Annotated in this window: 54 protein-coding genes and 1 pseudogene; 27 read left to right on the top strand and 28 right to left on the bottom strand. The window is 67.7% G+C overall.

Annotated features, from left to right (window positions below; genetic code table 11):
* The first annotated feature begins 61 nt into the window (after window positions 1–61).
* The 4 genes from AB0J95_RS26640 to AB0J95_RS26625 all read left to right on the top strand — a co-directional run bounded on the left by AB0J95_RS26640 (window position 62) and on the right by AB0J95_RS26625 (window position 8,343).
* Complete coding sequence (locus tag AB0J95_RS26640; protein WP_364763178.1) at window positions 62–754, top strand: hypothetical protein; 693 nt, start codon at window positions 62–64, stop codon at window positions 752–754.
* Between the two features lie 110 nt (window positions 755–864).
* A complete protein-coding gene (locus AB0J95_RS26635; RefSeq protein ID WP_364763175.1) occupies window positions 865–1,080 on the top strand; it encodes a hypothetical protein in 216 nt (71 codons plus the stop codon).
* Between the two features lie 214 nt (window positions 1,081–1,294).
* Entirely contained in the window at window positions 1,295–4,762 is a 3,468-nt protein-coding gene (locus AB0J95_RS26630; protein WP_364763172.1) for a M12 family metallo-peptidase, read from the top strand.
* A gap of 89 nt (window positions 4,763–4,851) precedes the next feature.
* Window positions 4,852–8,343 carry a M12 family metallo-peptidase gene (locus AB0J95_RS26625; RefSeq protein ID WP_364763169.1) on the top strand — a complete coding sequence of 1,164 codons (3,492 nt, stop codon included), beginning with the start codon at window positions 4,852–4,854 and terminating at the stop codon, window positions 8,341–8,343.
* A 359-nt stretch (window positions 8,344–8,702) separates the two neighbouring features.
* Here AB0J95_RS26625 and AB0J95_RS26620 read toward each other — a convergent pair whose 3' ends face one another.
* Window positions 8,703–11,150, bottom strand: a complete 2,448-nt coding sequence (locus tag AB0J95_RS26620; RefSeq protein ID WP_364763166.1) for a sugar-binding domain-containing protein — start codon at window positions 11,148–11,150, stop codon at window positions 8,703–8,705.
* 41 nt (window positions 11,151–11,191) lie between these two features.
* Window positions 11,192–11,659 (bottom strand): helix-turn-helix domain-containing protein, encoded by a 468-nt coding sequence (locus AB0J95_RS26615; RefSeq protein ID WP_364763163.1) that lies wholly within the window; start codon window positions 11,657–11,659, stop codon window positions 11,192–11,194.
* Between the two features lie 108 nt (window positions 11,660–11,767).
* Between AB0J95_RS26615 and AB0J95_RS26610 the strand changes: the two genes are divergently transcribed.
* A complete protein-coding gene (locus AB0J95_RS26610) occupies window positions 11,768–12,475 on the top strand; it encodes an SDR family oxidoreductase (protein ID WP_364763161.1) in 708 nt (235 codons plus the stop codon).
* Window positions 12,476–12,726: 251 nt separating this feature from the next.
* On the opposite strand, the gene pqqB is transcribed toward AB0J95_RS26610, so the two are convergent.
* The 8 genes from pqqB to AB0J95_RS26570 all read right to left on the bottom strand — a co-directional run bounded on the left by pqqB (window position 12,727) and on the right by AB0J95_RS26570 (window position 17,968).
* Complete coding sequence (gene pqqB, locus AB0J95_RS26605) at window positions 12,727–13,602, bottom strand: pyrroloquinoline quinone biosynthesis protein PqqB (RefSeq protein WP_364763158.1); 876 nt, start codon at window positions 13,600–13,602, stop codon at window positions 12,727–12,729.
* The gene (pqqE, locus tag AB0J95_RS26600) at window positions 13,599–14,696 is read right to left on the bottom strand and encodes a pyrroloquinoline quinone biosynthesis protein PqqE (RefSeq protein WP_364763155.1); all 1,098 of its coding nucleotides are present in this window, start codon (window positions 14,694–14,696) and stop codon (window positions 13,599–13,601) included. Before pqqE ends, pqqB begins: the two co-directional genes overlap by 4 nt.
* Window positions 14,687–14,959, bottom strand: coding sequence for a pyrroloquinoline quinone biosynthesis peptide chaperone PqqD (gene pqqD, locus AB0J95_RS26595; protein ID WP_364763152.1), 273 nt, complete (start codon window positions 14,957–14,959; stop codon window positions 14,687–14,689). Before pqqD ends, pqqE begins: the two co-directional genes overlap by 10 nt.
* Window positions 14,960–14,963: 4 nt before the next feature.
* Window positions 14,964–15,644, bottom strand: coding sequence for a pyrroloquinoline-quinone synthase PqqC (pqqC, locus tag AB0J95_RS26590; protein ID WP_364763149.1), 681 nt, complete (start codon window positions 15,642–15,644; stop codon window positions 14,964–14,966).
* 133 nt (window positions 15,645–15,777) lie between these two features.
* Window positions 15,778–15,879 carry a pyrroloquinoline quinone precursor peptide PqqA gene (gene pqqA / locus AB0J95_RS26585; protein WP_364763146.1) on the bottom strand — a complete coding sequence of 34 codons (102 nt, stop codon included), beginning with the start codon at window positions 15,877–15,879 and terminating at the stop codon, window positions 15,778–15,780.
* 248 nt (window positions 15,880–16,127) lie between these two features.
* The gene (locus AB0J95_RS26580; RefSeq protein WP_364763143.1) at window positions 16,128–17,264 is read right to left on the bottom strand and encodes a hypothetical protein; all 1,137 of its coding nucleotides are present in this window, start codon (window positions 17,262–17,264) and stop codon (window positions 16,128–16,130) included.
* A gap of 24 nt (window positions 17,265–17,288) precedes the next feature.
* Window positions 17,289–17,471, bottom strand: coding sequence for a hypothetical protein (locus AB0J95_RS26575; RefSeq protein ID WP_364763140.1), 183 nt, complete (start codon window positions 17,469–17,471; stop codon window positions 17,289–17,291).
* On the bottom strand, window positions 17,471–17,968 hold the full coding sequence (locus AB0J95_RS26570) for a SigE family RNA polymerase sigma factor (RefSeq protein WP_364763137.1): 498 nt from the start codon (window positions 17,966–17,968) through the stop codon (window positions 17,471–17,473). Before AB0J95_RS26570 ends, AB0J95_RS26575 begins: the two co-directional genes overlap by 1 nt.
* Window positions 17,969–18,079: 111 nt before the next feature.
* Here AB0J95_RS26570 and AB0J95_RS26565 point away from each other — a divergent pair, with 111 nt between their 5' ends.
* Entirely contained in the window at window positions 18,080–18,448 is a 369-nt protein-coding gene (locus tag AB0J95_RS26565; protein ID WP_364763134.1) for a F0F1 ATP synthase subunit epsilon, read from the top strand.
* Between the two features lie 37 nt (window positions 18,449–18,485).
* A complete protein-coding gene (locus tag AB0J95_RS26560) occupies window positions 18,486–18,953 on the top strand; it encodes a DUF2550 domain-containing protein (RefSeq protein ID WP_364763131.1) in 468 nt (155 codons plus the stop codon).
* Between the two features lie 464 nt (window positions 18,954–19,417).
* Here the strand turns inward: AB0J95_RS26560 and AB0J95_RS26555 are convergent, their stop codons facing one another.
* The 9 genes from AB0J95_RS26555 to AB0J95_RS26515 all read right to left on the bottom strand — a co-directional run bounded on the left by AB0J95_RS26555 (window position 19,418) and on the right by AB0J95_RS26515 (window position 24,755).
* Complete coding sequence (locus tag AB0J95_RS26555; protein ID WP_364763128.1) at window positions 19,418–20,155, bottom strand: anti-sigma factor; 738 nt, start codon at window positions 20,153–20,155, stop codon at window positions 19,418–19,420.
* A complete protein-coding gene (gene sigK, locus AB0J95_RS26550; RefSeq protein WP_364763775.1) occupies window positions 20,152–20,739 on the bottom strand; it encodes an ECF RNA polymerase sigma factor SigK in 588 nt (195 codons plus the stop codon). Before sigK ends, AB0J95_RS26555 begins: the two co-directional genes overlap by 4 nt.
* Window positions 20,740–20,896: 157 nt before the next feature.
* Window positions 20,897–21,022, bottom strand: a complete 126-nt coding sequence (locus tag AB0J95_RS26545) for a hypothetical protein (RefSeq protein ID WP_364763125.1) — start codon at window positions 21,020–21,022, stop codon at window positions 20,897–20,899.
* An 8-nt stretch (window positions 21,023–21,030) separates the two neighbouring features.
* A complete protein-coding gene (locus AB0J95_RS26540) occupies window positions 21,031–21,387 on the bottom strand; it encodes a hypothetical protein (protein ID WP_364763122.1) in 357 nt (118 codons plus the stop codon).
* A gap of 13 nt (window positions 21,388–21,400) precedes the next feature.
* Window positions 21,401–21,637 (bottom strand): DUF397 domain-containing protein, encoded by a 237-nt coding sequence (locus tag AB0J95_RS26535; RefSeq protein WP_364763119.1) that lies wholly within the window; start codon window positions 21,635–21,637, stop codon window positions 21,401–21,403.
* 397 nt (window positions 21,638–22,034) lie between these two features.
* Complete coding sequence (locus AB0J95_RS26530; protein WP_364763117.1) at window positions 22,035–22,901, bottom strand: helix-turn-helix transcriptional regulator; 867 nt, start codon at window positions 22,899–22,901, stop codon at window positions 22,035–22,037.
* A 72-nt stretch (window positions 22,902–22,973) separates the two neighbouring features.
* Window positions 22,974–23,546 (bottom strand): cob(I)yrinic acid a,c-diamide adenosyltransferase, encoded by a 573-nt coding sequence (locus AB0J95_RS26525; RefSeq protein WP_364763114.1) that lies wholly within the window; start codon window positions 23,544–23,546, stop codon window positions 22,974–22,976.
* Window positions 23,547–23,581: 35 nt separating this feature from the next.
* The gene (locus AB0J95_RS26520; protein ID WP_364763111.1) at window positions 23,582–24,208 is read right to left on the bottom strand and encodes a hypothetical protein; all 627 of its coding nucleotides are present in this window, start codon (window positions 24,206–24,208) and stop codon (window positions 23,582–23,584) included.
* Window position 24,209: 1 nt separating this feature from the next.
* Window positions 24,210–24,755 carry a papain-like cysteine protease family protein gene (locus AB0J95_RS26515; protein WP_364763108.1) on the bottom strand — a complete coding sequence of 182 codons (546 nt, stop codon included), beginning with the start codon at window positions 24,753–24,755 and terminating at the stop codon, window positions 24,210–24,212.
* A 170-nt stretch (window positions 24,756–24,925) separates the two neighbouring features.
* On the opposite strand from AB0J95_RS26515, the gene AB0J95_RS26510 reads away from it, so the two are divergent.
* Together AB0J95_RS26510 and murA are read left to right on the top strand one after the other, a co-directional pair.
* A complete protein-coding gene (locus AB0J95_RS26510) occupies window positions 24,926–25,711 on the top strand; it encodes an FCD domain-containing protein (protein ID WP_364763105.1) in 786 nt (261 codons plus the stop codon).
* Between the two features lie 62 nt (window positions 25,712–25,773).
* Window positions 25,774–27,030, top strand: a complete 1,257-nt coding sequence (murA, locus tag AB0J95_RS26505; RefSeq protein ID WP_364763102.1) for a UDP-N-acetylglucosamine 1-carboxyvinyltransferase — start codon at window positions 25,774–25,776, stop codon at window positions 27,028–27,030.
* On the opposite strand, the gene AB0J95_RS26500 is transcribed toward murA, so the two are convergent.
* On the bottom strand, window positions 26,993–27,493 hold the full coding sequence (locus AB0J95_RS26500; protein WP_364763100.1) for a hypothetical protein: 501 nt from the start codon (window positions 27,491–27,493) through the stop codon (window positions 26,993–26,995). The two genes, murA and AB0J95_RS26500, sit on opposite strands and share 38 nt — an antisense overlap.
* Before the next feature lie 114 nt (window positions 27,494–27,607).
* Here AB0J95_RS26500 and AB0J95_RS26495 point away from each other — a divergent pair, with 114 nt between their 5' ends.
* Window positions 27,608–29,602, top strand: a complete 1,995-nt coding sequence (locus AB0J95_RS26495; protein WP_364763097.1) for a protein meaA — start codon at window positions 27,608–27,610, stop codon at window positions 29,600–29,602.
* 45 nt (window positions 29,603–29,647) lie between these two features.
* Here AB0J95_RS26495 and AB0J95_RS26490 read toward each other — a convergent pair whose 3' ends face one another.
* Complete coding sequence (locus tag AB0J95_RS26490) at window positions 29,648–33,088, bottom strand: S8 family serine peptidase (RefSeq protein ID WP_364763094.1); 3,441 nt, start codon at window positions 33,086–33,088, stop codon at window positions 29,648–29,650.
* A gap of 107 nt (window positions 33,089–33,195) precedes the next feature.
* On the opposite strand from AB0J95_RS26490, the gene AB0J95_RS26485 reads away from it, so the two are divergent.
* From AB0J95_RS26485 to AB0J95_RS26470, 4 genes are all read left to right on the top strand, one after another.
* Window positions 33,196–34,050, top strand: a complete 855-nt coding sequence (locus tag AB0J95_RS26485; RefSeq protein ID WP_364763091.1) for a 2-oxoglutarate and iron-dependent oxygenase domain-containing protein — start codon at window positions 33,196–33,198, stop codon at window positions 34,048–34,050.
* Between the two features lie 16 nt (window positions 34,051–34,066).
* Complete coding sequence (locus AB0J95_RS26480) at window positions 34,067–34,840, top strand: enoyl-CoA hydratase-related protein (RefSeq protein ID WP_364763088.1); 774 nt, start codon at window positions 34,067–34,069, stop codon at window positions 34,838–34,840.
* A 57-nt stretch (window positions 34,841–34,897) separates the two neighbouring features.
* Window positions 34,898–35,926: a 2OG-Fe(II) oxygenase family protein gene (locus tag AB0J95_RS26475; protein ID WP_364763085.1), complete on the top strand. Its 1,029-nt coding sequence runs from the start codon at window positions 34,898–34,900 to the stop codon at window positions 35,924–35,926.
* A gap of 112 nt (window positions 35,927–36,038) precedes the next feature.
* Window positions 36,039–37,652, top strand: coding sequence for an ABC-F family ATP-binding cassette domain-containing protein (locus AB0J95_RS26470; RefSeq protein ID WP_364763082.1), 1,614 nt, complete (start codon window positions 36,039–36,041; stop codon window positions 37,650–37,652).
* Here AB0J95_RS26470 and AB0J95_RS26465 read toward each other — a convergent pair.
* Window positions 37,630–38,202, bottom strand: a complete 573-nt coding sequence (locus tag AB0J95_RS26465; protein ID WP_364763079.1) for a class I SAM-dependent methyltransferase — start codon at window positions 38,200–38,202, stop codon at window positions 37,630–37,632. The genes AB0J95_RS26470 and AB0J95_RS26465 overlap by 23 nt on opposite strands.
* 55 nt (window positions 38,203–38,257) lie before the next feature.
* Between AB0J95_RS26465 and AB0J95_RS26460 the strand changes: the two genes are divergently transcribed.
* Window positions 38,258–39,004 carry a helix-turn-helix transcriptional regulator gene (locus AB0J95_RS26460; RefSeq protein ID WP_364763077.1) on the top strand — a complete coding sequence of 249 codons (747 nt, stop codon included), beginning with the start codon at window positions 38,258–38,260 and terminating at the stop codon, window positions 39,002–39,004.
* Here AB0J95_RS26460 and AB0J95_RS26455 read toward each other — a convergent pair.
* Together AB0J95_RS26455 and AB0J95_RS26450 are read right to left on the bottom strand one after the other, a co-directional pair.
* Entirely contained in the window at window positions 38,968–39,501 is a 534-nt protein-coding gene (locus AB0J95_RS26455; RefSeq protein ID WP_364763074.1) for an NUDIX hydrolase, read from the bottom strand. The two genes, AB0J95_RS26460 and AB0J95_RS26455, sit on opposite strands and share 37 nt — an antisense overlap.
* A gap of 12 nt (window positions 39,502–39,513) precedes the next feature.
* Window positions 39,514–40,020, bottom strand: a complete 507-nt coding sequence (locus tag AB0J95_RS26450; RefSeq protein WP_364763071.1) for a hypothetical protein — start codon at window positions 40,018–40,020, stop codon at window positions 39,514–39,516.
* Between the two features lie 84 nt (window positions 40,021–40,104).
* Here AB0J95_RS26450 and nucS point away from each other — a divergent pair, with 84 nt between their 5' ends.
* A complete protein-coding gene (gene nucS / locus AB0J95_RS26445) occupies window positions 40,105–40,764 on the top strand; it encodes an endonuclease NucS (RefSeq protein ID WP_364763068.1) in 660 nt (219 codons plus the stop codon).
* A gap of 49 nt (window positions 40,765–40,813) precedes the next feature.
* Here the strand turns inward: nucS and AB0J95_RS26440 are convergent, their stop codons facing one another.
* The 4 genes from AB0J95_RS26440 to AB0J95_RS26425 are packed head-to-tail and all read right to left on the bottom strand — an operon-like array spanning window position 40,814 to window position 46,788.
* The gene (locus tag AB0J95_RS26440; protein ID WP_364763065.1) at window positions 40,814–43,129 is read right to left on the bottom strand and encodes a caspase family protein; all 2,316 of its coding nucleotides are present in this window, start codon (window positions 43,127–43,129) and stop codon (window positions 40,814–40,816) included.
* 10 nt (window positions 43,130–43,139) lie between these two features.
* Window positions 43,140–45,308, bottom strand: coding sequence for a xanthine dehydrogenase family protein molybdopterin-binding subunit (locus tag AB0J95_RS26435; RefSeq protein WP_364763062.1), 2,169 nt, complete (start codon window positions 45,306–45,308; stop codon window positions 43,140–43,142).
* Window positions 45,305–46,246: a xanthine dehydrogenase family protein subunit M gene (locus tag AB0J95_RS26430; RefSeq protein ID WP_364763059.1), complete on the bottom strand. Its 942-nt coding sequence runs from the start codon at window positions 46,244–46,246 to the stop codon at window positions 45,305–45,307. Before AB0J95_RS26430 ends, AB0J95_RS26435 begins: the two co-directional genes overlap by 4 nt.
* On the bottom strand, window positions 46,243–46,788 hold the full coding sequence (locus AB0J95_RS26425; protein WP_364763056.1) for a (2Fe-2S)-binding protein: 546 nt from the start codon (window positions 46,786–46,788) through the stop codon (window positions 46,243–46,245). Before AB0J95_RS26425 ends, AB0J95_RS26430 begins: the two co-directional genes overlap by 4 nt.
* A gap of 384 nt (window positions 46,789–47,172) precedes the next feature.
* Here AB0J95_RS26425 and AB0J95_RS26420 point away from each other — a divergent pair, with 384 nt between their 5' ends.
* The 11 genes and pseudogenes from AB0J95_RS26420 to AB0J95_RS26370 all read left to right on the top strand — a co-directional run.
* Complete coding sequence (locus AB0J95_RS26420) at window positions 47,173–48,864, top strand: sodium:solute symporter family protein (RefSeq protein WP_364763772.1); 1,692 nt, start codon at window positions 47,173–47,175, stop codon at window positions 48,862–48,864.
* A gap of 12 nt (window positions 48,865–48,876) precedes the next feature.
* Complete coding sequence (locus AB0J95_RS26415) at window positions 48,877–49,125, top strand: hypothetical protein (RefSeq protein WP_364763053.1); 249 nt, start codon at window positions 48,877–48,879, stop codon at window positions 49,123–49,125.
* Between the two features lie 46 nt (window positions 49,126–49,171).
* On the top strand, window positions 49,172–50,128 hold the full coding sequence (locus AB0J95_RS26410) for a hypothetical protein (protein WP_364763050.1): 957 nt from the start codon (window positions 49,172–49,174) through the stop codon (window positions 50,126–50,128).
* A gap of 67 nt (window positions 50,129–50,195) precedes the next feature.
* Window positions 50,196–51,188, top strand: a complete 993-nt coding sequence (gene dhaK, locus AB0J95_RS26405) for a dihydroxyacetone kinase subunit DhaK (protein WP_364763047.1) — start codon at window positions 50,196–50,198, stop codon at window positions 51,186–51,188.
* A complete protein-coding gene (dhaL, locus tag AB0J95_RS26400) occupies window positions 51,188–51,814 on the top strand; it encodes a dihydroxyacetone kinase subunit DhaL (RefSeq protein ID WP_364763044.1) in 627 nt (208 codons plus the stop codon). Before dhaK ends, dhaL begins: the two co-directional genes overlap by 1 nt.
* Window positions 51,811–52,479, top strand: a complete 669-nt coding sequence (gene dhaM, locus AB0J95_RS26395; protein WP_364763041.1) for a dihydroxyacetone kinase phosphoryl donor subunit DhaM — start codon at window positions 51,811–51,813, stop codon at window positions 52,477–52,479. Before dhaL ends, dhaM begins: the two co-directional genes overlap by 4 nt.
* Window positions 52,480–52,491: 12 nt before the next feature.
* Entirely contained in the window at window positions 52,492–53,442 is a 951-nt protein-coding gene (locus AB0J95_RS26390; RefSeq protein ID WP_364763038.1) for a DUF3558 family protein, read from the top strand.
* A 218-nt stretch (window positions 53,443–53,660) separates the two neighbouring features.
* Entirely contained in the window at window positions 53,661–55,439 is a 1,779-nt protein-coding gene (locus AB0J95_RS26385) for a 3-hydroxybutyryl-CoA dehydrogenase (protein WP_364763035.1), read from the top strand.
* Window positions 55,440–55,455: 16 nt separating this feature from the next.
* Window positions 55,456–56,061, top strand: coding sequence for a DUF3558 family protein (locus tag AB0J95_RS26380; protein WP_364763032.1), 606 nt, complete (start codon window positions 55,456–55,458; stop codon window positions 56,059–56,061).
* Entirely contained in the window at window positions 56,061–56,897 is an 837-nt protein-coding gene (locus AB0J95_RS26375; protein ID WP_364763029.1) for a phosphotransferase, read from the top strand. The genes AB0J95_RS26380 and AB0J95_RS26375 overlap by 1 nt, the downstream gene beginning before the upstream one ends.
* Window positions 56,898–57,222: 325 nt before the next feature.
* Window positions 57,223–57,477: pseudogene (locus AB0J95_RS26370) on the top strand (transposase family protein); the annotation flags it as partial.
* Between the last annotated feature and the right edge of the window lie 24 nt (window positions 57,478–57,501).

The raw sequence follows: 57,501 nt of genomic DNA, 5'->3' as shown, positions 1-57,501 counted from the left end.
ACGGACATGCTTCGGACCAGGGGAAGGGTTGAGGAGCATGCTGCGGAGCTTTATCGCGTGGTTGGACGACTATCTGGCCGATGAGGGCGCTCCGGCTGTGGTGCGGGCCGGGATCGGGTTGCTGTCGTGGGAACAGGCGGCTTTTATCGCCAACTCCAAGGGCGACACCATTGAACGCACTACCATCCGCGCCAAGGTGTTGCGGGACGATATGTTTCTCATCCGTCTGGTGTTCGGCTGCGGGTGGAGCCAGCCGGCGCGATATCGGCGTCACGTCAAAGTGAATGTGCGCAATTTGCTGGTCGGAGATGCCCTGGGGACGAGTCCTGATGTGACGTTTTCCTGGATCGCGGACGGCAAGATCGACGTGATGATCCACTTCGCCAGCCCGCCCAGGATCGGCAGTGAGATCCGGTTTATGGTCATCATGGACTGGCCGGGGAAGTGTGCGCCGCTGATGTCCGAGGTCACCGATGATTTCGCGGTCTGCTTCCGGCAACAGAGTGTCGAGTTCGTGAGTTACAAGATCGTGCTGCCGGCCGGACGAGAGGCGTACTACGAGCCGATCGGTTTTGTTGCCGACGATCCCGGTTTCGGTATTGACGCCTCGGTGAACGAGGACGGGCGGAACCAGTACCTGTTCAGCGGGACGGGGCTCCAGGTACGCCAACGGGCGGGCATCAAGCTGGAGCTGAAGGGCAATGGGAAACACAGTTCTCCGCAGCAGTGGCAGGCGACGAGCGCGCTGAGGTGACGCGTTCGCACGTTGGGACCAATCGCGGATGCCTGCTTCGGCGATACACTCCGAAGGCCTGGAGGGGCGCACAGCTATTGGACATGCTTCGGACCACGGAGGTGGGAGGCATGCTTCGTAGCTTTGGTGCATGGCTGGACGAGCATCTGGTGGGGCCGTCCGGCGTGATCCGTGCGTTGGTGGATCTGTTGGTGTTCGCCGTGTTGCTGGGTGCGTTGCTCGGCAGCGTCGCGATCGAGGCTGGGGTGTTCGTCGCTGGGGTGTTCGGGCTGATGGGGCGGTGGGGCTGCTGCTCGTTGATCGTCGGTCGATGCGGCGGGAGCTGATTCAGGTTCACGCCGAGGAGAGCGACCAGGCGGGATGATCGACTGAACCGGTGCGGTGTATGTCGCAACGAGACACACACTTACTACTTTCGGCAGTTATGGGTGGGCCGCTCGGACACAAGAATGCTCCTGCACATGTGTCATCGAGGGGAGCCTTGAATTGTCCTCATTACCCACCCGGGGTAGATCGATTGCCGCGCTTGGCGTGGCGGCGGTGGCGGTGGCGCTGCTGCCGGTGCTGAGCACCGCGGGGACGGCGCAGCCGGACAACCCGTGGACGAAGGTCGCGAGCAACGGGCTCGCGGCGAAGTCGGCCAAGCAGGCGGATATCCGCACCGCACGGTACGCGGGGTACACGCTGGACCGGGCGACGATGAAGACCAAGCTGGACACGAACGCGCGGGAGGTGACCCTGCCGACGCCGCAGGGCACGTTCCAGCGGTTCTCACTGACCGAGTCGCAGGTGATGGAGCCGGGTCTGGCGGCGGCCCACCCGGAGATCAAGACGTACGCGGGCAAAGGGCTCGACGACACGACCGCGACGGTGCGCGCCGACCTGACGCCGCTGGGGTTCCACGCTTCGGTGCGGTCGCAGAGCGGCCAGTGGTATGTCGACCCGTACTACCACGCGGACCAGAGCCTGTACGCGAGCTACTACGGTCATGACGTCTCCAACGGCGGCAACGTGCTGAAGGAGAAGGACCTCGTCGGCGCGGCGAAGGCGTTGCAGCCGATCACCGCGGGCCCGGTCGTGAAGCTGCGGACCTACCGGCTCGCGCTCGTGACGGACCCGTCGTACGCGAACTACTTCGGCGCGGCGAACGTGACCGCGGCCAAGGTGACCCTGATCAACCGGGTCACGCAGATCTACGAGGACGAGACCGCGATCCGGCTCGTGCTGATCAACGACACCGACAAGACGAACCTGAACACGCCCGAGCTGGCCAGCCTGCCGAACGGCCCGTGTGGCGCGGCCCCCTGCTACAAGCCGGAGGAGCTGCAGTTCTGCGACATCCCGACGCTGTACGCGACCGGGGTCGTGCTGGGTCAGCTGGTCGGCGCGGACAAGTACGACATCGGCCACCTCGGGCTCGGGGTGAACGGCGGCGGTATCGCGGGTCTCGGCGTGGTGGGCGGCACCGAGAAGGCCGTGGGCTGCACCGGCCTGCCGACGCCGGTGGGTGACTTCTACGCGGTCGACTATGTGGCGCACGAGATGGGCCACCAGTTCGGCGGCAACCACCCGTTCAACGGCACCGAGTGGAACTGCTCGACCGGCAACCGGGAGCCGTCGACCTCGGTCGAGCCCGGCAGCGGTTCGTCGATCATGGCGTACGCGGGTATCTGCCAGCAGGACAACCTGCAGCCGCACAGCGACCCGTACTGGTCGCAGCGCAGCTTCACCGAGATCACCTCGTACACCACCTCGAACCTGCCTGACATCAACGAACAGCAGGACATCGCGCTGCGTGACTTCGACGGCACCGACTCGTTCACGGTGAGCTGGAACGGCCGCCAGTCCAAGCCGATCGTGCGTGGCGTCAACTACACGCAGGCCGGGATCAAGGCGGCGATCGAGGGCATCGTGGGCTGGCCCACGGGCGCGACCGTCACCGTGGCCGGGTTCGGCGACCAGCCCGACTGGCGGCCGATCCCGTTGGACGACACCGGCTTCCAGGTCACCTTCGGTGGCACGCTGGCCGGCAGGAACGTCCCGAAGCTGGGCCTCAACCCGCACGGCGCCACCGGGTTCGTCGGTGAGTCGATCAAGGGCGGCCCGGTGGACAACAAGGGCAACAAGATCGAGGACACCACCAACCACGCCCCGGTCGTCGAGACGCCCGAGCAGTACACCATCCCGGTGCGCACGCCGTTCTCGTTGACCGGCAAGGCGACCGACGCCGACGGCGACGCGGTCACCTACATGTGGGAGCAGAACGACATCGGCGGCGTCAACGGCACCGGCCTGGTGAACAACACCAAGAAGGACGGCCCGCTGTTCCGCCAGTTCGGCACCGCGGCGATCGTTTCCGCCGAGGACACGCTGAAGTACTACTCGCCGGGCGAGAACGCGGTGAACGGCAACCCGACGCGTGACTTCCCGGACCTGGCGCAGATCGCGGCGAACAACACCAACGCCAAGACCGGCGCCTGCCCGGCCGCACCGCCGCCACCCGCCTCCGGTGGGGCGACGAACGTGCCGGCCGCGCTGATCGACTGCTACTCGGAGTTCCTGCCGACCGCGGACTGGGTCGGTATCGACAACTCCCGCACCCTGCACTTCCGGCTGACCGCGCGCGACGGGCGGCAGAACGGTGGTGGCGTCGGTTTCGCTGACACCGCAGTGCATCTGGTGCCGACGTCGGGTCCGTTCCAGGTCACATCGCAGGCCGCTGCCGGTGCCGTCGCGGGTGGCTCCTCGCAGCCCGTCACCTGGGATGTCGCCGGGACGGACGGCAACGGGATCAACACCAAGAACGTGAAGATCTCGTTCTCCACCGACGGTGGGCTCACCTTCCCGACCGTGCTGTCGCAGAGCACGCCCAACGATGGCAGCGAGTCCGTGGTCATCCCGGATGTGGCGACGACCAAGGGCCGGATCAAGGTCGAGGCCGTCGGCAACGTCTTCTTCGACCTCAACGACGCTGACATCACCGTGCACGCCTCGCCGCGCGTCTCCATCGCGGGTGGCACGGACGTCCAGTACAGCGACTCGCTTTCCTTGTCTGTCACCGCGAACGACCCGGACAGCGCCGGTTCCGGCCTGACCGCGGCCGCCACTGGACTGCCCTCGGGTCTGTCCCTTGTGGCCGGTGCAGCCAACGGTGGTAGTCGCGTGTGGACGGTCGCGGGCAACGTCACAGCCACACCAGGTGACTACCCGGTCTCGGTTGCTGTCACGGACGACACCGGTGTGGTTGGGAAGACTTCGTTCACCGTCAAGGTGAAGCCGGAGGACTCCCAGGTCACCTACACCGGCGACAGCCTCGTGTTCGGTGACACCGTTCAGTTCCGGGCGACCGTCCGGGACAACACGGACGCCGCGCCGGGTGACATCCGCACCGGGACGGTCAGTTTCGTGTCCGGTGGCAAGACGTTGTGCTCGTCGCCGCTGAAGCTGTTGGGTGCGGCCGCCACGGACGCGACCGGCAGCTGCTCGGCCAAGCTCCCCGCTGGGGCGAGCGTGACCGTGTCGGTGGGCGGCAACTACACCGGGTCGGCTCCGGCCGGCGTGGAGACGTTGAAGCCGCAGAACCGGGCGATCATCGGTGACGGCTCGGTCAAGGCGACCGGCTCGGGCGGTGCCTACCCGGCGGACAACGGTTCCAGGACCGACTTCAAGCTGGCCCTGGCCTACCTGAAGCCGTTCGGCAGTGCTACCGGTGTGTCCATCGTGGACTTCACTTCTGGCGGCAAGCGTTATGAGATCCGGAGCCTGGGCGTCGACTCGTTCGGCACCAAGTCCGGCAAGCTCGACGTGCGCAGCCGCGCCGGCCTGTTCGACGCGGCCGGACGTCAGATCGCGAACGGGCTGACCCTGCGGCTGACCGGCTCGACCGGCAACCCTGGCTCGCTCGCGATCACCCTGTCCGATGGTGACAAGCTGCTCTTCTCGTCCGGCTGGACGGGTGCCGCCACCCAGGCGAACCCGCTCTCCCGCGGAGCACTCTTCATCATCTGATCCCTTACTGAACCCCTCGTGAGTGGTTGTACTGGTCCTGACCAGTCCAACCACTCACGAGGGTTTTCCTGCACTCGAAGGAGAATCTGTTGGCTCGATCGTGGTCAGGCAGACCCATCGCCGCGCTCGCGGTGGCGGTGACCGCACTCGCCTTACTGCCAGTCGTGGGCACGGCGGAGTCCGACAACCCATGGGCGAAGGCCTCGAACAACGGCCTCGCGGCGAAGTCGGCCAAACAGGCCGACATCAGGACGGACAAGTACGCGGGGTTCACTCTGGACCGGCCGCTGATGGCGTCCAAACTGGACAAAGCTCCGGCCGCGAAGGCCGCTGCCGCACAAGAAGTGGTGTTACCCACTCCGGAGGGCACGTTCCAGCGGTTCGCGCTGGTGGACGCACCGGTGATGGAGGCCGGTCTGGCCGCCGCGCACCCGGAGATCAAGACATACGCGGGCAAGGGAATCGACGACCCGAGCGCGACCGTGCGCGCCGACCTGACGCCGCTGGGGTTCCACGCCTCGGTGCGGTCCCAGCGCGGCCAGTGGTTCGTCGACCCCTACTACCACCTCGACCAGAGCCTCTACGCCAGCTACTACGGCCATGACGTGACCTCCGCGGGCCCGTTGGTGGAGAACGAGGAAGTCGAGTCGCTGGTCCAGGACCTGCCCGCGATCGAGGCCGGGCCGGTCGTCAAGCTGCGCACCTTCCGCGTCGCGCTGGTCACGGATCCCACGTACGCCAACTACTTCGGCGCGGCGAACGTGACCGCGGCCAAGGTGACGCTGATGAACCGCGTCGCCCAGGTGTACGAGGACGAGACCGCGATCCGGCTCGTGCTGATCAACGACACCGACAAGACGAACCTGAACACGGCCGAGCAAGCCACCGGCGCGAACGGCCCATGCGGCTCGGCGCCCTGCTTCACCGCGGCCCAGCTCGCCAGCTGCAGCAGCGCCCTGCTCAACCGGAACCAGATCGTGCTCGGCCAGCTCGTCGGCGCCGGCGCGTACGACATCGGCCACATCGGACTCGGCGTGAACGGTGGCGGTGTGGCCGGGCTCGGCGTCATCGGTGGCAGCGGAAAGGCCCGTGGCTGCACGGGTTTGCCCACTCCGGTCGGTGACTTCTATGCCGTGGACTACGTTGCGCACGAGATGGGCCACCAGTTCGGTGGCAACCACACGTTCAACGGCACCCAGCTGAACTGCTCCGGCGGCAACCGCAGCGCGGCCAACTCCTACGAGCCCGGCAGCGGTACGTCGATCATGGCGTACGCGGGTATCTGCCAGCAGGACAACCTGCAGCCGCACAGTGACCCGTACTGGTCGCAGCGCAGCTACATCGAGATCACGACGACCACCTCGACCCCGCGGGCACCGATCAGCGAGGTCCAGAACGTGGCCCTGCGCGACTTCGACGGCACGGACTCGTTCACGTTGACCTACAACGGTCAGACTTCGGCGCCGGTCACCCGCGGCACCAACTACACTGCGGCGGGCATCAAGGCCGCGATCGAGGGCATCGCGGGCTGGCCCGCCGGCGCCACCGTCAGCATCAGCGGCTTTGGTGGCGGAGTTTTGAACGACACCGGCTTCCAGGTCAGCTTCGGTGGTACGGCAAGCGGCATCGACGTGGCGTCGCTGTCGGTGAACGGCACCGGCACAACGGGTTTCTCTGGCGAGACGGTAAATGGTGGCCCGCAAGGGAACCAGGGCGTCAAGGTCGAGGACACCGAGAACCACGCTCCGGTCGTGACCGTGCCCGCGCAGTACACGATCCCGGTCCGCACCCCGTTCGCCCTGACCGGCAGCGCGACCGACGCCGACGGCGACTCGGTCACGTACATGTGGGAGCAGAACGACCGTGGTGGCACAACGGGAACGGCCCTGGTGAACAACACCAAGACCAACGGTCCGCTGTTCCGCCAGTTCGGCACCGCGGCGATCGTTTCCGCCGAGGACACGCTGAAGTACTACTCGCCGGGCGAGAACACGGTGGACAAGAACCCCACCCGTGTCTTCCCGGACATGGCGCAGATCACCACGAACAACACCAACGCCAAGACCGGCACCTGTCCGGCAGCGCCGCCCGCACCAGGTGTGGTTCCGGCGGCCATTGTGGACTGCTACTCGGAGTTCCTGCCCACCAACGCATGGGTCGGCATCAACAACGACCGCACTCTGCACTTCCGTCTGACCGCTCGTGATGGGCGTCTCGGTGGCGGTGGCATCGGCAGCGCGGACACCGCTCTGGTGTTGGCGCCCAACGCCGGTCCGTTCCTGGTGACCTCGCAGGCTGACGCTCCTGCTTACACTGGTGGTACTGCGGTTCCGGTCACCTGGGATGTCGCCGGCACGGATGTGGCGCCGATCAACGCGGCCAATGTGAGGATCTCGCTGTCCACCGACGGTGGCGCGACCTTCCCGACCGTGCTGTCGGAAAGCACGCCCAACGACGGTACTGAGACCGTGACGCTGCCGGATGTGGGCACGCAGAAGGCAAGGATCAAGATCGAGGCGGTCGGGAACGTCTTCTTCGACGTCAACGATGCCGACTTCACCATCCGCGCCACGCCTCGCGTCGGCGTCGCGGGCACGCCGACCGTCCAGTACAGCGACCCGGCCGCGTTCACCATCACCGCGAACGACCCGGACAGCGCTGGATCCGGCCTGACCGCGGTCGTCACTGGGCTGCCTTCGGGTCTGTCCCTTGTGGCCGGTGATGCTGCCGACCACACCCGCTCGTGGTCGTTCTCCGGCAAGACAACCGCCTCGCCGGGCGACTACCCGGTGACGGTCACCGTCACGGACGACACCGGCGTCGAGGGTAAGACCGCGTTCACGATCAAGGTCACGCCCGAGGACGCCCAGCTCACCTACACCGGGGATGCCTTGGTGTATGGGCAGTTCGTGCAGTTGCGGGCCACGCTCCGGGACATCACCGACGAGAACCCAGGTGACGTGAGGACCGGGACCCTCGCGTTCGCCGCTGGCGGCCAGACACTTTGCACCGCACCGGTCTCGCTGCTGGGAACGTTTGATGTGGACGGTACCGGGAGCTGCACGGCGCAGCTGCCGGTCGGTGCGCACGATGTGACGGTCTCCGTCAGCGGCAACTACGCCGGATCCGCCGTGGGTAAGGCGGAAGTGCTGAAGCCACAGAACCGGGCCGTTGTCGGTACTGGCACGCTGAAGGTGACCCAGTCGGCCGGTGCGTACTTCGCCGAGAAGGACTCGAAGGTTGACGTGACCACCGCGCTGGCGTACATCAAGCCGCTGGGCGGGGCGACCGGAGTGTCCATTGTGTCCTTCACGCACGGCGGTCAGCGCTACCAGATCCGCAGCCTGGGCGTGGACTCGTTCGGCAGCAAGGGCAGCGCGTTCGACGCCCGCGGCAAGGCCGCCCTGTTCGACGCGAGCGGCAAGCAGATCGCCTCGGGCCTGACCCTGCGCCTTACCGGCCACGCCGGAAACCTGGGCGCGACCCTGCTCGACGGTGACACCCTGCTGTTCTCGTCCGGCTGGACCGGCGCCACAACCGCAGAGGCTCCATTGCTCCGCGGCGTAATCCTCGTCGTCTGACCCATCAGCCCTCGTGGGCGGTGTCCGCACCGCCCACGAGGGACTCGGTCCAGGTGAGGATGGTTTTGGTGGTGTCGGGCAGCGGTGGGGTGTCGTCGTCGAGAACCCAGGTTCTGGTCGGTCTTGCCGATCACGCTGGATGGGTTGACGATGGTCCATGGCACGCCCAGTTCGTTCGCGGTCACCTGGAAGACCGCGTCAGCCTCGGCTTTCGAGGCCTCGTAGGCGCCCCGCAGTTGTAGACCTCGGTGACCGTCTCGTCTGGGCCTTGGGCTGGTGCGGGCTGGCCGTGCTCTGCCAGCCACGCAACCAGGCGGCTGTAGGGCTCCAGGCTGCGCGGCACCACGCTCACCCGCACGTCAGAGGTTGAACCCAGTGATGACCGTGCCGTGAGCGGGCCGGTCGGCGTGCAGGGTGACGGTCTCGCCAGGCCACAACGTGACGTAGTTGTCGGACCAGTGGGCGCCAGGCAGGTCGGCTCGGACCGCCAGGGCGACGGTCGTGGAGGTGTTGCGCAGGACGAGGTCCTGGCCGTGGATGTCGGTCTGGACGGTTGCCTTGGGGAGGTTCTGCAGCGCCGTGAAGTCGGCATAGGCGGTGGTCGGCGTGTACCACCAGGTCGAATTCGTGAAGTCCGGCTTGTCGTCCGATGTGGACAGCCAGTAGACGTTCCGGTCGATCTCGCGGCCGTTCTGGGTGACGAGCAAACGCAGCAGGTAGGTCTCGTCGGCGGCTGGGACCTGCAGGATCGGGTGCGCAGAGTTTGCCTGGGCGGTCGTGGGCAGCGCCTGGTCCGAGAGCACGCGGCCGTCCAGCGCGAACGCCGTGACACGAACCGTGACGTCAGTGGTCTGAAGGCCGGTGTTGGCCAACAGGATCGAGCGATCGTTGTACGAGTACTGGGCGTGTACCGGTCGAAGTGCCTTCATGGCGCCGAAGTACGAGCCCGCGGTGGCCAGGTCGTAACTCCAGAGGTGCCAGTACAGGGTGGGCCAGGCGTTGTTGGCCATCCAGTAGATCATTCCGGTCGCCGGAGGTCGGCCGTATGCCTCGAACTGGGCCCGGTTGGCCTCGTAGTTGGCCAGCTGGGCCTTGCGGAGGAAGTCCTCCAGGCTGGTCGGCGGACCGTACCTTTCGGACAGTGCCTCGGCGAAGATGGCCAGCGTCGAGAAGACTTCCTTCTTGGCCAGGTGGTACTGCGGTTTGGTGGGGTTGCGCCAGAGGTCGTCGATCTCTTGTGGGGTCAGGTACTTCTGCAGGGTCGAGAGCTCCGGGATGGTGGGGCCGGAGCCGATCTCCGAGGCGAACCCGGACGCGCCGCCGAGCTGGTTCTGGTACCAGTAGTTCGGCGGGATCCACCAGTACGGCCCGTCCATCTTCATCCCCGACTTGCCCAGGATGGGAGTCGCCTTGTTGGCCGCGGACGGGATGATCGGCGCCGGGAAGTCGGCGGCCCGCATAGTATCCACATAGGACTTCTCGACGTCCGCCGGGGCCGCGTTGTCGCTGCCGATGAAGAACCCGAGCACGCTGGGGTGGTTGACCATCCGCTGTGCCTCGGCGCGGATCGAGTCGGTCGCGACCTGGTGGTCCTCCGCGGTCCAGGTGCTGTACTTCTCCCACTTGGTACAGCATTCCCAGCCGGGCAGCAGCATGATCCCGTAGCGGTCGGCGAGTTCGAGCAGCTCGTGGTCCTCTTCCTTGCCCTCCATCCGGATCGTGTTCAGCCCCATGTCCCGGGCCAGTCGCAGCTCCCCGGCCAGCCGCCCGGGTTGTGCGCGGAGGAACAAATCGGACGCCCACCCACCGCCGCGCACGACGAAAGGCTTGCCGTTCACAAAGAACTGCCGTGCGCCCTGGGCATTCAGCGAGGACGTCACCTCGCGGATGCCGAAGTCCGTGCTCACGTGATCGGACAAACCGCTGGTGATCGCGGTGAGGCTGAGCCGGTACATGGGCTGGTCGCCGAACTGCGCCGGCCACCACACTCGCGGCTGGCTCACTTCCAGTGGACGGAAGGTGATCGTCTTGCGCTCGTTCGGTTGCAGGGCGACTCGCTGGATGAGCGGGCGGTTGTCAACCGTGCCAAGGAGAGTCGCTGTCACTGGGCGTGACGTGTTGTTGCGGACCTCGGTCCTGGCGGTCAGGGTGGCCTGCTGGAGATCGGAGGTGAGCGTTGTCAGCACACGTGGTTCGAGCAGCGAGACGTCGCCCGCATTGGCCAGGCTGACATCCCGCCAGACGCCCATGTTGTTGTCCGGCGCGGGCGGGCTCCAGTCCAGGAAGCTCACGGTGAGGTCGCGGAACGGGTCCGGGGGCATCGCTTTGATGGCAAGGGCGTTCTCGCCGCGTCGCAGCAGACCTGTGACGTCGTACTCGAACCGCGGATAGGCACCGGCCGGAGTGCCCACCAGCGTGCCGTTCAGCCACACCTCACCGCGCGAGATCACCCCACCGTTGAGCCGCAGGAACGTGTGCCCGGTCGCGGGGGACGTGAAGGTTCGCCGGTACCACCAGGGAACCGTGAACTGCGAGGTGTCCACGCCGCGCAGATCCCGCGTGTAGTCGGGGTATTTCGCCAGCAGCCCGGCCATCACGGTCGACCGCGCGGGGATGGCCAGCCAGCTGCTGTCGTCGTACCCGGGCGCGGAGATCTGGTCGCCGGTGCCGGTCGCAGGGTGCATCCGCCAGGTCGGCACCGTGCGCACTTGACCAGGGAAGGAAGGTCCCGCAAACGCTTGCGAGGCGTGTGCGACCGGGCTGATGCCAAGCAGGGCAATGGTCAGGACGGCGGCGAGCAGGCGCATGTCCAGCACTCTGCTCTGGTTACCAGATTTCGACAAGCCGCCTAAAGAGGCAAATTCTCAACCATCGAGCGCGTTGCATAGGTCCTGGTGTTGGCCAGGGTGAGCGGTGTGCCGCACCGGTCGCAGATGAGGTGGTCGTCGGGGCCGCCGCCGCAGCCGAGGTGTTCGGTGGTCGTCGGCGGTCCTTCCGGTCCCGCGTAGTACTTGTCGCCCCAGCCGCGCAGGGTCAGCAGGACCGGCCAGAGGTCGTTGCCCTTCTCGGTCAGCCGGTACTCGAACCGCGGCGGGCGGTCGCTGTACTGGTGGCGTTCCACCAGACCCTCGTCGACCAGCAGCTGCAGGCGCGTGGTCAGCACGCTGCGGGTGATGCCGAGCGTCTCCTTGAGGTCGTCGAACCGCACCTTGCCCTGCAGGATGGTGCGCACGATCAGCAGCGACCAGCGCTCACCCACGACCTCCAGCGCGCGGGCGATGGAGCACACCTGCCCCTTGTACTCGCGATCCAACATAAGTCCAGCATACGTGGTCAGTCGTGTGAAGCGACTCACTAGTAAGTCTGATGATGAGACTCACCGTGCTAGGGTCAGTCTCATCAAGAGACTCACTAGGAGGTCGCAATGAAGATCCAAGGTGCCGTCGCGCTGGTGACCGGGGCGAACCGCGGCCTGGGCGCCGAGTTCGCGCAGGCCCTCCTCGACAACGGCGCGGCCAAGGTCTACGCCGGCGCCCGCAACCCCTCCTCGATCACCGACCCCCGCCTGACCCCCATCCGGCTGGACGTCACGGACAAGGAGTCCATCGCGGCGGCGGCAGCGATCGCCCCGGACGTGAACATCCTGATCAACAACGCGGGGATCGGGACGCGGACGGAGATCATCGGCGACCCGAAGGACCTGCGTGACCTGCTGGAAGTGAACCTGTACGGGCTGATCGACGTCACCCGGGCGTTCGCGCCGATCCTGGCGGCGAATGGTGGGGGTGCCGTGGTGAACATGCTGTCGGTCGCCTCGTGGCGGCAAGCCCTGCTCGGCGCGTACGGGGTGAGCAAGACCGCGGCCTGGGGCGCCAGCAACGCCATGCGGGTGCAGCTCGCTCCACAAGGGACGCTCGTCGTCGGCGTGCATGCGGGGTTCCTGGAGACGGACATGGCTGACGGCGTAACGGCGCCGAAGACCCACCCACGCGTTGTGGCGGACGAGACCATGAAGGGTCTGCTCAACGACGAGTGGGAGGTTTATGGGGACGAGGTGAGCCAGGTGATCAAGTCGCAGCTTTCCGCGCCGTTGGAGGAGATGTACCGGGACTTCATGCCCGCCAAGGCGTAGGGGCGCTTCTGACAGGCCCCTAGCTGAGTCTTTGGGTAGGGCGGATTGGTGCGGCGCGATTTGATCTGGGGACCCCTGCGCCGCCCAGGGCAGGCAAACGCGGGCAGGGCCAGGGCCCTGCCCGCCGACAAGCTTATGGGCGGCGCCACCCCAGATAAAATCGCGCCGCACCAATCCGCTCTCGGCTCACCAAACCCTGAACTCCCGCCCGGTCAGACACCGAGCCTCCGGTTGCGCCCTCGCGGATGCGGCTAGAGGTTGAGTTCGGTTCCGTCCGGGGGCGCCTCGGCCCCACCTTCCAGAACCTCCTGATACTCCGGGGAATTGGGGTCCAGGATCGGGTTCGTGTTGTTGAGGTGGGTGTAGATCCAGCGGGTGTGTGGGTGGGCAGCGATTTTGGTGAGGGAGCCGTGAGGGCCGGAGATGGGGATGTGGCCCATGGCGTGTTGGGCGCCGCTCGTCACGGTGGTGGTGGCGGTGGACATTTCGGTGGGGGAGTAGAAGGTGCCGTCGAGGATGACGCAGGTGGTGCCGGAGACGAGGGTGTCGAAGTTCTCAGGCCAGGTTTTGAGGCAGGGGGCGTAGATCAGGGTGCCGCCGGCGGGGTCCTCGATCCGGTAGGCGACCACCCAGGGGCCATCCACTGTGGACTGGGTGTACTTGGGTTTCTTGTCGCTGATGGGGATCACCGTCACTCGCAGGCCGTCGACCTCGAACTCTGTCGTCACCGCTTGCCAGTCCCAGGCGCCGTAGCGGGACACGATGTCGCGCAACGGGAAGTCGTGGTTCAAGGCCCGCAGTACGGCGGCGGGAGCCCAGATTCGGAGGCCCGCGCCTTCTCTGAGCATTGTCAGGCCGAGGGTGTGGTCCAGTTCGGCGTCGGTCAGCAGGGCGCCGCGGATGGGTGTGTCGCGGGGGCCGGGGCCTGCGGAGAGGTGTTTGCTGGCAAGGATCTGCGCGCGGATGTCCGGGGAGGCGTTGATCAGGTACCAGTTCGTGCCGTCCGCGCTGATGGCGATGCAGTCCTGGGTCCGGGGTGGGAGGGTTGGGTTCCCACACATCGCGCAGGCGCAGTTCCACTGGGGGAAGCCGCCGCCGGCCGCGGTTCCCAGCAGCAGGACCTTCACCGCACCACCTTGATCGTGTTCTTGCGCATGATGAGCTCCGGCGCCACCTCGGGGGTGCCGGCCAGGATGGTGTCGATCACCTCGCGGCGCGGCGACTTCGAGCAGACCGGGTCGGTGTTCGCCGCGTCGCCGGTGAGCAGGAACGCCTGGCAGCGGCAGCCGCCGAAGTCGACGTCCTTGCGAACACAGCTCTGGCACGGTTCGGGCATCCAGTCCGTGCCGCGGTAGGCGTTGAACGCCTCGGACTGGTACCAGATGTCCGCGAGCGGGCGCTCCAAGACGTTGTCCAGCTTGAGGGTTGTGATCGCGGAGGCGGCCGGGCAGGGCAGCACATCACCGTTCGGCGCCACAGTCAGCTGCCGCGAACCCCACCCGTACATGCACGGCTTCGGGTACGGCTCGTAGTAGTCGGCCACCACGTAGACGATCAACATCTTGCCGCGCAACCGCTCCGTGGCCGCCCGCACGATCGGCTCGGCCGCGGCCAGCTGCGAAGTGGTCGGCATCAAGGCGTCGCGGTTGCGCAGGCCCCACCCGTAGTACTGGGTGTTGGCCAGTTCCAGGCGATCCGCACCCATCTCCTCGGCCAGCGCGATCAGGTCGCCGACCTGGTGGTGGTTCGCGCGGTGCAGAACCACGTTCAACGTCAACGGCATGTCCAGCGCCCTGATCGCCGCGGCCGCCTTCAGCTTGTGGGAGTGGGCCTTCACGCCCGCGATCCGGTTGGCCATCTCGGCATCCGCGCCCTGGACGGACAACTGGACGTGCGCCAGGCCGCGGTCCACCAGATCCCGCAGCCGTTCCTCGGTCAGGCCGAGTCCGCTGGTGACGAGGTTGACGTAGCAGCCAAGCGCGGAGGCGTGCTCGACCAGTTGAGGCAAGTCGTTGCGTGCCAACGGTTCCCCGCCGGACATGTGGACCTGCAGCACGCCGAGCTCGCGCGCTTGGGTGAGCACCGAAAGCCACTGCTGGGTGGAGAGCTCGTTCTCGCGGGTGACCAGCTCGATCGGGTTGGAACAGTACGGGCAGTGCAGTGGGCACCGGTGGGTCAGCTCGGCGAGCATGCCCAACGGCGGCTGTGCGGTCACGTCCACTCGACGACCCGCCGTTCTTCCAGGCGCACCAACACATCCTGGACGTCCTGAGTCTGGACGCCCTGGTAGCGCTGGGCCAGGTCCGCGGTGATCTCGGCGACGGTCGCGGTGCCGTCGCACAGCTCGAGCACCGCGGCGGCCGTCTTGTTGGGCACGAGCACGCCTTCCGGGAACAGCAGGACGTGCGTCTCACGGGTCTTGTCCCAGGTGAGCCGGACCCCGCGGCGCAGCCGCGGCCGGGAACGGAGTTCGATCGTGGTCACCGGGTCACTCCTTCTTGGCCGCCCGCTCGATCGCGTCCAACATGGACCACAGCACATCACACTTGAACGACAGCGCCGCGATCGCGGCATCCTGTTGTTCGCGCATGACACAGTACTTCACGACAATGTCCACTGTGGCCTGTCCTTCGCCGGACACGGCGTCGATCCGGTTGGTGAAGTAGGCCAGGTCGTCCCGTCGGATCCAGGAGTAGTTCGCGAGCATGTCCGCGACCCGTTGGCGCATCAGGTGGCCGGAGAACATCTCGGTCAGGCCGGACGCGATCGCCTCGACCCACGGCCTGGTGCGCGCGAACGTCACGTAGGCGTCGACGGCGAACCGGACGCCGGGCGCGACATGGCGCTCGTCCAGGACCTCCTCGCGGGTCAGCCCAACGGCCTCGCACAGCCGCAGCCAGCGCTCGCGGCCGCCCTCACCCTCGGCGGTACCGTCGTGGTAGACGATCCGGGCCAGCCAGTCACGGCGGATCTGCGGCACCGGGCAGTTGCTGATGATCGCCGCGTCCTTCTGCGGCAGCATGCACTGGTAGTACCAGCGGTTCGCGGCCCAGGTGCGCAGCTCGAACTCGGAGAGGCCGCCTTCGTGCAACCGTTTGTGGAACGGGTGGGTTCCCCAGTAGCGGTGGGACAGCCCGCGCAGTGCGGAGACGAACTCGTCGCCGGTCATCGGAGAGTTCGGAAGGGACACTCGGCTTCCTCCGGGCAGGGTGGAATGCGCGGCGGCGACTGGTGGCACGGCACGGGCGGCGGCGGGAACCGGGTCGCTGCCTGGCTCCCGCCTGTCTGATCACGGTCCTGCGTCAGTCCTCCATGCGGGCTGCGTAGGCCGTGACCTCCATCGGCGTTTCGTACTCGACGAAGTCCGGGGTGGTCCAGACCTCGCGCTCGGTGTTTTCGATCATGTGCAACTCCTCGGAGTGGTGACGGCCCTCGATAGGCCGCCGTCCAAAGGGTCGGTGTCGAGCACCACCACAGTAAGAGCATTTCGCGACGGAAAGCTAGTCCTGCAGCGGTATTCTGTGAACAGACGTCGGTGCGTTCCCTGTGAACGGAACACAAACCGTCTACTTTGTGACCCGTAGTCAGGTCAGACATCCGATGACTACCGGCGAGTTCACCCATTTGAACCCGTCGGTAGTGACGGTGCGTATCAGGGAACGTCCACAATGACCGGCGCCGCTCCCAGCCGGTCGATCTCCACCTGGACCTGGGCCGACGGGATCTTGATCGCGTCAGTACCCGCGGGCTGCCATGGCGCGTTGGGCCCCTCTCGGTACCTGAGCGTCGCGCCCTTGAGCACCACGCCACGGAGATTGTCGGCGAGCGGGACGACCACCGGCAGCGCGGCCTTGGCGTCGGCCGGACCGCCGTACCGCACGTCGACGGCCTTTTCGGCCTTGGTGTCCAGTACGACGGTACAGAGGTGTGACGGTCCACTTTGGTCGGTCACGACCTCGCCGACGATCGCCAGCCGGTCAGGCGCCACCGAGAACGCCGCATACCACTGAGCTCCCCCGGTCTCCAGCCGGTCCGCCCTGTTGACCATGCCGGCCTTGTAGGCGTTGTCCTCGTGGAACCATTGCAGGTAGGCCAGGTCCTTCTGGTGCGCCTGGTCGACGTCGACCCAGGTGGCCCAGCCGCGGTCGCGGCCCCAGTCCAGTCCGGGAACCCGCCGCTTCTCGGCGAGCACACCGGCTTCGTCGGTGTTGACGATGCCGATCTGGTCGTTGAGCGTGGGAGTGGCGGTGGCGGGGTCGACCGTGGTCAGCTTCGCGTCGAAGGCGCCGGTGCCCTCTGGTAGTTCGAACTGCCCGACGCCGTCGGCGAACGTCAGCTCCTGCCAGGCCCGTTCCGCTTTGCCCTTGGTGTCGTAGGTCGTCCGCGCGGACACCCACAACGGCCTGCCCTGGTCGAACGCCAGCAGGTAGCGGCCCCCGGGGCCGTAGCGGTAGGCCATCTCATAGCCGAGACCCATGCCGTTGTCCGCGCCGATGATCGCGAGCCGGCCGGTCCCGGGGTCGGATCCGACCAGCCCGGCGATGGCCGGCCGGTCGTCCTTGCGTTCCGGGTGAACGGCCTGCAGCACCAGCGCGGCCCGGCCCGCTTTGGTGTCCGCCGCCCAGTAGACGTGTGGTTTCCCGGCCAGCAGCCCGGTGATCGGCTTTTCCGCCGTGGGAAAGCGTTTCGGCACCGAGCGCTGCCACACCTGGACGACCTCGTCGATGAAGGCGTTGTCATGGGCCAGGTTGCCGTGCGTCGGCTGGGTCAGTTTCGAGTCGTTGGCCACATCCGTCTGTTCCGGCGCGGAGTGTCATGTCGCCACAGTTGTCACACTCGCCGCCGTGACAACAGCCGCCACCGCCGCCACGATCGTGACGGTGCGCTTGCGCTTGCGGCGGATCCCGCCTCGCAGTACGTCCTTGGCCAGGCCCGGACGCGGTTCGACGGTGCTCGTGGCACCGTGCATCGCCGCCCGCAGCTCGTAGGTGTCCATTATCGACTCCCGTTCATGATGTTCTCGTCCGCGAGCAGTTCGCGCAGCCGCGCCAGGCCGCGGGAGGTCTGGCTTTTCACCGTTCCCGCACCGCAGCCCAGCGCTCGCGCGGTGTCCGCCTCCGACAGGTCGTCGAAGAACCGCAGCACCAGCACCGCACGCATGCGTTCGGGCAGCTCGCTCAGTGCGCGCACGACCTGGTCGCGGTCGGCGACCTCGCCTTCCGGGCCGTGCACCAGCGGATGCACGGCCTCGGATGTGAGCGGCGACTCACCCACCCGTCTGGAGCGCCGCCGCCATCTGTTGGCCAGCGAAGCCCGCGCGTACGCCTCGGGTTCGCCCTTGATCCGCCGCCACTTCGGGTACATCCGCTCCAGCACGTCCTGGAGCATGTCCTCGGCCGCACCCCGATCACCCGCGCACAGCAGGTACGCGGTGCGAAGTAACACCGCGGACCGGCTCGCGACGAACTGTTCGAAGTCACCCACGTCGTTCACCCGGTGAACCCCCTTAAGGCGATCCTCACCCCGCATCACACCGGGAGGGGCGTCGAAGTTGCCAGGACACGCCGTTTAGACTGACGTGACCGGAACACGAAGGAGAAACGCGTGGCCGAGATTTCCGTTGAACTCGTCGCCGTCGAGCGCCGCCTCTGGTCGGGCAACGCGACCATGGTGATCGCGCAGACCACCGAGGGCGAGCTCGGGGTGCTGCCCGGCCACGAACCGTTGCTCGGCCAGCTGGTCGAGGGCGGCGTGGTGAAGATCCGCCAGACCGACGGTGAAACCGTGACAGCTGCCGTGTTCGGCGGCTTCCTGTCCATCACCGGCGACGGGGTGAGCATCCTCGCCGAGTCCGCCGAGCTGGCCAACGAGATCGACGTCGAGCAGGCCCGCGCCGACATCGCCGCCGCCGAGGACGAGGACGAGCGGGCCAGGGCGGCCGCACGGCTTCGCGCCGCCGGGCAGACGGTCTGACCGGGGCCTGGGGACAGGGCAAGGGCAGGGGGCGGCCGTGGAGATCCTCTTGCTGATCGGGACACTCCTGGCCGTCGGGGCGATCACGTTGTTCCTGCTGGGTGCCCGGCGGGTACGGCTGGTCCGGGCCGGCGGCATCAACGTCGCACTGAGAACCCACCTGGACAACCCCCGGGGCTGGCACCTGGGCGTGGCGCGGTATCACGGCGACGAGTTCGCCTGGTACCGCGCTTTGAGTCTGCGCAACGGCCCCAACCGCATCATCCAGCGGGACGGCTTCGAAATCGACGACCGCCGCGAACCCGACCCACAGGAACTGTACGGCGTCCCCGCCGGCGCCATCATCCTCAAATGCCGCGCCGAACTGGATCCGCCGCGATCCAAACGAGCCTTCGGCGGCCCGGACACCGAAGTCGAAATAGCCATGACCCCCGACGCCCTGACGGGTTTTCTGTCGTGGCTCGAATCCGCCCCACCCGGCCGTCGCCTGCCTTACGCTTCCTGATCTTCGGCTATTTCGCGGGCTCTCGGATTTGCCCCGCTGCGGCCTGGGCTGTGTTTCTTGATCTGCGCTGTTTCAGGCGCTCTCGGATTCGCCTCGCCGCTGCCTGCGCTGTGCTTCTTGATTTCTGGCTGTTCAGGCGCTGTCGCTGACGGCTGTCTGTCTGGTGCTTGCTGGCCTCGCCTGTTCAGGCGCCGCTCGAGAAATCCGCCGACCTCTTGCGTCGGCTGCCTTACGGCAGGTCAAGCGCCCGCCGCCGGTCACCCAACGCTTGAGCGTTCCGCCAGGTCGGGCGCCGTGTTCCGTCGCCGCTCTACCACCGGCTTGCCTCCGGCCCCCCCGAAATCCAGCGTACCGGCGCCCACCGACACCAACCGGGCGGGAACGACCCGATCGCGCCGAGTCATCCACAGCGACCACCGATCGGGGGCCGGGGCGAGCGATTCTTTCAACCCGCTCGCAGTGGATCAGGCCGAGAACTTCGCAGTGGCGAGAACGGGTGAGGTGGGTTCTTTGGAGCCCGTGGAAGGTTCCAGGGTAAAGGCCAGGGCCTCTGCCCCTTTGGCCGCGGAAAGGTCGTTGGATGTCATAGACCCGTCCGAAACCCCCAGCAACCCCGCGGAAGCGACATTCTTCCCGGAAACAAACCAGGCCTGATAAACCTTGTTGGCGGGCAATGGCGGCAACCCGCGCACCAACACCACCATCTGGTTGCGGTCCAGGGAAATGGCCACCGTGGCATTCCCGCCCGAACCCACGGCGGTGGTGCCGATGCGGGCGTCGGGGGCCGACAGCACGGACTGGAGCTTGTCCAGCTCCGCTTGGGAGGCCGCCACCTTGTCCTGCAGCTGCGCGTTCGTGGTGACCCAAGCCACACCGATCCCTGCCGCCACAAGCAAACTCGCGGCCGCGGCGAACACGGAGACTCGGGTGGCCCACTTCCGGGGTTGCACCACAACGCGTTCGCCGGACGCGGGCGGCAGCTGCCGTACCTGTGTGGTGGCTGTCCGTACGCGGTTCCACAGTTGGGGCGGGGGGTTCATGGCTGTCGCGAGGCCGAGGCGCGCGGTTGTCTCGCGGAGTTCGGCGACCTCCTGGCTGCACGCCCCGCAGCCGGACATGTGGTCCTCGAACGCCCGACGCTCCATTTCGGACAGCGCGTCGAGGACGTAAGCGCCGGTGAGCGTATGCACATCGTTGTTCACGCCGTCACCCCCATGCAGTCACGGAGGCGGATCAGGCCGTCTCGCAGTCTTGTCTTCACTGTGCCCAGCGGGGAATCGAGCAGGTGCGCGACTTCCCGGTAGGTGTAGCCCTGGTAGTAGGCGAGCAGGACCGACTCGCGCTGCAGGTCGGTGAGGCTGCCCAGGCAGCGCCGAACCTGTTCCCGCTCAAGGCGTCCGGCGACGACCTCGGTCACTTCGTCGAAGGGGCGGGCACTTTCGGCGCGGGCCATCCGGGTGTCGCGTTCGGTGCTGGCCTGGGCCGAACGAACGCGGTCGACGGCCTTGCGGTGGGCGATGGTCATCGCCCACGACAGGACCGAACCGCGGTCCGGGCTGTACCGGGTGGCCGAGCGCCACAGCTCGAGGAACACCTCCTGCGCCACCTCTTCGGACTGCGCCGGATCCCGCAGGACCCGCTGGACCAGACCGAAGATCGGGGCGGACAGGTGCCGGTAGAGCTGTTCGAAGGCCACGTCGTCACCACGTGCGACACGCGGCAGGAGTTCATCGAGGGACGCCGGTTGTGACCCGGCATCCCGTGAGCGCTGTGCTCGTTCCCGCATCAGCTCGCCTTCCCGTCCCTCTCGCGCCACAGACTCCATTCGGTCCAAGCGGAGCGATGGATTGGCTTGGACCGGCACAGTGGCTGAGATGACCCTAGCGCTGTGGCCGGGCAAGGTTCACGGCCACAGCGCTAGAAGCTCGAAGGCGTTGAACGGCTCAGGATGCCGCTTTGGTGGTGGTGCCGCGGGCGCGACCCAGCCGGGTCACGCCCGCGGCGAACCGGATGCCCAGCTCGCGGATGAACGCGCGTGGGCCATTCGTGCGGTGCTCTCGGGGAAGCACCGCCTGGTTTACGCGGACGCGGACAGCCATTTCGACCTGCCAGGACGGGCCGGCACCCAGCACCCCTTGACCGTGGGGACATCCTCCGGCTGGGGGTCCGGCAAAGCGAGCAGCTCCGAGACGATCTCGGCCGACCGTCCGGAGGAACGCCAGAAAACCTTGTAAGGAAAGAAGATATCCGGCTCGTCACCCGGGATCCGGGTGGCGTCGGCATCGTGTTCGCCATAGATCTGGATGACGTCGATGACCCCGTTGTGCACCCTGACCCCGACCACCGCGGCGACATCGCCGTTGGCGTCGCGCGGGTGCGCGAAGCTGAAACCGCGAGCGATCAACTCCCGGAGCTGACCCTCGAACTCGTCCATGTCGACACCTGCTTCACGACAGCAGATCGTCGAACTCGCCGAGCTTCGCGCCCGCGAGGAAGGCGGCCATCTCGGCCCGGGTGTAGATCAGCGCGGGTCCGTCCGGGAACCGGGAGTTGCGCACCGCGAACTCACCGGACTCGAGCGTCGCCACCTCGACACAGTTGCCGACCGCGCCGCTCATCCGGCTGCGCCTCCAGTCGACGCCGCCGAGACGATCGGCGGAAACCCCGTTGTGTACAGCAGTCATGAAGTGCTCCCACCTGTTCCCCGACAATCCCCGACATTGCCCTGGCGGCGGCACGTCTGGATCTTCGTGCACAAGAAAGGTAGCACGGCGATTGCACGCGCGCATGCACGTGCATCTGCACGAATTTCACACTGGCGTCGAAGCAGGGGATCCGGCCGGTTTTCTCGACGGTAGGTGAGGGATGGTCACAGCCTGTCAACAGTCGCGGATCGAAAACCCGCATTTTGGCGGGTTCCGTGAGGCGGTCCCGTCCAACTGGCAGACTCGCGATACCCACTTGGACCTGCGGGTTTGCCTTCAGGGCGGCAATCGGCGGTGGCGAGTAAGTGCCATTAGGCCCATTACCAAAGTGATCTGCGTCTCACTGGTTCAGACCAACGTGGTCTAGAACCCCGTCCTACAGCTCGTTGAGGAGCTTGGACAGGTTCCGGCGCGTCTGGTCCGGCGTGTCGGCCTCGACCACCAGGCGGTGCGCGGCCTTGCTGTAGACCTCGACCTCGTCGGTCTTGTCCAGGTACAACGCGCCGCAGATGTGCTCCAGGTAGACGATGTCCGGCAGCTCCGGCTCGGCGAACCGCAACAGCGTGAACGCGTTCTCCGCGGCCGACCCGCCCAGCTCGAACGGCACGATCTGCAGCGACACGTTCGACATCCGGGTCAGCTCCAGCAGGTGCTCGATCTGGCCCTTGAGCACCTTGCGCCCACCGATCTGGCGGTGCACGCACGCCTCCTCGATGACCGCCCACAGCCGCGGCGCCTGCGGCGACTGCAACAGCCGCTGGCGCTGCATGCGCAGGTTCACCCGGCGGTCGATCTCCTCCGGCGGCGCGTCCGGCCGCCCGCGCACCATCACCGCGCGGGCGTACTCCTCGGTCTGCAGCAGACCCGGGACGAACTGCACCTCGTAGGTCTGGATCCGGGAGGCCGACTCCTCCAGCCCGACGAAGTCCTGGAACCAGTGCGGCATCAGGTCGTTGAACCGCTGCCACCAGCCCGGCTGGTTGGACTCACGGACCAGCCGCAGGAAGATGTCCCGGTCGCTCTCGTCGGTCACGCCGTAGAGCGTCAGCAGGTCGGCGACGTCGCGTTCCTTGAACGAGACGCGGCCCAGCTCGACCCGGCTGATCTTCGACCCCGACCCGCGAATGGCGTACCCGGCGTCCTCGCGCGAGATGCCCTTGGCCTCCCGCAGGCGGCGCAACTGGCTGCCCAGCACCATTCTGCGTGCGGTAGGGCCACTGCCAGCGGGCTCACCCGTGGACATGCGCGGACCTCCGTGATCGGTGCTGGTGCGACCCCATACTTTAGGGCCTGTCGCACCGTTCGGCGCGCAAGCCTAGCGATCGCCACCCGGCTGCCACAGCACGTCACCCTCCGGATTGGCCACCCGGCACAGGATGAACAGCAGATCGGAGAGCCGGTTGAGGTATTTGGCGGCCAGCCGGTTGGTCCGTTCGGGGTCATCCTCGATCAACGCCCACGTACCCCGCTCCGCGCGTCGCGCCACCGTCCGGGACACGTGCAGCAGGGCCGCCCCCGGGGTGCCGCCGGGCAGGATGAACGAGCGCAGTGGCTCCCGCCGTTCGTTGAACTCGTCGCACCACGCCTCGAGGCGCTCCACATAGGACTCGGTGATCCGCAGCGGCTGTATCGCCGGGTCCTCGGCGATGGGATTGCCCAGGTCAGCGCCCACGTCGAAGAGGTCGTTCTGGATGGCGCGCAGCACCGTGACGATCTCGTCGGGCAGGTTGCCGAGGGCGATGGCGACTCCGATCGAGGAGTTCGTCTCGTCGACATCGGCGTACGCGGCCAGCCGCGGGTCGGTCTTGCGGACGCGCGATCCGTTGACGAGCGCGGTGGTCCCGTCGTCGCCGACGCGGGTGTAGATCCGGGTCAGATGCACAGCCATGCCCGCACTTTATGCGGTGCGGGCATGGCCGGGATTCACCTAAGTGATCGTCGCCTCGTCATGACGAGCCCGGCGATCACGACGACGGCGAGCAAACCGCCGCCGATAGGCCATCCGAGTGAACTCCGCGCTGGTGCCGGTTCCGGCGCGTAACCACCGGCGGCACCGTCCTTCGCGTACTGCGACCCGGGTTGCTTGTCCGCGTACTTTGCGTGCACCAGTCGTTGGTACGCGGACACGGACACCCCGGTGCCTACTGTGCCTCGCGCGGACGCGTTCAACGGCACGACGGAGTCGCCGCGCAACGCGTACCACGCATTGACCTGAGGCTCGCGGAAGATCGTCGCGCCCGGGCCGGCCGCCTTGGCGTAGCGCGACTCGTCGTCCCCGGAGGCGATGTTGGCGACCTGACCGTTAGCGGTCCATACAGTCGCGACGCGTCCGTCAGCACCTGTAGCGGTCTTGGCTGTGTACTGCAGGACCGCCACGGGCAACGCGCCTGACCGCACGAAGTCGGCGGACAGGTAGTAGACCGGGACCTCTTCGGTTGAGACGGTCACCGGGCCACCTAGGAACTCGTTGACCGCATCAGGTTGTGCGGCCGCCGCCGGATATCCGAGGCCGAACACGAGCGTGGCGATGACTGCTGCGATTCGCTTCATCTCACGCTCCGATCCGGTACAGGGAGTGGGTCCAGCGGAACGAGTTGTTGGAGACGTAGTAGTTGTAGGAGGCCCAGTTGTAGCGGTAGTTGTCCGGCCACGGATCGCCCCAGTAGACGAACCCGTTGTCGGGGTTGTAGCCGTAGAGCACGTGCATGTGGCCACCGCCGGAGCTCCACTGGATCCGGGTCATCAGCGGCCGGTTGGCGTTCACCTCGGCCACCACGGTGTTGTAGGCGAGGTAACCGGTGATGTAGCTGCCGCGGGAGATGCCGATCTGGCCGAACGCCTGCTGGTCGTTGGCCAGGGTGGCCTGGTTGTTCGGGCAGCTGGAGTTCATCGACCGGCCGAAGGCCAGGTTGCAGAACTGGTTCTGGCTGTAGGACTTGCCCCACCAGGCGGCCACTGTGTTGCCGCTGGCCGCCCAGCACCAGTTCGACTGCTGCTGGGCTTGCATGGAGATGTTCAAAGTGCCTGCGGTGGCGGCAGGTGCGAGCACGCCGAGCAGGGCGAAGGTGAGTAACAGAGTTATCCGGACACGGTTCATCGACGACTCCTTGTGCAGGGAAGGAACCGCAGCAGGGTGATCAGGCCGGCGGCGGTCAAGGAGTTATGGACCAAAAACTGGTCCATAAAGTTTGTACGCCCTAAACTGAGCAGGGTCAACCCGTCCGATGGGCTATGTTCGATGCTCGGCGTCGTGGGGAGCGTTGGATTTTGAGAACACGTGCGAGCGACGGGCTCTCCCTGAGCCTGAATCTCGACCTGGCCCCGGCCGGGCCGATGAAGGTGAAGTCGGCGGCCGAACAGCTGGTGGACCGGCTGATCACGGCGATCGCTCTGGGCGCGTTGCTGCCGGGCCAGAAGCTTCCCCCGGAGCGCGAGTTCGCCGCCCGGCTCAACGTCAGCCGCACCACGCTGCGCGACGCGCTGCACCAGCTCGAGGCGCTCGGCTACGTCGGCATCACCCGCGGCCGCAGCGGTGGCGTGCGCGTGCACAGCACCTGGGGCCCCGAGTCCGGCTCACACATCCGCAGCATGCTGTTGCCCCGCTGGCAACACCTCACCTGGCTGTTCGACCTGACCCGCACGTTGCTGCCGACCATCGCCGGGCTGGCCGCGGAACGCCGCACCGACGAGCACGTCCGCCGGATCTGGGCCGCGGTCGAGGCGTACGAGAAGGCCGAGGAGCGCGACGCCATGCGCGCGGCCGACCACTCGGTGCATTCCGCGATCGCGGACGCCACCGGAAACCCGTACTACGTCAGCATCGACTCGCAGCTGCGGATCCAGCTGACGTTCGGCACCGATTCGCTGCCGTACGACGCCGAGATCCGCAACCGCGCGCTGGCCGACCACCGCGCCATCGCCGAGGCCATCGAGGCGGCTGACAGCGCGCGGGCGGCCGAGCTGACCCAGCGCCATTTCGTTGACCTCGCTGAGAAACCCATGCTCCGGCTGCGGCAACGGGTGGAGGCGGCCGGGGTCGGCGAACTGGAGTGAACGGCATCCGTACGATTGCCCGGACGTAACCATTCGGTCCCAATCGTTGTAGGAGGGTGCGCGTGTCCGAGCATTTCCGGGTGCACGGCGGGGCGCGGCTGGCCGGCGCGGTCGATGTGATCGGCGCCAAGAACAGCGTGCTGAAGCTGATGGCGGCGGCGCTGCTCGCGGAGGGCACCACCACCATCACCAACTGCCCGGAGATCCTGGACGTGCCGTTCATGGCCGACGTGCTGCGCAGCATCGGCTGCGCGGTGGACGTCGACGGCGACACGGTCGTGATCACCACCCCGGCCGAGCTCAACCACCAGCCCGACGCGGCCTCCATGGGCAAGCTGCGGGCCTCGGTGTGCGTGCTCGGACCGCTGGTCGGCCGGTGCCGCCGCGCGGTCGTCGCGCTGCCCGGCGGCGACGCGATCGGCTCGCGCCCGCTGGACATGCACCAGAGCGGCCTGCGTCAGCTCGGCGCGACCAGCGAGATCGAGCACGGCTCGGTCGTCGCCCAGGCGGACACCCTGCTGGGCGCGCAGATCTGGCTGGACTTCCCGAGCGTGGGCGCGACCGAGAACATCCTGATGGCCGCCGTCTTGGCAGAGGGCACCACGGTGATCGACAACGCCGCGCGTGAGCCGGAGATCGTCGACTTGTGCACGATGCTCACCCAGATGGGCGCCAAGATCGAGGGCGCCGGCACGTCGACGCTGACGGTGCACGGCGTGAGTTCCCTGTCGCCCACGACCCACCGGGTGATCGGCGACCGGATCGTCGGCGCCACCTGGGCGTTCGCCGCCGCCATGACCCGCGGCGACATCACCGTGCGCGGCGTCGACCCGCACCACCTCGACCTCGTGCTGGACAAGCTGCGCACCGCGGGCGCGGAGGTGACGGTCAACGACGGCAAGGAGTTCCGCGTCGTCATGGACGCGAGACCCAAGTCCGTCGACTTCGTCACCCTGCCCTACCCGGGCTTCGCCACCGACCTCCAGCCGTTCGCCATCGCGCTGTCCGCGGTGTCCGACGGCACCTCGATGATCACCGAGAACCTGTTCGAGTCCCGGTTCCGCTTCATCGAGGAGATGACCCGCCTGTCCGCCGACGCCCGCACCGACGGCCACCACGCCGTGATCCGCGGCGTGGAGAAACTCTCCAGCGCCCCCGTCTGGGCGTCGGACATCCGTGCGGGCGCCGGCCTCGTGCTCGCCGGTCTGTGCGCCGACGGCGTCACCGAGGTCTGGGACGTCTTCCACATCGACCGCGGCTACCCGGCGTTCGTGGAGAACCTCAACCGTCTGGGCGCCGAGGTCGAACGCGTCGACTGATCACTCGGTCTCCTTCGGGTGCTTGGTGCTGGCCCGGGATGTGACGCATGATCTGCCATGCCTGCAGGTCGGGATCGGCGTAGATCTCCGCGGTGCCCTTCCAGCCGTAGATCAGCGCGGTGACGGAGGTCGGGTTGCCTAGGGAGTCGGCGGCTTCCAGCACTCCCGGCAGCTCGGCGGTGAACTGACGCAACTCGTCTTCGGGGAGGAAACGCGTCCAGGGGAACGTTTCCGGCATAACTTGACTCACTAGTGCTCGCACTTCGGGATCGTGCCGCAGCAGGGCGGCGAACAGGGACGTCGTGGTTTTCATGACCTCGCGCAGATCCCGGGCGCGGTTCGCGTCGACGAGGACCAGGTCCTCGTCATCACCGCGGCGGCGCACGCGGATGGCGCGACTCGGCGAGGCCTGCAGCTTGCGCACGGCCTCCAGAGGCTTGTTCGACAGCTCGGAGAAGCTCACCCGGTGGTAGGGGCCACTCGTCCGGGTACTTGCTCGATTATGTGAGTTGCTCCACGTTATTTGCCGGTTACCGCTCAGTACCCTCAGGGAATCGCCGTCCTTCCGGAGGTTCCCGTGCCGTACCCGACCGACAGTGAGCGTGACCGGCCCTGGGTCATGCGGACCTACGCCGGCCACTCGTCGGCGACGGCGTCGAACGCCCTGTACCGGCGCAACCTGGCGAAGGGGCAGACGGGGCTGTCGGTGGCGTTCGACCTGCCGACGCAGACCGGCTACGACCCGGACCACGAGCTGGCCCGCGGCGAGGTGGGCAAGGTCGGCGTGCCCATCAGCCATGTGGGCGACATGCGTCAGCTCTTCGAGGGCATTCCGCTGGCCGAGGCGAACACGTCGATGACGATCAACGCGACGGCCATGTGGCTGCTCGCGATGTACGTGACGGTCGCGGAGGAGCAGGGCGCGGACATCGGCGCGCTGACCGGCACCACGCAGAACGACATCATCAAGGAGTACCTCTCGCGCGGGACATATGTGTTCCCGCCCGGGCCGTCGCTGCGGCTGATCACCGACATGGTGGCGTGGACGGTCACCAACGTGCCGAAGTGGAACCCGATCAACATCTGCAGCTACCACCTGCAGGAGGTCGGCGCGAACCCCGTCCAAGAGGTGGCGTACTCGATGTGCACCGCGATCGCCGTGCTGGACGCGGTGCGCGACTCGGGGCAGGTGCCGCAGAGCGAGTTCGGCTCGGTGGTCGCGCGGATGTCGTTCTTCGTCAACGCGGGCGTGCGGTTCGTCGAGGAGATGTGCAAGATGCGCGCGTTCACCGCGCTGTGGGACGAGATCACGCTGGAGCGCTACGGCGTGCAGAACCCGAAGCACCGCCGGTTCCGCTATGGCGTACAGGTGAACTCGCTCGGCCTGACCGAGGCGCAGCCGGAGAACAACGTCCAGCGGATCGTGCTGGAGATGCTCGCGGTCACGTTGTCCCGCAACGCCCGCGCCCGCGCGATCCAGCTGCCCGCGTGGAACGAGGCGCTCGGCCTGCCGCGGCCGTGGGACCAGCAGTGGGCGTTGCGCATGCAGCAGGTGCTCGCGTACGAGACGGACTTGTTGGAGTACGAGGACATCTTCGAGGGTTCGCCGGTGATCCAGGCCAAAGTGGACGCGATCATCCAGGGCGCGCGCGAGGAGATCGACCGCGTGCAGGCGATGGGCGGCGCGGTCGCGGCGGTGGAGAGCGGGTACATGAAGACCCAGCTCGTCGGGTCGCTGGCCGGGCGGCGGATGCGGATCGAGGCCGGTGCGGAGATCATCGTCGGCGTCAACAAGTTCGACACCACCGAGCCGTCACCGCTGCAAGCCGAAGGCGCGCAAGCGATCGAGCAGCTCGACCCGGCGGTCGAGAAGGAAGCGATCGACGCGATCCGGGCGTGGCGCTCCGGCAGGGACCAGTCCCTCGTCGAGTCTACTTTGGATGCTTTGCGTGCAGCCGCCAAGACCGAGGTCAACTTGATGTCGGCGACTTTGGCGTGCGCCAAGGCGGGTGTCACGACCGGCGAGTGGGCCGGGGCGCTGCGTGAGGTGTTCGGCGAATACCGTGCCCCCACTGGGGTTTCCGGCGTCTCGGTCGGCGAGGCCGGGGCGGAGCTGGCCCAGGTGCGCGAACGCGTCCAGGCGACGAACACCGAGCTGGGCGAGCGGCTGCGGATGCTGGTCGGCAAGCCGGGCCTGGACGGCCACTCGAACGGCGCCGAGCAGGTCGCGGTCCGGGCCCGCGATGTGGGCTTCGAGGTTGTGTACCAAGGGATCCGGCTGACCCCCGACCAGATCGTGGCCGCCGCCGTTCAGGAGGGCGTGCACGTCGTCGGGTTGTCCGTGCTGTCGGGTTCACACCTAGAGGTGGTCCCTGCGGTGGTTGAGGGCCTGAAGAAGGCCGGGGCCGAGGACATCCCGGTGATCGTCGGCGGGATCGTGCCACCGCAGGACGAGAAGATCCTGCTGTCCAAGGGGATCGCGCGCGTCTTCACGCCCAAGGACTACGAGCTGACCCAGATCATGTCCGGCATCGTCGACCTCATCCGCGAAACCCACGGCCTCCCCTCGTGAGTGGTTCCGGCCGTTCTGACGACCGAAACCACTCACCAGCCTGCGCTAGCGGACTTGGTAGGCGTTGATCAGGGTCTGGTCAACGCCGCGGTCGCCCGCGTCGGCCGAGACGCGCAGGGACACCATCTGCCCACTTTGGCCGCCGGGGGACTGGACGAACCAGCAGTCGCCCAGCTGAAGGACGCTGAGCTGCTTCCAGGTCGTACCGTCGAAGGACGCGAAGGCCTTGAAGGTCCTGGCTTTCACGGTGACGGTGAACGCACCGCCGCCGCGGTCGTTCTCGTCCAGGGGGACGTTGTACCTCGGGTCGAGCAGCGGCAGCCGCGTCTCGGTCTCGGTCGCGGCGGACGGGAACCGCCAGGTGGAGCGGATCTCGGTGGACCGCTGGAACGCCGGGTTGTTGTTCCGGATCGCGGTCGTGCTCAGCTCGTAGCTGCCGGGCTCGGCCGGAAGTCCTTGCCAGTAGCCACTGCCCGGCGCCGGGACGGTCTGCAAAGGCTTTCCGTTCAGGCTCAACGTGGTCGAGCCGCTGTCCGACTCATCCGGCACGCCGTAGTCCCACGAGGTCGCTCCCGACCACATCGGGATCACCGCCTGGATGACGTCCTTGGCGCGGGACACCGGCGGGCGCTCCGGCCAGTCCAGCCTCGGCGCGAAGACCCCTTGATACCAAACGGTTCTATAGGTCTTCCCGCGCTCGAACGTCGTCTCGGGCAGTTCCTGCATCGCGCTGTCGCCCAGGCCGAGACTGACCCACTGCCGCCACTTCCCAGGGGTGTAGTACTCGACGCGCCGCATCGGCGCCTTCGCCTCCAGGTGCAACACCCCCATGAACCCGGCCGCGGCCGGAACGGGCATCGACAGGTTGTGCGTGGGACCCGAGGCGCCTGGAGCGCGGTAGTCGTTCTCCACCGCCACCAGATCTCGTTTGGTGAACTGGTACTTCTTGCCCGCGGGCAGTTCCCCGATGCTCTGCTGCATGACGTGGTACCCAGTAGGGGCGATGTCGTTGCCGTGCATGCGGGCACTTGCCGCTGTGGACAGACGATCGAACGTCAACCCAGCACTGACAACGGGAATACGAGTCGGCTGGTCGAACCACTGGCCGAACCGGCTCGGTGCGAACACCGCCGCGACCGCTCCCGCGCCGGCCACGTTCGCCACCTGCTGGGCTGTATCGTCGGCCTCACGCAGCAACGCGATCTTGCCCTTGAGGTCGAGTCCGGCGATCTCGTCCGGCTGCCCGGTCTTGGCGTCCACGATCCCGGCGGTGATGTCGCCGATGGGCGTGCTGTTGATCGCGTACTCGACCGGAACCTCGAACCGCTCCGGCGCGGCCGCGGTCAGGGTAACGCGCGGCCTGGCCCACAAGGAGTTCGTGTAGTACGAGAGCTTCGGGTTGCGCACCGGCTGGGCGTAGAACGGCAGTTCGGCCGGGCCGCTCATGCCGGCCCCGGTGCTGAGGCCGCCGGCCAGCCGCAGGCCGATCCCGTCGTCCCGGGCGAGCTGCCGGGCGTCCGGGTCGCCGTCGAGCCGGACCTGAACCGGCTGCGAGCCACGGGCGTCAAGGACCACTGTGGACGGTGTGTCCACGGTGAAGTCCATCTGCGCCAGGCTGGTCACCGCGTGTGGCCTGAAGCCCTCGTCCCGGTCGACGATGTTGCCGGCCAGCGAGTACGTTCCCTTGGGCACTCGGACGGTCACGCCCTGGTCACCGACGACGGGCCACTCCATGACCGTGCCTTCCTTGTTCACCAGGAAGATGTTCGGCAGGGACGCGGGTGCGCCGTCGCGGCGGACCGTCTTGATGGTCAGCTCGTACCGCTCGTCCTGCAAGCTCGCGCCCAGCAACACCTTGGGACCTGGCTTGCCGTCCACAGTAGACGTTATTGCACCACCGCGAAGACCGGGCTGTCCGGCGGACGGGGTGAGCGTCACGGTCGCCTGCGCGGTTCCGTGTGCTGGTACGGACAACGTCGTCGGCTCGATGCTGAACAGGCCTGTGGGAGCGTCGATCGAGGCTGCCACCGCCAGCGTCTGCGGTTGGTCGCCGTTGTTGCGATACGTGATGTTCTTGTGCTGCACGGGAAGCGTGCTCCATGGCCAGCCGAGTTCGCCGAAGCCCACGCTGGCGACGTCGGTCGTGATGGTCGTGGCCAGCGCGTTGGGCACGTTCACGATGCCGCCGCCCTGCGCGTAGATGGACTCGTTCGCGACCGGCTTCGCCGTGGTCACCAAGGCTGACTTGAGGTCGGTGGCCTTCCACGTGGGGTTGCGTTGGGCGAGCAGCGCGGCGGCACCGGCGACGTGCGGGGTCGCCATCGACGTGCCGGACATCGTCCGGTACAGCCCTTCCCCGCTCGTGCCCGCTGCCCGGGCCGCGGTGATGTCGCTGCCCGGTGCCGCGATCTCCGGCTTGACGCCTTCGTCGCCGCTCCGCGGGCCGCGGCTGGAGAAGTCGCTGATCGCCCCGGCTTTGGTGACGCTGGCGACCGTGAGCGCCGCGTCGGCCGCGCCCGGTGACCCGATCGTGTGGTCGAGGTACCGGTTCCCCGCGGCGGTCACGAACAATGTCCCCGTTTTCGCGGTGAGGTCGTTGACCGCCTGGTCGAGAATGCCCGTGCCGTCGGACGCGGAGTCGGTGCCCAGGCTCATGTTCACCACGCGGGCGCCGGAGTCGGCGGCCCATTCCATCCCGGCCAGGATCGACGAGATCGAGCCGGAGCCGGAATCGTCGAGCACCTTGCCGACGATCAGAGTCGCGTCGGGTGCGACCCCGGTGTACTTGGCGCCACGGCCCGCGATTGTGGACGCCACGTGCGTGCCGTGGCCGACGTGGTCGGCCACGTCCGCCGGGCCCGCGTCGGTGAACCCCTTGGCGTCGGTCACGTGCAGGTCCGGGTGGGCCGGGTCGTAGCCGGTGTCCAGCACGGCGACCTTCACCCCAGTGCCGCGCAACCCGGCCTGCCATGCCTCCGGTGCCCCGATCATCGGCACGCTCTGGTCCAGGGTCGCGCGCACCTTGCCGTCCAGCCAGACTTTCTCACCGAGCGGCCAGATCCGGTCCTTTGTGGACAAGCTGGCCGCGGTCAGGCCAAGCCTTGGCAAGGTTCTGCCGTTTTTCAGGGCTCGGGCCGGGGTGGCGACGAGCACCGGCAGATCCTCGCGAAAACCCTGTGCCAGCAGGTCAGTGACGTCGAACAGCTTCGGGTCGAGCCGGTGGGCGGCCAGTCCGGGCAGGGCGTCGTCCGGGATGACGGTGGTGCGCCCGTTGGTGTCCCGGCGGTGGAAAAGGACGTGTTCGCGGCCCGGAGCCGGGTCGATCTTCACCCCGGAACCCGGCAGGAGCGTGACGCGATCACCGGTGACCAGCGTGACTGTAGCCCCCTGAGCTGCGCTTTCCCGGTGCGGTGCGGCATGTGCGGGCAGCGGCAGGAGTCCTAGCGCCGCTAGGAGGACGAGCGTTGTTACTCGTTTTCGTCTCATCACGGGTCTATGACGCCGATCCACCCCGCCAGGCTGCACCGGCGTGAACCGAACCTGCGAGTAGCCCGTGTTTCACACGCGTTGCCTTGTGAGAGAAGGGATCGTCGATGGCCGGTCTTCGTACGTTCGGACTACCGGATACCGTCAATGGGACGGACATCAAAGGTGCTCGTGCGTTGATCGACGCCTGGCGGGCGGACGGCGCGTTCCAGATCTTGCTGGACCGGTGGCAGCGGCGAAGGCTCGACGACGCCTTCGAGGTGAGCAGATCCTTCTTCCGGATGCCGCCGGCGCTGAAGGCCAGGTGCGTCAGTGACCTGAGCTACTCCGGGTACCTGCCGTCCGGCGCGGGCGAGATCTTCCTGGTCTGCCCGGACATCCCGCTGGAGGACGAGCGCGTACGGGCGCAGTGGGCCTGCCACGGGCCGGTGCCGTGGCCGGACCTGGTGTACCGCCGGGCGATGCGCTCGTACCTGACCCTGCTGGGATCCATCGGCGAGACCGTGTTGAAGCTCACCGGCATGGCCATCGGCCTGCCGGACGTCGACTGGCTCACCGAAGACGGCTGGCACCACATGCAGGTCCGCAACTTCCCTGTCGGTGCCACCCAGCCGCGCGCCGACTACGGCATGCTCGTGATCACCGCGCACGCCGACGACACCCGCACGCTGACCGTCTCGCCGGGCGAGATCATGCAGTTCCTCACCAACGGTATGCTCCGGCCCGCGCTGTACCAGGCCAGCAGGCACGCGATGGTCTACTTCCACGAACCCAACTTCGACACCGGCATCCGCCCGTTCGCCGAACCGGCCGAGCCGCAGTTCGTGCACTACGGAACCCAGTTCACCAGCATGTTCATGCAGAACTACCCGCACAAGCCGACCAGCAGGCGGATCGTGGCCGAGGACCGGCTGGCGATCCTGGCCGGTCTCGCGCGCAGGGCGAGCGCTGTCACGGGTTAGCAGCTAGCGTCGGGATATGGCCGACTACTCGCACATCCTGGTCAAGACCGAAGGTGAGACCGTCCGGATCACGATGAACCGGGCTCAGCGGCGGAACTCGTTGTCCGCGCCGCACCTGGCGGAGTTGCTGGCGGCGTTCCGGGCGGCCGGCGAGACCGACGCGACCGGGATCGTGCTCGGCGGGGCCGGGCCGGTGTTCTCCGCGGGGCACGACTTCGCCGATGTGGCTTCGCGGGATCTCGTGGGCGTGCGGGCGTTGCTGCAGTTGTGCACGGAGTTGATGCGGACCATCGAGTCCGTTCCCCAGGTCGTCATCGCGCGGGTGCATGGGTTGGCCACGGCCGCGGGCTGCCAGCTGGTGGCTTCGTGTGATCTCGCGGTGGCGGCTTCGTCGGCGGGGTTTGCCTTGCCCGGTGGGAAGGGTGGGTGGTTCTGCCACACGCCCGCGGTGCCGGTGGCGCGGGCGATCGGGCGGAAACGGTTGATGGAGATGGTGTTGACCGGCGATGTGGTCCCGGCCGAGGCGGCGTTAGAGTGGGGGCTGGTGAACCAGGTCGTGCCCGACGAGGACCTCGACCCGGCGGTGGACGGGCTGCTGGCGCGGGCGACGCGGGGCAGCCGGGCGAGCAAGGCCCTGGGCAAGCAGACGATCTACGCGCACCTGGACCGGCCGGAGGCGGACGCGTACGCGATCGCGCTGGAGGTCATGGCCTCGGCGTCCCAGCTGCCGGGAGCGCGCGAGGGGATGGCGGCTTTCCTTGAAAAACGTGAACCCGTCTGGCCGGATTGAGTGAACCTCGTGGCGTGAACCACCGTGTCCCTTCATAGTCGGATAGCTGGAGGGACAATGAGCGGCATTCGTACGTTCGGCCTACCGGAATCTGTCGATGGGAGTCACTCGGCGCTCGGCCGGGAAATGATCTCCGCCTGGCAGGCGGACGGGATCTGCCAGATCGGGCTGACCCGTCACCAGGTGCAAAAGCTCCAGGACACGTTCGACGCGAGCAGACGTTTCTTCGCCGAACCCATGTCCTTCAAGTCCAAATGCATAAGCGACCTGACCTATGCCGGGTACATCGCGTCCGGCGAGGAGGTCACCGCGGGCGAGGCGGATTTGTCCGAGATCTTCACGGTCTGCCAGGACATTCCGCTGTCGGAGTCCCGGGTGCGCGCGAAGTGGCCCTGTCACGGTCCGGTGCCATGGCCGAGCGCGGAGTACCGGCGGGCGATGCAGAGCTACATGACCGAACTGGGCGGCATCGGTGATCGACTCCTGCGGCTGATCGCCCTCGGCCTCGACCTCCCGGCGGACACCCTCACGACGCTGGCGGACGACGGCTGGCACCACATGCGCGTCCTGCGTTTCCCGGCGGCCTCGTCATCGGGGTCGCGAGGAATCGGGGCGCACACGGACTACGGAATGCTGGTGATCGCGGCACAGGACGACGTGGGCGGATTGTTCGTGCGCCCGCCGGTCGAAGGCGAACACAGGAATCGCAACTGGCTCGACACGGAAAGCACCGCGGGAATGTACGAGAACGACGAACCATGGACCTTCGTCGAGCCGGTTCCGGATGTGTTGACCGTGTTCCCGGGCGACATCCTGCAGTTCCTCACCGGCGACCGGCTCCTGTCGACACCCCACAAAGTCCGCCTGGCCGACCGCGAACGGTACACAATGGCCTATTTCCACGAACCCAACTTCAACGCCACGATCCGCCCACTGACCGACGGCGACGAGAAGATCCACTACGGCACCCACTTCACGAACATGTTCATGCGCTGTTATCCAGACCGCATAACCACGCAAAGAATAATCGCCGAGGACCGCCTCAAAACCCTCGCCGACCTCGCGACGAAATCCGCCGCGGCCTGACGCGCCTCCGGTCGTCCTGTCTGGTGGCCGGACCTATGCCCGGCTGGCGGGGTTGGCAGTCATGGTGACGTGGGCGCTGTGAGCCCGGGGGTGGGTTGCATACTTGGAGGTGATGAGCGCGACGGTTGTGGTCAAGGGGCTTGCTGCCGGACATGGGGACCGGGTTTTGTTCAGCGGGCTCGAAATGGTGGTGGGGCCCGGAGATGTCGTCGGGCTGGTGGGGGCCAACGGGGCTGGGAAGTCGACGTTGCTGCGGACGCTGGCCGGGTTGATCCCCGCCGAGGAGGGGCAGATCCGGCTCAGTCCCGCCTCCGCCACGATCGGGTACCTCCCGCAGGAGCCCGACCGGCGCGAGGGCGAGACGGTGCGGGCGTTCCTGGAGCGGCGGACGGGTGTCGCCGAGGCGCAGCGGGCGATGGACGCGGCGGCGGAGGCCCTGGGCAGTGACAAGCCGGGCGCCGATGACGAGTACGCCGAGGCCTTGGAACGGTGGCTGTCGCTGGGCGGCGCCGATCTGGCCGAGCGCATCGACGAGACCGTGCCCAACCCCGAGCAGCTCATGACGAGTCTCTCCGGTGGGCAGGCCGCCCGGGTGGGGATGGCGTCGCTGCTGCTCAGCCGGTACGACATCTTCCTGCTCGACGAACCCACCAACGACCTCGACCTGGAAGGCCTGGAGCGGCTGGAGAAGTTCGTCACCGAACTGCGCGCCGGCACCGTCCTGGTCAGCCACGACCGCGAGTTCCTCGCCCGCACGGTCACCCGCGTCGTCGAGCTTGACCTCGCGCAGCACCAAGTCAACAGCTACGGCGGCGGCTACGAGGCCTACCTCGCCGAACGCGAAGTGGCCCGGCGGCACGCCCGCCAGCAGTACGAGGACTACGCGGACACCGTTGCCGGCCTTCAGGAACGCGCGCACACGCAACGCGCCTGGATGGACAAGGGCGTCAAGAACGCCCGCCGCAAGGCCCCGGACAACGACAAGACCGCCCGCAAGTTCCGCAGCGAGGCAACGGAAAAGCAGGCCTCGAAGGTCAGGCAGACCGAGCGGCTGATCGAACGGCTCGAAGTGGTGGACGAACCCCGCAAGGAGTGGGAACTCCGCATGCGGATCGCCCAGGCGCCGCGGTCCGGCTCGATCGTGGCGACCCTGAACGGCGCGGTGGTCCGCAGGGGCGGCTTCACCCTTGGCCCGGTGACCCTGCAGATCGACTGGGCCGACCGGGTCGCGATCACCGGCGCGAACGGAGCGGGCAAGTCCACCCTCCTCGCCGCACTGCTTGGCAGAGCGGAACTCGCCGAGGGCTCCGGTGGGCTGGGCGCCGGAGTCGTCGTGGGCGAAGTGGACCAGGCGCGGAAGCTGTTCGACGCGGACGCGGTCCTGCTCGACTCGTTGCAGCAGGAGGTTCCCGAGTGGACACCGGCGGACATCCGCACTCTGCTGGCGAAGTTCGGCCTCAAGGCCGCGCACGTCATGCGGCACAACAAGACCCTGTCGCCGGGTGAACGGACCCGTGCCGCGCTGGCGCTTCTGCAGGCGCGAGGGGTGAACCTGCTCGTGCTGGACGAGCCGACCAACCACCTCGACCTGCCCGCGATCGAACAGCTGGAGTCCGCTTTGGACACCTACGAGGGCACGTTCCTGTTGGTCACCCACGACCGCAGGATGCTCGACGCGGTCCGTACCACCCGGCACATCAGGGTCACGGACGGGCGGGTTTCTTAGCCCGGAACCGGAACGCCCCCGGCACGGTCTCGACCGACACGTCCACGAAACCCGCTGCCCGCAAGCGGTCCGGCAACGAAGCCGGGTCGACGACGACCATCGTGTCCCGGATGTGCAGGATCCGGAACCGCAGGCTCACCCGGCTGTCCACCCCGGCGAACACGCCGCCGGGCCGCAGCACCCGGCACGCCTGCGCGAAAAGCCGGTCCTGCAACGAAACCGAGGGCACATGGTGCAACATCGTGAAACACGTGACCGCGCTGAACTCGTTGTCGTCCAACGGAAGCGAAGCGCCGTCGCCCTCGATCACTCGCACCGAGGGAAACTCCGCCGCGAGTCGTTGAGCCGATGCGGGATCAACCTCCACAATGGTCAGACGGGGCGTCAACGACGTCAGAACCCGTGTCGTGGCGCCAAAACCGGGTCCGATCTCCAGCACGTCCTCGCCCAGGGAGACGTCCTTCAGCGCCCACGGCATCAGGCTGTCCTTGACGCGCTGCCCCCACTTGGCCGAACTGCAAATCCTGCGGTGAATCAGGTTCATCGGCATGACCGCACGGTAAAGCCAGAAACGACACGGCCGATACGGACTAGACTGCCACAGTATGTTGTCAACCGGACACCAGATCGTCGTGGGCACGCTCGACTTGCTCCCGGGAACGCAGTTCGGCTGGCACACGCACCACCAGCACCAGCTCAACTGGGCCGAGGACGGCGTGCTCACCATCGCCACCGCGGAAGGCAGCTGGATCCTGCCGCCGGCCAGGGCGTTGTGGATTCCCAGGCACACCAAGCACACCACCGGGTCCGCGCGCAGCACGACCATGCGCAGCCTGCTGATCGACCGCGACCTGGTCGAATGGCAGGTCCCGACCGTCGTCGACGTCGGTCCGCTGCTCGGCCCGTTGCTCAGCTATCTGGGCACTGACCTGGGCAAAGAGCCGCGGGAACGGGCCGAGGCGGTGCTGCAGGACCTGCTCGTGCCCGTCCCGGTAGCGCCGATCCAGCTGCCGATGCCAGTGGACGACCGGGCCGCCGGCGTCGCGAAAGCCCTGCAGGAAGACCCCGCGGACACGCGCACGCTCGCGGAGTGGGGACGTCAGGTGGGGGCGAGCGAACGGACGCTGGCGCGGCTGTTCGGCGCCCAGACCGGGATGGGGTTCGACGAGTGGCGGACCCGGCTGCGGCTGAGCCAGGCGATCGCGCTGCTGGCCGACGGCCACACGGTGACCGCGGCCGGGCGCCGCGTCGGTTACGCGACACCCAGCGCGTTCGTGGTCGCGTTCCGCCGGGTCACCGGGGTGTCCCCGGGCCGCTACTTCGCCCGTTCGAACAGCAGGAGCATGCCGTAGGCGGCGACCGACTGGGCGTCGGTGATCTCGGAGGCACGGATCATCTTCTCGAACTCGGCGCGGTCGAACCACGCGGTGCGCATGTCCTGCTCCTCGTGCTCCCGCTCGTGCGCGCCCTGCGTGAGGTCGGTCGCCAGCCAGACGTGCCCGCGCTGGCTGGACAGACCGGGAGCGACGTCCAGCTGGCCCAGCTCGGTGAGCGTGCCCGCCCGCAGCCCGGTCTCCTCGCGCAGCTCGCGTTCGGCCAGCTCACGCGGGTCGGCGTCCTGCCGGTTGGGCGCGGAACCCTGCGGGAACTCCCAGCGGCGCAGGCCCAGCGGGTAGCGGAACTGCTCGACCAGCTGCAACCGGTCGCCGTCCATCGGGATGACCAGGGCGTAGTTCGGCTTGTCCACCACGCTGTAGATGCCCGGCGAGCCGTCCGCGTGCGTGATCCGGTCCTCGCGGACGCTGATCCACGCGTTGGCGTACACCTCACGGGAGTCGATCCTCTGCATGCGCAGATCCTCTCAGGCCTGCCCGGCGAACACCGCCTTGTCCTGGCCCAGGTGCGGTTCGAAGACGAGTTGCATCTCACCGGGCTTGGCGCCGACCGCGTAGGCGATCTCGTACGTATACGTTTTGCCCGGCATGACCGTTCCGGACTCCAGGCCGCCGTTGCCGCAGCCACCACCCGAGTCGAACATGGTCTCCGCCTTGGCGCCGTCGAACTGGGCGTCGCTGCCGAAGGTGAACATCGCGGCCTCGAACGGCTTGTCCGTGCCGTTCACGATGGTGATCTTGAACTTCACCGCGCGGGCGGCGTTCGGCGGCGCGGCGAACTCGCCGGGCTTGCACACCGCGGGCGCGGCGACCTCGATGGCCAGCCCGTCCGACCAGGTGAACCGCTTGCCCCAGGTGGGGTTCTCGGCCTTCGTGGTCGTCGTCGCCTTGCCTGAGGCCGCGGTGACCGTGCCTGGTTGCGGGCTGCACGCGGCCAGCAGGACCAGCGCGATACCCGCGAGGAACAAACGCATGGGACCTCCCCTATCCGGATGAGGGCCCGATGGTGGGCCGCGCCACCACACGCTCGGTGCACGCGGCTGGCGTACCCTGCCCCGGTGCGTCTTGTGATTGCTCGCTGCCAGGTCGACTACGTTGGACGGCTCACCGCGCATCTGCCCATGGCGCTGCGGTTGCTGATGGTGAAAGCCGACGGTTCGGTGCTCGTGCACTCCGACGGTGGCTCCTACAAGCCCCTGAACTGGATGAGCCCACCCTGCTGGCTGACCGAGGAGCCGGACACCTGGACGGTGCAGAACAAAGCCGGCGAGAAGCTGATCATCACCATCGAGGAAGTCCAGCACGACACCAAACACGACCTCGGCGTCGACCCCGGCCTGATCAAGGACGGCGTGGAGGCCCACCTCCAGGAGCTGCTCGCCGAGCACGTCGTCACCCTCGGCGAAGGCTGGACCCTCGTCCGCCGCGAGTTCCCGACCGCCATCGGCCCCGTCGACCTCATGTGCCGCGATGACACCGGTGCGTCCGTCGCCGTGGAGATCAAGCGCCGGGGTGAGATCGACGGCGTGGAACAGCTCACCCGGTACCTGGAGCTGCTCAACCGCGACCCGCTGCTGGCTCCGGTTCGCGGGATCTTCGCCGCCCAGCAGATCAAGCCTCAGGCGCGGACACTCGCCGAGGACCGTGGGATCCGCTGCGTCGTCCTCGACTACGACGCCCTCCGCGGCATGGAATCCGACGAGTTCCGCCTGTTCTGACCCTGACCCGTTCGTGAGGGGTTAGGCCGGTTCTGACCGGCCTAACCCCTCAGTCGAGGATGTAGAGGGAGATGGTGGTGTAGTTGGCGACGGCGAGGCGGGTTCCGGTGGTGTTGAACCGGAGCCGGTCGACGGAGGGGGCCGGCAGGCTTTTGGTGGGGGCTTTGAGGGCGGTCGTGTCCCAGACGCGGATGGACTTGCTGGTGCCGTAGGTGGCGAAGGTGTGGTTGGGGCCGAAGGCGAGGTGCTGGACGGCCTCGTCGGTGGCGAAGGTGGTCACGGCGTTGTACTTGGTCACGTCGTAGATGGAGACTCCGCCGCCCGCGTTGGCGGTGGCCCAGAGGGTGGTGCCGGGGAAGGTCTTGGTCCTGTTGCCCTTGAGGTCGTAGAACAGCGAGCCATTGGCCGCCGGGATCGCCAGGGTCTGGCTGTCGGCGCTGAACTTCACCAGGGTGGTGCGCACCGGGATGGTGAACAGCTGCGCCCGGGTCCTGACGTTCCAGACGACGACGTTGCTGGTCGTGGCCACCGCGAGCATGGTGCTGTCGCCGCTGAACGTGAGCGCCTGCACCGGGTCGCCCTCGGTGCGAAGGGTGTCGTGGGAACCGCTGCCCACCGACCAGATCCGCACCTCTCCGGACAGGCTGCCGCCGGCCAGGAGGGTGCCGTCCGGGTTGAACACGATGTCGTCCAGCTTGCCGGTGTCGCCGGTGAGATCACCAAGCCGCTGGGCGCCGTCGTCCCACAACTGGATCGGCGCGTCACGGCACGCGACGGCCAACACCTTGGCGTACGCCACATCCGCGATCTGACACCCGGCGAGGTCCAAAGTAGACGGATCGTTCGAGTGGGTGTAGAGGTGCATGGACAGGGTCACCGCGGCAAGCACCGCCACCCACACAGCGCTGGCGCGCCAACGGAAACCACGGTACTTCGGTGCCGCGGCCCGGCGCCGCGCGATCGTCACGGACGAAGGCGCGGCCCGGCGTAACGTCTGGCCGAGCGTGGTGGCGTTCTCCTTGACCTCGCCGATCTCCCACACCCCGTCGCGGACCAGGCCATTCAGTGCCGAAGGGGCTGTGGAAGCCAGCCGGACCAGGAGCCTGGTTCGCAACGAGGGCAACGGGATCAGCGTGACCCGGCTGATGTCCGTCCACTTCAGCTCCGCCCCCTGCCGGGCGCCGTACGCCCGCAGCCCGTCGCCCGAACTGACCAGCCGCTGCCAGTGCGCCGGGATGAACCGCCACGACACCGCCACGACCGCGACGAACACCAGTCCGCTCAGGTACCAGGGACCCTCGACCAGCTCGTCGACCTCGCGCATCAGCCAGATGCTCAACCCCAGCAACGCCAGCACGAACAAGCCCTCGGCCGTGCCGACCACGGCAGGAGTGTCAAGGTCGTGCGAGGCCTCGGGGATCCGCCGCCGCACCGGCCGGATCGCCTTCAGGCCCGCCGAGGCCGCCGCGGCCAGATCCGGATCGGCGTCGGTCTCCAGCTTGCGAAGCACCTCGGCGGCGACCTGGTCACCAGTGGCCGCCAGCTCGGTCAACGTCGTGATCGCACCCAGCCGGACCTGCGGGAACGTACTCACCAGGGCCGCCCGGATCTCGGCGGGCAGGCGCAGGTCGATGTGCGGGCCGCGCTTGCCGAAGGCGATGTAGAGCTCGCCGGTGACCTGGTCGTTGCGGGTGGGGGTCTGCGCGGGGGAGCGGCGTTTCACCTCGTCGTGGACGTAGGAGTACAGCTCGGCCGCGTCGATGACGCCGTCGGCGTTGAGGTCCGCGTCGCCGGACCGCAGGCCGCGCACGATCGCGTCGGTGAACACCGAGCTCGTGCCCTGCTCGAAGGCGTACTGGATCGCGGTGGACGCCGTCATCACCGCGCATCCGGTGCCGGACAACTGGTCGATCGCGTCGACGTGGGTGTCCGCCTTGGCGACCGTGCCCGCGGGGAACGCGCCGCTGAAGCAGCAGTCCAGCCAGATCACGACCTTGCGCGCCGGGCTCGCGTCCATCAGGTCACGCACGAAACCCGCGGACACCGCCGTCGCTGCCAGCAGTTTCCGCTCGGTGTCGGTCGTGGCCAGCTGCAGCCGCCCCGACTCGTCCTTCACCGCGTGCCCGGAGACGTAGATCAACACCAGGTCGTCCCGCGAGGCCTCGGCGAACACCTGGTTCAGGCGCCGCCGGACCTCGTGCGACGGGGCGTTCGTCAGCGTCTCGACCTCGTAGCCGCCGATGTCCGGGTCGCTGAGCACCGACTCCAGCGACTCCGCGTCCGCTTGTGGCGCTTGAAGATCGCCGAACGCCTTTTCGGCATAGGTGTCGGTAACGAGCAGCAGCGCTGTCCGCTTTCCCGGCACGCCAGGGATCCTAGAGCAGTTTGTCCTGCGTTATCGGCAGATCGCGGATCCTCCGGCCGGTGGCGTGGAAGACCGCGTTGCCGATCGCCGCCGGCACCCCGGTGATCGGCACCTCGCCGAAGCCGCGGGCGCCCAGCGCCGGGCTGCCCGGGTCGGGTTTGTCCACGAAAAGCGCCTGGATGTCCGGGACGTCCGCGTTCACCGGGATCAGGTACCCGGACAGGTTCGGGTTGACGATCCGGGCGGTCCGCTGGTCCACGACGGTCTGTTCCATCAGCGCGAACCCGATGCCCCAGGTGATCCCGCCGATCACCTGGCTGCGCGCGGTCTTGCGGTTCATCACGCGGCCCGGGTCGTACGCGCCGACCGCCCGGGTGACCCGCACGCGGCCGGACCTGGGGTCGATTCGCACTTCGACGAACACCGCACCTGTTGTGTAGCCGGGAGTGCTGGGCGTCTGGGCGGTGGTGGCGACCACGTTTCCGTGCCGGGACATGACATCCAGGTAACTGTCCCGCCGGGACCGGTCGCCGGTCGCGAACAGGTGACCGTGCTCGGCCTCGACCTGGTCAACAGCGAGACCGGACAACGGTGAACGCGCATCCGCCACGGCAAGCTTGATCACGTTGTCCCGCACGGCTTTTCCGGCTTTGTCGAGCGCGGCGACCACGCTCTTGACCGTCGCCGAGGCCGCCGACCAGGACGCGGCCGGCAGGTCCGAGTCGCCGAGCTGGAACGTGACCGCGTCCACGGTGGTGCCCATGATCTCCGCAACCGCTTGCGTCATCACGGTCAGCGTGCCGGTGCCGATCTCCTGCGTGCTGCTCTGGGCCAGCACGGTACCGTCGACGTTCATCTGCACCAACGCCGACGACGGGAACGCCAACGAGCTGTGTGCCTCGGTCGCCATGCCCCAGCCGATGAACTCCTGTCCATCCCGCGTCGACCCCGGTTTCATCGACCGTCGCGACCAGCCGAAAGCGTTGGCGGCCATGCGATAGCAGTCCCGCAGGTACCGGCTGGTGAACGGCTGACGGGTCTCCGGGTCGACCTCGGCGTAGTTGCGCAGCCGCAGCTCCAGCGGGTCCACGCCGACCGCGTAGGCCAGTTCGTCCATCGCGGTCTCCAACCCGAAGTGCGCCGCGGTCTCCGGCGACCGCGTGAACCCGGCGCCTGGCCGGTCCAATGCCGCGACCTGTTGGCGCACCTGAAGGTTCGGCACCGCGTAGAGCATTCGCGCGGACCGGGTCGGGTTGTAGGTGACCTCGTCGGTCCGGGATGCTTGCTGGGTCGTGGTCTGGATCAACGAGGTCAGCTTGCCGTCCTTGGTCGCACCCAACGCGACCCGTTGGCGGAACTCGGATCGGTGCCCGGTCGAGGTGTACATCGCGGCCCGGGTGAGCACGACTTTCAACGGCTGGCCCAGCACCCGGGCGATGGCGGCGGTGAGCAGAGTGTGCGGCAGGACAACGGATTTCGATCCGAACCCGCCGCCGAGGTAAGCCGTGCGGACGCGAACATCGGTGGGCTGCACGCCAAGCGAGTACGCCAGGACGCCTCGACTGAACTGGATGCCTTGCGCGGTCTCGTAAGCGGTGAGCTTGCCGTCCTGCCAGACCGCGAGCGAAGCCGAGGTTTCGATGGGGTTGTGGTGGTGCGTCGGGCTGGAGTAGTTCGCGTCGATCTTGACATCGGCCGCCGCCGAGGTGACGTCGCCGCGGGTGAACTCGTTGGGCTCGCCCAAAGCCGGGTCAGGAACGTACTCGGTACCCGCGACCTGGCCGAGAACAGCCTTGGGCACCTCCTGGGAGTACCGGACATCCACGAGAGTGGACGCGTACTGGGCCTGTTCCAGGGTTTGCGCGACGACGATCGCCACGGGCTGCCCGTCGTGGTTGATGATCTCGTCCTGCATGGGGATGAAACCCCTGGTGTACGGGAAGAACGGCAACAGCGTCAGGCGAGGCGTGTTGAGGTGCGTGAACACGTCGACCACGCCCGGCGCGGACTTCGCCCGGCCGGTGTCGATGCTGGTGATCTTCCCGCGGGCGATCGTGCTGAGCACCAGAACCCCGTGCAGCACACCGGGAATGTCGGTGTCGGCGGTGTACTTGGCGGCGCCGGTGACCTTGGCGCGGCCGTCGATCCGGTCGATCGGCAGCCCGGCGATCTGCTTCACCGCACACTCCCGAGGTCCGTCAAGAGCGCCTTGATCGCCCGTTGCACCAGCTCCACCTTGAACCCGTTGTGCTGTCTTGGAACCGCCCCGCGCACGGCCGCGCTCGCCGCCGCGGCGATGGTGGCCGCGCTGAGATCCTTACCGCGCAACGCATCCTCGGCGGCAGTGGATCGCCATGGTCGAGGCGCGACCCCGCCGAACGTCAACCGCGCATCACATACGCGACGGCCGCGCAGGTCCAAAGCCGCCGCGACCGACACTACGGCGAACTCGAAAGTCGCGCGGTCACGGAGTTTCAAGTACCGCGAGGTGAATCGGCCAACCGGAACCTCGATCGCCGTGATCAACTCACCGGGTTCGAGGACGGTTTCCCGGACTGGATCCGTGAGGTAGAAGTCATCGAGGCGGACCACCCGTTTCGACGTCCGCACCGAAGCGTCCAGTGCCAGCAGGGAAACGGCCAGATCCGAAGGGTGAACGGCGATGCACTGGTCGCCGCCGCCGAAGATCGCGTGCCCGCGGTTCTCCCCATCGAGAGCCGGACAGCCGCTGCCCGGCACCCGCTTGTTGCACGGCGAAGCAATATCCCGGAAGTATCCACACCTGGTGCGCTGCAACAAGTTCCCACCGACCGCGGCCATGTTGCGGATCTGCGGGGAAGCCGAGTCGAGCAAGGCCTCCGACAGCACCGGAAACGACTGTCGGACCAGCGGATGCGAGGCCACATCGCTCATCCGGGCCAGCGCGCCGATCGAGAGCACCGGGCCGGACACAGCGATGCCCCGCAACGGCAAACCATTGATGTCGACGATGAGGTCGTGCGACTCAACGCCATCCTTCATGAGGTTCAGCAGGTCCGTGCCGCCGGAGACGAACTTGCCCTGGGAGCTCACGGCTTCGGCCACCGAACGGGCGCGGGTGTAGGCGAAGTCCTTCATCGGGCCGCGTCCCGCACCGCGGCGACGATGTTCGGGTAACACGCGCAGCGGCAGAGGTTCCCGCTCATCCACTCGCGGATCTCGTCCGGCGACCCGGCGTGCCCCTCCTGGATCACCGCGACCGCCGACATGATCTGGCCGGGCGTGCACATCCCGCACTGGAACGCGTCCTGCCGGATGAACGCCTCCTGCACCGGATGCAGCCGGTCACCGGAGGCGAGACCCTCGATCGTGGTGATCTCCTCGCCCTCCCGCATCACCGCGAGGGTCAGGCAGGACTTGATCCGGCGCCCGTCGGCCAGCACCGTGCACGCTCCACATTCACCCCGGTCGCAGCCCTTCTTGGCGCCGGTGAGGTTCATCCGTTCGCGCAACGCGTCCAGCAGCGTGACGCGGGGCTCGACGGCGACCTTGTGCACCTCGCCGTTGACCTTGAGAGCGATCTCGCGAGCCGGGGCCTCGGCGGCCGCCGGACCGGGCGGCCCGAGCGCGGTCACCACCGTCGCACCGCCCGCTTGCAGCACAGTTCTCCGGCTGGGCATCCGACCTCCCGGTTGTCTGGAGTTGACCGGATCCAACCGAGCGGCCGGCTGGTGATTCACCTACTTACGCCAGTGGAAATGTGGCTGGCATCCGCCACGTCATCTTGGTTCGACAGTGATGTGCCGGTCCCGGCGGTCCCGCAACTCCGCCAGGAGCTCCCGGACCGGCCTGCGCACCACCCGCACGACGACCGCCACTCGTTCACCCATTCCCTACCGCCTCTCCCGATCGGTGGGTATGCGTGAGTCCTGTCGGCTCGGACGGGCCACTGTTAGCGCTGGTAGAACACCGAAACCGAGGCGTTATGGGCGTGTGGGCAGTTGTACCGGCCGGGGTGGACGCCCGGCTGTCATGCGGACACAGCCGGTAGGACTTACGTTGACATCGTGCTGTTGGCTGATGCGAACCTCCGGTTGGACGCTCAGGCGGTCGACTACGTCCTGCTGGGTGTCTACTTCGTGATCGTGCTGGGGATCGGGTTCATGGCGCGCCGATCGGTGTCCAGCAGCCTGGACTTCTTCCTGTCCGGGCGGTCGTTGCCGGCGTGGGTCACCGGACTCGCGTTCGTCTCCGCGAACCTCGGCGCGGTCGAGGTGTTCGGGATGACGGCGAACGGGGCGCAGTTCGGTATCCCGACCGTGCACTACTACTGGATCGGCGCCATCCCGGCGATGGTGTTCCTCGGGCTTGTGATGATGCCGTTCTACTACGGCTCCAAGGTCCGCAGCGTGCCCGAGTTCCTGCGCCGGAGGTTCGGCGCGGCCTCGCACCTGGTGAACGGGATCAGCTTCGCCACCGCCCAGGTGCTGATCTCCGGGATCAACCTGTTCGCGCTCGGCTCGGTGGTCAACGTGCTGCTTGGCTGGCCGCTGTGGGTGTCCATTGTGGTCTCGGCGGCGATCGTGCTGGCGTACACCACGCTGGGCGGCCTGTCCGCGGCGATCTACAACGAGGTGCTGCAGTTCTTCGTGATCGTGGCGATGCTGGTGCCGCTGACCATCGTCGGCCTGCACCGGGTCGGCGGCTGGGAGGGGCTGACGGCCAAGATCGCCGACAAGGCCAACGAGCTGTCGTCCTGGCCGGGCACCAACCTGACCGGCATCGGCAACGCCACGCTGTCCGTCCTGGGCATCGTGTTCGGCCTCGGGTTCGTGCTCAGCTTCGGCTACTGGACCACGAACTTCGCCGAGGTCCAGCGTGCCCTCTCGGCCCGCAACATGTCCGCGGCCCGGCGCACCCCGCTGATCGGTGCGTACCCGAAACTGTTGCTGCCACTGGTGATCGTCATCCCGGGTATGCTCGCCGCGGTGCTCTCGCCGGAGCTCATGCAGGCCAAGCAAGCGCTTGCGGCCAACCCGGACGCCACCACCGACGTGCAGTTCAACGACGCCATCAAGCTGCTGATCCGGGACGTGCTGCCCAACGGCATGCTCGGCATCGCGATCACCGGCCTGGCCGCCTCGTTCATGGCCGGCATGGCCGCGAACGTGAGCGCCTTCAACACCGTCTTCACCTACGACATCTGGCAGACCTACATCCGCAAGGACAAACCGGACGGCTACTACCTCCGGTTCGGCCGGCTGATCACGGTGATCGGCGTGGTCGCGGCGATCGGCACCGCGTTCATCGCCGCCGGCTACGAGAACATCATGACCTACCTGCAGACCCTGTTCTCGTTCTTCAACGCGCCGCTGTTCGCCACGTTCATCCTCGGCCTGTTCTGGAAGCGGATGACCGCCGCCGCGGGCTGGTCCGGCCTGGTCGCGGGCACGGTCTCGGCGCTGATGGTGTTCATCCTGGCCAACTCCGGCGCGGTGAGCTGGTTCGGCGACCCGAAGAGCCAGGGGCCCAGCTTCGTCGGCGCCGGGGTCGCGTTCGTGGTGGACATCGTGGTCAGCGTGCTGGTGTCGCTGGCGACCAGACCGAAACCGGACGAGGAGCTCAAGGGCCTGGTCTGGTCGCTGACCCCCAGGAACACCTGGCGCGAGCGCGGCGAGGGCTGGTACCGGCGGCCCGGTGTGCTCGCGGGCGGCGCGCTGGTGCTGACCGTGGCGCTGAACATCATCTTCTGGTGAGGAGGGGGACCCATGGGACGGCTGTTCGACCTGCGCTGGATCATCGCGCTGCTGTTCGGCATCTACGGCGTCGTGCTGCTCGTGCTGGGCATCGGCTTCGAGACCGACGCCGACCGGGTGAAGACCGGCGGGTTCAACGTGAACCTCTGGATGGGCATCGTGCTGCTCCTGCTGACCGCGTTCTTCGGGGTGTGGGCGGCGCTGCGGCCGGTTGTTCCCGAGGCTGTGCCACCCGAAGAGGGGGACGACGAGGTGAAATGACGAGTTCGGTGAACACGGGCCGGTGACGGTCGCTACCGTGCACGCTGTGTCTCGTTCTGCTCGGAAGATCGCCCTCGCGCTGGTGTGCGGGCTGACCCTGGCCGGTTGCGCCGGTCAGGTCGACCTGTCCAAAAAGGTCACCAACCGCACCACGGTGAAGACGGCCGGCTCGTTCACCCCCGAGATGCTGCGCACGATCGACCCGTGCGAGCTGCTCACCGACGACCTGGTCGCGAGCATCGGCACGAAGACCTCCGGCAGCAAGGACCGGTCGAACTACAACGAGTGCCAGACCCGGTTCAAGGACAAGGCGAACAAGGCCGACATCACGCTGAACGTCAAGCTCGGCAACGCCCTGCTGGGCGTGCCCAAGCAGGGCGGCAAGCAGATCGGCGGGCTGAGCGTGTTCGAGTCGCCGACCGACACCGGCTGCACCGAGAACGCGGTGACCAGCCGTGACCCCGACCGGGGCGTCACCGCGCTGGCGTTCTGGGAGGGCGGCAAGCCCTGTGACGCGTCCGGCAAGCTGATCGAGAGCGTGATCAAGCGGCTGGCCGAGAACCCGCCCAAGTACGACGTCCCGGCCGGCAGCCTGGTCTCCCGCGACCCGTGCGCGGACCTGGACGACGCCGCCGCGCAGGCCGCGCTGGGCACCACGCCGAAGAAGAGCCCGTACGGCATCCGGGTGTGCACGTTCGAGGGCAAGGACAACCAGGTCAACGTCCGCTACACCGGCTTCACCTTCGACCCGTTCGACACCCAGAGCGCCAGCAAGCCCGCCAAGGTGGACCTGACCGACAAGGTCAAGGGCGCGGCTCAGTTCAGGGACAACATCTCGCCCAACCGGTGCCAGATCGAGTGGGTGCACCGCAAGCTGGCAGGCAACCGGACCGAGAACGTCAACGTCTCCTACGAACGGACGCCCGCGCAGGCCGGTGAGGACCCCTGCGCGAAGCTGTTGCCCGCTGCCCAAGCAGTCGCCACGAAGGTGAACTCCTCCTGATCTTGAGCAGCCGCTTCCCGTTGGGGTAGGACTATCTGGCACGAGCCAACCAACGGTGGAGGCTGCCGTGAAGAAGATCATCAATGATCCGTCGACCGTTGTCGCCGAGTCGCTCGCGGGCCTCGCGGCCGCGCACGCCGACGTTCTGAAGGTCCGCACCGAGCCGGCGGTGATCTACCGCGCGGACGCCCCCGTGACCGGCAAGGTGGCGGTCATCTCCGGCGGTGGCTCCGGGCACGAGCCGATGCACGGCGGCCTGGTCGGGCTGGGCATGCTCGACGCCGCCTGCCCGGGGGCCGTGTTCACCTCGCCAACGCCCGACCAGGTACAGGCCGCGGCCGAGCTGGTCGACGGCGGCGCGGGGGTGCTGCTGATCGTCAAGAACTACACCGGGGACGTGCTGAACTTCGAGACGGCAGCGGAGTTCGCCGAGGGTGACGTGCGGACCGTGGTGATCGACGACGACGTGGCCGTGAAGGACTCGCTGTACACCGCGGGCCGCCGGGGTGTCGGCGGGACCGTGCTGCTGGAGAAGATCGTCGGCGGCGCGGCCGAGGGCGGATATGGCCTGGACGAGGTGGAGGCGTTGGCGCGCAAGGTGATCTCGCAGGTCCGGTCGATGGGCGTGGCGCTCACCGCGTGCACCGTGCCGCACGTGGGCGAGCCGAGCTTCGTGCTGGCCGACGACGAGATCGAGATCGGTATCGGCATCCACGGCGAACCCGGCCGCCAGCGCGTCCCGCACATGCCCGCCGACCAGCTGGTACCGGCGCTGCTCGAGCCGATCCTGGAGGACCTGCCGTTCCAGTCCGGCGACCGCGTGCTGCTGTTCACCAACTCGATGGGCGGCACCCCGCTGATCGAGCTGTACCTGGCGCACGGCATCGCCGAGCGGCTGCTGGCCGAGCGTGGCATCGTGGTGCAACGGCGGCTGGTCGGGCCGTACGTGACCAGCCTCGAGATGCAGGGCATGAGCCTGACGTTGCTGAAGGTGGACGACGAGATGCTGCGCTGGTGGGACGCCCCGGTCCGGACCGCCGCCCTGCGCTGGGGCGTCTGATGGCCGCGAGCTGCACGGTCGACGGTGTCGTGGCGGCCATCCGCAAGGTCGCGGCCACCGTCGAGGAGCACCGCGACGAGCTGGTGAACCTGGACCGTGAGATCGGCGACGGCGACCACGGCGAGAACCTCAAGCGCGGCTTCACCGCAGTGCTGTCCAAACTGGACAATCCCGGTGAGACGCCGGCCGCGGTGCTCAAACTGGTCGCCAGCACGTTGATCTCGACCGTCGGCGGCGCCGCGGGTCCGTTGTACGGCACGGCTTTCCTGCGTGCTTCGTCGGCTGTGGGGCAGGAGACCGAGTTGACCGCGGAGTCCATTGTGGCCGCTTTGGGGGCCGCCCTGAACGGGGTCGTGGCCCGGGGCAAGGCCGAACCGGGCGACAAGACGATGGTCGACGCGCTCGGCCCGGCCGTCGCCGCGGCACAGGAGTCCGGCAGCGGCGACATCGCGGCGGTGCTGTCCGCGGCGGCCGAGGCGGCGGACAAGGGCGCGCAGGACACGATCCCGTTGGTGGCACGCAAAGGCCGCGCGTCCTATCTCGGTGAGCGCAGCGCCGGGCACATGGACCCGGGCGCCCGCTCGACCGCCTTGCTGCTGAGGGCGTTCGCGGACGCCGCGTCATGACCCGGGTCGGGCTCGTGCTGGTCTCGCACAGCGCCAAGCTCGCCGAGGGACTGGCCGACCTGGCCGGGCAGATGGCGCCGGACGTGACGATCCGGGCCGCGGGCGGCATGCCGGACGGCGGTCTGGGCACCGACTTCGACGCGGTGTCCGCCGCGCTGGACGAGGCCCAGCAGGGGGCCGGGGTCGTGATCCTCTACGACCTCGGCAGCGCCAAGATGACCGCCGAGCTCGCCGTGGAGATGCTGGGCGACCCGAACACCGCCGTCGTGGCCGACGCGCCCTTTGTGGAGGGTGCGGTCGCGGCCGCGGTGGCGGCACAGGGCGAAGCGGACATGGATCGGGTGCTTACCGCCGCTGTGACTTCCGGCGCAGCTCACGGTGAGTCACCGGAACCGGTTTCTTCAGGGGCTGAGGAGTTCGTGCTGACCAACGATGTGGGTCTGCACGCCCGCCCGGCGGCCCTGCTCGCCCGAACTGTTGCCGAACTGAACGCGAAAGTCATTCTAAGATTTGCCGGGAAGCAGGCGGATGCGGCCAGTGTGCTCGCCCTGATGGGCTTGGGCGCGCGCGGTGGGGACAGGGTGGAGGTCTCAGCCACCGGGCCGGACGCCAGGGAGGCGCTGCAGCGGGTCGGGGATTTGATCTCACGCGGCTTCGACGAGTGAGGATGGCGCGGGATGCGGTGGTTGTGGGCTGCGCTGCTGGTCGCTGCCCTCGTGATCTCCGGGTGCACGAGCCGGGTCGGCGGCACGGCGTTCCCTGATCCGCAGGCCCGCAAGCCCCTGCCGGACAGCTCGGTGGAGCTGATCGGCAACGCCAACACCCTCGATCCGTGCGGCCTGCTCGACCCGGCCGCGCTGGCCCAGTTCGGCACCGCGCAACGCCAGGACCAGGAGTCCTACGACTACTGCGTCCTGCGGATGCCGATGAGCGGCGCGAACGTGGCCGTCCGGTTCGGACTGCTGGAGCGCATCAACTCCGTCGCCGACCTGCAGGCCAGGCAGAACCGCGAGGTCGAGCCGGTCGGGTCGCTGCGGGTGTTCGAGGAGACCCCGGTGCCCGACCGCTGCGCCCGCTACATTGTGTTCAGCGACAACGTGACCCTCGCGGTCTCCGCGGACACTGTGGACTCGCCGAACAAGACGGTCTCCGAGCTGTGCTCGGTCGTGGAGAAGTCCGCGACGGTGATCGCCGAGAACGTCGCCGCCAAGAAGGTCACCCACCGCCAGTACGAGCCCACCTCGTTCGGTCCGCTGGACGCCTGCAAGGCCGCGGTGGTCTCGTTGAGCCAGATCCCGGGCCTGGCGGTGGCCGACGTGAACAGCTACCCCGCGCACCACCAATGCCGGTGGGGTGGCCCGACCGTGCCGTCGCTGCAGGTGCGATACGTGCTCGCCGAGCCGTCGGGTGCGTCGTACGTCAAGCACGAGACCATCGATGGCAAGCAGACCGGTGTGTACAACGTGGACATCACCGGACGTTCGCTGTGCGTCGCCGAACTCAAGGGCACCGGCCGCGAGCTGGCCCAGGTCGTGGTCCGGCTGGCCCCCAACCAGGCCGACGCCGCCTGCTCGGCCGCCCGGATCGTGGCCGGCGAGGTCTGGGAGAAACTCCCCGCCACCTCCTGACCGGCGTGTCCCCCGTTCGCCGACCCCGTGTCCCCCGTTCGTGCACCCCGAAATCCCCTCGAGCGGGGATCTCATGGTCGGCGAACGTGGGACACGGGGGCCGCGAACGTGGGACACGCGGGGGAAGGCTTTCTCGATTCTGAGGCGTAGTTCACGCGCATGAGGCGGCATTCCGGGGCATGGTTACCCCACGGTAGCAATGGCCCGGGAGGTTTCCAGTGGCTCGTGAGTTCAGGCGTGTTGGCGTGGTCGGCCTCGGTATTCAGGGTGCCGGGGTGGCCGAGGTGTTCGCGCGAGCCGGGATCGACGTGGTAGGCGTGGAGATCGACGCGGACGGTGTCGAACGCGGCCGCGCACTGGTCGAACATTCCACCGAGCGAGCCGTCGCCGGTGAAAAGCTGACGGCCGCCGAGCGCGATGCGTTGCTGGCCCGGATCGGCTATTCCGCGAATCTCGCGGACCTCGCTTCCTGTGATCTCGTGGTCGAGGCGGTGACCGAGAACCTGCAGCTCAAGGCGTCCGTTTTCGCCGAGCTGGACAAGGTGCTCCCGGCCGAGACGATCCTGGCCTCCAACACGTCCTCGCTGTCGGTCACCGAGATCGGTGTCCACACCGGACGGCCTGAGCGGGTGGTCGGGCTGCATTTCTTCAACCCGGCACCGGTGCTGAAACTGGTCGAAGTCGTGCGCACGGTGGTCACCGAGCCGGATGTGATCGAAGATGTCGTGGCCCTCGTGGAGCGGGTCGGCAAGACCGCATTGGTGATCGGCGACCGGGCCGGGTTCATCTCGAACTCGCTGCTGTTCAGCTATCTCAACCACGCGGTGCTGATGTACGAGCAGCGATATGCCACGCGCGAGGACCTGGACGCGGCAATGCGGTACGGCTGCGGATATCCGATGGGCCCGTTGGCGCTGCTGGACCTGATCGGGCTGGATATCGCGTCGGAAATCCTGGACACGATGTACAAACAGTCCCGCGACCGGCTGCACGCGCCCGCGCCGCTGCTCAAGCAGATGATCACGGCCGGAATGCTCGGCCGCAAGACCGGGCGCGGTTTCTACACCTACGAGGAGCCCGGTTCGCCGGTCGTGGTGCCGGACGCGCTGACCCCGCGTCCCGCCGGGGAGGACGCCGTTGCGGCCCGCGACGTCTCGCGGGTGGGTGTGATCGGCACCGGCACGATGGCCACCGGGATCGTCGAGGTGTTCGCCAAGAAGGGCTTCGATGTCGTGCTGCGGGCCCGGTCCGCGGAGAAGGCCGACGGGGCCGTCGCCAAGGTGCGCAAGTCGCTGGACCGGCAGGTCGCCAAGGGCCGGCTGTCGGAAGAGGACCGTGACCGCACGCTGGCCAGGATCGTTCCTGCCGTGGAGTTCGACGAACTCGCGGAGTGCGACCTGGTCATCGAGGCCGTTGCCGAGGACCTGGCGGTCAAGCGCGCGGTGTTCGGCGCGCTGGACGAGGTGTGCAAGCCGGGAACCGTGCTGGCCACGACGACCTCGTCGCTGCCGGTGATCGAGTGCGCGGCCGCGACCTCCCGCCCCGGCGACGTAGTCGGCCTGCACTTCTTCAACCCGGCGCCGGTGATGAAGCTGGTCGAGGTCGTGCACACCATCGCCACCAACGGGGACGTCGTGGCCACCGCGCACGCCATCTGCGCGAAGGTCGGCAAGCATCCCGTGCATTGCGGCGACCGCGCCGGGTTCATCGTGAACGCGCTGCTGTTCCCGTACCTCAACGACGCGGTCAAGATGGTCGCCGCGCACTACGCCCCCAGCGAGGACATCGACACCGCCATGAAGGCCGCGTGTGGCCTGCCCATGGGGCCGTTCGAGTTGCTGGACGTGGTCGGCCTGGACGTCTCGCTGGCCATCCAGCGCACGCTCTACAACGAGTTCCGCGAGCCCGGGTTCGCGCCCTCGCCGTTGCTGGAGCACCTCGTCACCGCCGGACGGCTCGGCCGCAAGACGGGTAAGGGCTTCCGCGACTACACATAGCCGGTAGGTTTGGCCGGTGCGAAAGTCGATGGTCACCGGGCTGCTGCTGGTCGCCGCCCTGACAGCGGCGTGCGGGCAGAAGGTGCAGGGCAGCCCGCTGGCCGACCCGCAGGCCCTGGTGGACAGCCCGACGTCGTCCTCGCCGTCGTCGGGTTCCACCAAACCGTCCGCCGGGCCGCTGGACAGCCCGCCGGCCACGGACGCGCCCGCGATGGAGCAGAAGCTGTGCAAGCTGCTGACCTTCGACGACCTGCCGTTCAAGGACCAGGGCGCCAACGCCACCCAGCCGACCGCGAACACCAACATCAACGCGGACTTCGACCAGTCCTGCCGGTGGACCTACGAGATCGGCACCCCGCAGACCAAGGTCGGGGTGCAGCTGTACTACCGCAAGACCCGGTCGCTCGCGGTGAAGAACCCGACCGGCACGTACACCGTGGCCGGGCGGCCGGTGAGCTACCAGCAGAGCGAGGACGCGTCCTGCGTGCTGTCGATGAAGTACTCGGACGGCAACGTGGGCATCGGCGTGATCGACAGCAGCCAGCTGTTCGGGCCGCAGTGCGAGCTGGGCCGCAAGGTCGCGGAGATCATCATCCCGCGCGAGCCGGCGGCGTTGTCCTAGTGGACACCGCTCGAATCGTCGCCCGGTGCACCGAGGTGCTGGGGGAGTGCACGTTCGTCGCGGACCGGTCGATGGCACACGGCGAGGCCGTCGTGGTCGAGGTGGTCGACGCGTCCGGCACCGGCTGGATCGCCAAACACGTTGTGCAGGAAAAGAAGTACCGGCAGGAGCTGGGCGCCTACCGGGACTGGGTGCGGATGCTTTCGGACTCAGCGCCGGCGCTGCACTCGGCGCACGACGACATGAACATGCTGCTGTTGAACAAACTCAACGGCACAACCGTCGAAGGCACGCGGTGGGAGTACGACCCGTCGATCTACCACCGCATCGGTGAACTGACGCGACTGCTACACGTCAGCGCCGCACCCGTCGTCGACGAGGACTACGCCGAGAACCTCGTGGAGGACCTCGAGAAGTACCTGTTCCGCGGCGCGCACCTGTTGTCCCACGCGGAGATCGACAGCGCCCGCGACCAGGTCGGCGAGATCACCGAGATGCCGCCGTTGATCACCGTCCCCTGCCACCTCGACAACCAGCCGCGCAACTGGCTCGTCGACGACGACGGCACCGTGCGTCTGATCGACTTCGGTCACGCCCGCCGCCAACCCTGGATCACCGACACCAACCGCATGGACCTGCGCCACTGGCGCCAGTCCCCAGAGTTACGCGAGGCCTTCTACGACGGCTACGGCCGTACCCCCACCGACGACGACATGTACTTCTACCGCCTCTACCTCGCCTACCTCGGCGTCACCACCATCGTGTGGGCCTACGAACACGGCGACCCCACCTTCGCGGCCGAAGGCCGAGGCTGGCTCCGCGAACTGATGGGCTGACCATTTCGCAGGGGCGCTGAGGACGCTCGTTTCGGCGCACTCACACCTCACGGTTATCCACAGCCAGCGTCAACCCCCGGCCGCGTCCCCTCTACGTCGATAGACTGGCCTTGGGGCCGCCCCCGGGAGGGTGGGGGCTCCGTCAAAGTCGATCACCCGCATGAGTGCAGGCACGACCTCTAGTTGATCATGTGATTGTCGAGATCCCATGATCGTGTTGGAGAGTCGTGCCTGCCGTGTCATCGTCCCCGATGCCCGTGGTGTTTGATCAAGTGGGCCCAATCGAGCCATGGCGGGTAGTTGACCTGCGGGAATACCTCGGCAGGTGACCGACCGGCGGGACCGGCGAGGGATTCGGCACTCGCTGGGCTCACTGTTGACGATCGGGGCGGTCGCGGTCGCCGCGGGTGCGCGATCGACCACCGCGATCGGGGAATGGGCCGCGGACGCCCCTCAATCAGTCCTGAAACAGTTGGGTGCACGGTTCGACCCGCGACAGGCCCGGTTCGTCGCGCCAGGCGAGGCGACCATGCGTCGAGCACTGGGCCGGGTCGACGGCGATGAACTGGACGCCGCGATCAGTGTCTGGATCCTCGACCGCGCC

Origin of the sequence: Actinocrispum sp. NPDC049592, from assembly GCF_040675465.1 — a bacterium.
Lineage (GTDB): Bacteria > Actinomycetota > Actinomycetes > Mycobacteriales > Pseudonocardiaceae > Kibdelosporangium.
Note: the sequence above shows the minus strand (reverse complement) of the source record. Positions and strands in the feature narration are given on the sequence as shown.

What these genes read in the sequence shown, in the direction of transcription:
- pqqA (WP_364763146.1), bottom strand. Translation starts at nt 15,879, where the DNA reads ATGATCGAAAACACCGAGCGCGAGGTCTGGACCACCCCGGACTTCGTC.
- dhaL (WP_364763044.1), top strand. Translation starts at nt 51,188, where the DNA reads ATGGCCGCGAGCTGCACGGTCGACGGTGTCGTGGCGGCCATCCGCAAG.
- AB0J95_RS26460 (WP_364763077.1), top strand. Translation starts at nt 38,258, where the DNA reads ATGTTGTCAACCGGACACCAGATCGTCGTGGGCACGCTCGACTTGCTC.
- AB0J95_RS26470 (WP_364763082.1), top strand. Translation starts at nt 36,039, where the DNA reads ATGAGCGCGACGGTTGTGGTCAAGGGGCTTGCTGCCGGACATGGGGAC.
- AB0J95_RS26415 (WP_364763053.1), top strand. Translation starts at nt 48,877, where the DNA reads ATGGGACGGCTGTTCGACCTGCGCTGGATCATCGCGCTGCTGTTCGGC.
- AB0J95_RS26455 (WP_364763074.1), bottom strand. Translation starts at nt 39,501, where the DNA reads ATGCAGAGGATCGACTCCCGTGAGGTGTACGCCAACGCGTGGATCAGC.
- AB0J95_RS26430 (WP_364763059.1), bottom strand. Translation starts at nt 46,246, where the DNA reads ATGAAGGACTTCGCCTACACCCGCGCCCGTTCGGTGGCCGAAGCCGTG.
- AB0J95_RS26610 (WP_364763161.1), top strand. Translation starts at nt 11,768, where the DNA reads ATGAAGATCCAAGGTGCCGTCGCGCTGGTGACCGGGGCGAACCGCGGC.
- dhaM (WP_364763041.1), top strand. Translation starts at nt 51,811, where the DNA reads ATGACCCGGGTCGGGCTCGTGCTGGTCTCGCACAGCGCCAAGCTCGCC.
- AB0J95_RS26620 (WP_364763166.1), bottom strand. Translation starts at nt 11,150, where the DNA reads ATGCGCCTGCTCGCCGCCGTCCTGACCATTGCCCTGCTTGGCATCAGC.
- AB0J95_RS26465 (WP_364763079.1), bottom strand. Translation starts at nt 38,202, where the DNA reads ATGCCGATGAACCTGATTCACCGCAGGATTTGCAGTTCGGCCAAGTGG.
- AB0J95_RS26535 (WP_364763119.1), bottom strand. Translation starts at nt 21,637, where the DNA reads ATGACTGCTGTACACAACGGGGTTTCCGCCGATCGTCTCGGCGGCGTC.
- AB0J95_RS26450 (WP_364763071.1), bottom strand. Translation starts at nt 40,020, where the DNA reads ATGCGTTTGTTCCTCGCGGGTATCGCGCTGGTCCTGCTGGCCGCGTGC.
- AB0J95_RS26515 (WP_364763108.1), bottom strand. Translation starts at nt 24,755, where the DNA reads ATGAACCGTGTCCGGATAACTCTGTTACTCACCTTCGCCCTGCTCGGC.
- AB0J95_RS26530 (WP_364763117.1), bottom strand. Translation starts at nt 22,901, where the DNA reads ATGTCCACGGGTGAGCCCGCTGGCAGTGGCCCTACCGCACGCAGAATG.
- AB0J95_RS26635 (WP_364763175.1), top strand. Translation starts at nt 865, where the DNA reads ATGCTTCGTAGCTTTGGTGCATGGCTGGACGAGCATCTGGTGGGGCCG.
- pqqC (WP_364763149.1), bottom strand. Translation starts at nt 15,644, where the DNA reads ATGACCGGCGACGAGTTCGTCTCCGCACTGCGCGGGCTGTCCCACCGC.
- AB0J95_RS26480 (WP_364763088.1), top strand. Translation starts at nt 34,067, where the DNA reads ATGGCCGACTACTCGCACATCCTGGTCAAGACCGAAGGTGAGACCGTC.
- AB0J95_RS26425 (WP_364763056.1), bottom strand. Translation starts at nt 46,788, where the DNA reads ATGCCCAGCCGGAGAACTGTGCTGCAAGCGGGCGGTGCGACGGTGGTG.
- AB0J95_RS26490 (WP_364763094.1), bottom strand. Translation starts at nt 33,088, where the DNA reads ATGAGACGAAAACGAGTAACAACGCTCGTCCTCCTAGCGGCGCTAGGA.
- AB0J95_RS26475 (WP_364763085.1), top strand. Translation starts at nt 34,898, where the DNA reads ATGAGCGGCATTCGTACGTTCGGCCTACCGGAATCTGTCGATGGGAGT.
- AB0J95_RS26540 (WP_364763122.1), bottom strand. Translation starts at nt 21,387, where the DNA reads ATGGACGAGTTCGAGGGTCAGCTCCGGGAGTTGATCGCTCGCGGTTTC.
- AB0J95_RS26615 (WP_364763163.1), bottom strand. Translation starts at nt 11,659, where the DNA reads ATGTTGGATCGCGAGTACAAGGGGCAGGTGTGCTCCATCGCCCGCGCG.
- sigK (WP_364763775.1), bottom strand. Translation starts at nt 20,739, where the DNA reads ATGCGGGAACGAGCACAGCGCTCACGGGATGCCGGGTCACAACCGGCG.
- AB0J95_RS26575 (WP_364763140.1), bottom strand. Translation starts at nt 17,471, where the DNA reads ATGGACACCTACGAGCTGCGGGCGGCGATGCACGGTGCCACGAGCACC.
- AB0J95_RS26485 (WP_364763091.1), top strand. Translation starts at nt 33,196, where the DNA reads ATGGCCGGTCTTCGTACGTTCGGACTACCGGATACCGTCAATGGGACG.
- AB0J95_RS26390 (WP_364763038.1), top strand. Translation starts at nt 52,492, where the DNA reads ATGCGGTGGTTGTGGGCTGCGCTGCTGGTCGCTGCCCTCGTGATCTCC.
- AB0J95_RS26525 (WP_364763114.1), bottom strand. Translation starts at nt 23,546, where the DNA reads ATGGCTGTGCATCTGACCCGGATCTACACCCGCGTCGGCGACGACGGG.
- AB0J95_RS26520 (WP_364763111.1), bottom strand. Translation starts at nt 24,208, where the DNA reads ATGAAGCGAATCGCAGCAGTCATCGCCACGCTCGTGTTCGGCCTCGGA.